The following is a 57,671-nucleotide window of genomic DNA, read 5'->3' on the forward strand; positions in this document are numbered from 1 at the left end:
TGGCTGGCCTGGACAGCCTGGCCAGCGACGTCGCCGACGGCAGCTTCGGCCCCCTGGTCTCCGATGAGGACGTGCATGCCGCGCTGGAACGCGGATTGATCGAGCGGGTCGGCCCCGACCTCGGCGGCCGCCTGCGGGCCGGCCGATCCCGCAACGATCAAGTCGCCACCCTGTTCCGGATGTGGCTGCGCGACGCGGTGCGCCGGGTGGCTACGGGTGTACTCGAGGTGGTGGCGGCGCTCGGCGATCAGGCGGCCGCGCACCCGACGGCCATCATGCCCGGCAAGACGCACCTGCAGTCCGCCCAACCCATCTTGCTGGCGCACCATTTGCTCGCCCACGCCCATCCGCTGCTGCGCGACGTGGAGCGGATCGTGGACTTCGACAAACGAGCGGCGGTTTCCCCATACGGCTCGGGTGCGCTGGCCGGATCCTCGCTGGGCTTGGACCCCGATGCGATCGCGGCGGATCTGGGTTTCACCACCGCCGCCGACAACTCCGTCGATGCGACCGCCTCGCGCGATTTCGCGGCCGAGGCGGCGTTCGTATTCGCCATGATCGCCGTGGACCTGTCCCGGCTGGCCGAGGACATCATCATCTGGAGCTCGACCGAGTTCGGCTATGTGACCCTGCACGACTCGTGGTCCACCGGCAGCTCGATCATGCCGCAGAAGAAAAACCCGGATATCGCGGAGCTGGCCCGCGGCAAGGCCGGGCGGCTGATCGGCAACCTCACCGGGTTGCTGGCGACCCTGAAGGCCCAGCCCCTGGCCTACAACCGCGACCTGCAGGAAGACAAGGAGCCGGTGTTTGACTCGGTGGTTCAGCTCGAGCTGCTGCTGCCGGCGATGGCGGGCCTGGTGGGGAGCCTGACCTTCGATGTCGAGCGGATGGCCGCGCTGGCGCCTGCGGGCTACACGTTGGCCACCGATGTCGCAGAGTGGTTGGTACGACAAGGCGTCCCCTTTAGGTCCGCGCATGAGGCCGCCGGTGCCGCCGTGCGCACCGCCGAGGAACGCAGCGTCGGCCTCGAGGAGTTGACCGACGACGAACTTGCCGCCATCAGCCCGGAGCTGACACCGCAGGTACGCGACGTATTGACGATTGAGGGATCGGTGTCCGCGCGTGATTCCCGCGGAGGCACGGCGCCCAAGCGGGTCGCCGAGCAGCTTCAAATTGTGCGGGAAATCACTGCTCGGCTGGGCGATGAGCTGATGCGCTGAGCGGATTTTGCCGCTGCGGCCCTCGATTGCGAACTAAACTTCGTGTCCTAGGGAATGCATTGAACGTTTCGGCGTTGATGTTCGTGTTGAAGGGGTGGGACCGATGAGCGTCATCGCAGGTGTGTTTGGTGCGTTGCCCCCGCATCGCTACAGTCAGCGCGAACTCACCGAGACGTTCGTCAACATCCCGGACTTTGAGGGCTACGAAGAACTCGTCCGGCAGCTACACGCAAACGCAAAGGTCAACAGCCGCCATTTGGTGCTTCCGCTGGAGACGTACCCCAAGCTGAATGACTTCGGCGAGGCCAATGGGATCTTCATCGAAAAAGCCGTGGACCTCGGCGTCGAAGCCTTGATGGGGGCACTCGACGAGGCCGGCCTGCAGCCCGAAGACCTCGATGTCCTCATCACCACCACGGTCACCGGTCTGGCGGTGCCATCGTTGGATGCCCGCATCGCCGGACGCGTTGGACTGCGACCGGACGTGCGACGGGTACCGCTGTTCGGGCTGGGATGTGTGGCCGGCGCCGCCGGTGTGGCCCGTCTCCACGACTATCTGCGCGGTGCTCCCAACGGCATCGCCGCCTTGATCTCCGTCGAGCTGTGTTCACTGACTTTCCCGGGATACAAGCCTTCGGCGGCCGGTCTGGTCGGCAGCGCACTGTTTGCAGACGGTGCCGCCGCGGTGGTGGCGGTCGGAGACGGACGTGCCGAAGAGGTTGGCGCCAGCGGACCCGACATCCTGGATTCGTGCAGCCACCTGTATCCCGATTCGTTGCGCACCATGGGCTACGACGTGGGCTCCGCCGGGTTCGAGCTGGTGCTGTCCAAGGACATCGCGGATGTGGTCGAGGAATATGTGGCCGAGGACGTCACCACCTTCCTGGCCGGCCACGGCCTCAGCGTCACCGATGTCGGCGCCTGGGTCACCCATCCCGGTGGCCCCAAGATCATCAACGCGATCACCGAGAGCCTCAACCTGCCTCCGGAGGCGCTGGAGCTGACCTGGCGTTCGCTCGGCGAGATCGGCAACCTTTCCTCGGCATCTGTGTTGCATGTGCTGCGGGACACCATTGCCAAACCGCCGCCCAGCGGGAGTCCCGGCCTGATGATGGCGATGGGCCCTGGGTTCTGTTCTGAACTAGTACTGCTGCGTTGGCATTGAACACACGTGAATTTCTGCTCGATCGGGGATCTAGGACGGGGCTACCGGTGCTTGGCCAGGAGCCGGAAAGGAACAACGCCAGCCGCCGCGCGCCCCTCGCGCCGATTCGCTGAGTAGCTGGAAAGGCGCGTTGTATGGACAGCACCCCAGACGAACTCATCACGGCACTGCGCAAGACACTCAAAGAGAACGAGCGGCTCAAGCGGGAAAACCGTGACCACCTTGCCCAAGCCACAGAGCCCGTCGCGGTGGTCGGGATGGGATGTCGTTACCCGGGTGGCATCGAGACTCCCGAGGGCTTGTGGGAGATGGTGGCCGCCGGACGTGACGTGGTGTCGGATTTCCCGACGGATCGCGGCTGGGATGGAGCGAGTCTGTTCGACCCCGATCCGGACGCGGTGGGCAAGTCATACACCCGCAGCGGTGGATTTCTGACCGACGTCGCTGGTTTTGACGCCGAATTCTTCGGGATAGCGCCCAGCGAAGTGATGGCGATGGATCCCCAGCAGCGACTGTTGCTGGAAGTGTCCTGGGAGGCGTTGGAGCGCACCGGAATCGACCCGACCACGTTGCGCGGATCGCCGACCGGTGTGTTCGTCGGGGTCTTCCACGGCTCGTATGGGGGACAGGGCCGGGTGCCCGGCGACCTCGAGAGATATGGGCTGCGCGGGTCGACGTTGAGTGTGGCGTCGGGCCGAGTGGCCTATGTGCTGGGGTTGGAGGGCCCGGCGGTGTCGGTGGATACCGCGTGTTCGTCCTCACTGGTCGCCTTGCACCTGGCGGTGCAGTCACTGCGGTCGCGAGAGTGCGATTTGGCCCTGGTGGGTGGGGTAACCGTGATGGCCACGCCGGCGATGTTCATCGAATTCAGCCGGCAACGGGCGCTATCCGCCGACGGGCGGTGCAAGGCGTACGCGGGTGCCGCCGACGGGACCGCGTTCTCCGAGGGCGCCGGGGCGCTGGTGCTGGAGCGGCTGACCGATGCACAGCGGTTGGGACATCCGGTGTTGGCCGTGGTGCGGGGTTCGGCGGTCAACCAGGATGGTGCCTCCAACGGGCTCGCGACCCCGAATGGGCCCTCACAGCAGCGAGTGATTCGCGCGGCGCTGGCCAGTGCACGGCTGGGCGTGGCCGATGTGGATGTGGTCGAAGGCCACGGCACCGGGACCACCTTGGGCGATCCCATTGAGGCCCAGGCGATTTTGGCCACCTATGGGCAGGACCGTACCGGGCCCGGCAAAGAGCCCCTGTGGCTGGGCTCGATCAAATCGAACATGGGGCATACCTCTGCCGCGGCCGGGGTAGCCGGAGTCATCAAGATGACGCTGGCGATGCAGCATGGGGTGCTGCCCCAGACGCTGCATGTGGATGTGCCGACGCCGCATGTGGACTGGTCAGCGGGGTCGGTGTCGTTGCTGACCGAGGCGCGCCCGTGGCCGGAAACCGGGCGTGCGCGTAGGGCAGGGATATCTTCGTTCGGGATCAGCGGCACCAACGCTCACGTCATTCTCGAGCAGGCGCCGGCAGCAGAAGAGGTTGCCGCACAGCACAGAACCGATGTCACCCCGTGGATACTGGCTGCGCGGTCAGCTCCGGCGCTAGTCAACCAGGCACGGCGCCTGGCGCAGTGGGTGAGTGATCGCCCGGATCTCGATGTAGCCGATGTGGGCTGGTCGCTGGCTACCACCAGGTCGGTGTTCGAACATCGGGCGGTGGTGGTGGGCGCCGACCGGACGCAGCTGATTCAGGGGCTCGCGGGCTTTGTCGACGGTGAGCCAGGCGCCGGTGTTGTCGTGGGTCGTGCCCAGCCAGTAGGCAAGACGGTGTTCGTGTTTCCCGGCCAGGGGTCGCAGTGGGTCGGGATGGGCGTCGATCTGCTGGACACCTCGACGGTGTTCGCCGATCAGATGCATCGGTGCGAGAAGGCTCTTGCCGAGTACGTGTCCTGGTCGCTGCTCGATGTCGTGCGGGCGGTGCCGGGTGCTCCGGGGCTGAATCGGGTGGACGTCGTGCAGCCGGTGTTGTGGGCGATCATGGTGTCGCTCGCCGAATTATGGCGTTCCGCAGGGGTGCTTCCCGACGCGGTGATCGGCCATTCGCAAGGCGAGATTGCGGCCGCCTACGTGGCGGGGGCACTGTCCCTCGAGGATGCGGCGCGGGTGGTCGCGCGGCGCAGCCAGCTGCTGGTGCAGCTCTCCGGTGCCGGCGGGATGGTGTCGCTCGCGTGCGGACTGGAACGCGCCCGGCAGCTAGTGGCTCCTTGGAGCGACCGCTTGAGTATTGCCGCGGTAAACGGCGTTTCAGCGATCGTGGTGTCCGGCGAGGTGGATGCTCTCGATGCCCTGATCGGGCGCTGTGAGGCGGACGACATTCGGGCCCGCAGAATCGACGTCGACTACGCGTCCCATTCCGGTCAGGTGGAGGCGATCCGTGCCGAGTTGACCGAGGCACTGGACGGTATCGCGCCCCAATCGACATCGACGGCCTTCATCTCCACAGTCACCGGCGAATTCACCGATACCGCGGGCCTGGACGCCCACTATTGGTATCGCAGCATCCGCCAGACGGTGCAGTTCGAACGGGCTATCCGTACCGCCTTCAACAGCGGGTGCCAAGTCTTCATCGAGTCCAGCCCGCACCCGGTTTTGATCGCCGGAATCGAAGAAACCCTGGCCGGCCAGCAAGACTCCGGCGAAGCGATCGTCATTCCATCGCTGGGGCGCGACGACGGCGGGCTGCAAAGACTCTGGCTATCGGTCGCTCAAGCCCATGTCGCGGGGGTGCGGGTGGACTGGGCCTCGACCATCGGCGCCGGCCGGCGGGTGGCCCTGCCCACCTACGGGTTCCAGCATCGCCGCTTCTGGCTGGGGCAGCTCGATGCCGGTCGCACCGACGTAGGCGGTCTGGGGCAGGCCGGGGCCGCGCATGGCCTGCTGGGCGCGGTGGTGGAGCGGCCCGATTCGGGTGGGGTGGTCTTGACTGGTCAGCTATCGGTGGCCGCGCAGCCATGGTTGGCGGGTCATGCGGTGGCCGGCACGGTGTTGTTCCCGGGGGCGGGCTTTGTCGAGTTGGCGATCCGCGCCGGCGATGAGGTCGGATGCGCGGCAGTGGAAGAACTGACCCTGTCGGCGCCGTTGGTTCTGCCGACCGTCGGCGGAGTGCGGTTACAGGTGGTGGTGGGCCCCGTCGACCAGTCGGATCGCCGGACAGTCGAAGTGTATTCGCGCGGCGACCAGTCACTTTCGGAATGGTCATTACATGCCGAAGGTGTATTGGCGCCGGCGGCGGTTGCTTCAGTGGGGCAGTTGACGGCATGGCCACCGGAGGGCGCGACGGCGCTGGACCTCGGCGGTGTGTACGACCGGCTGGCAGCCCGGGGCTACGAATACGGTCCGGCGTTTCGCGGTCTGCAGGCCGTGTGGCAGTCGGGGGACGAAATCTTCGCTGAAGTGGCCCTCCCCGAAGACACCGGCGCGCAGATCGGCGGATTCGGCATCCACCCAGCGCTTCTCGATGCGGCACTGCATGCGTTGGTGCTGACCGCGGAGCAGGACCAAACGGTGTTGCCGTTCGCGTGGCAAGGGGTGTCGTTGCACGCCGCCGGAGCCTCGCGCTGTCGAGTCCGGATAGCGCAATCTCGGTCCGGCTCGGTGGCCATGGAACTCGCCGACTCGGCAGGTCTGCCGGTTTTGACGGTGCGGGACCTAGCGTTTCGTCCGGTGTCCGACCAGACGTCATCGGCGGGCACGGCCGGTGGCGGTGGCTTGTTAGAGGTCGTGTGGTCACCGCTGGCCAGGCCCGGCGCCGACACCGCCGATATACCGGTGACGTTGTGGGACTTGGCCTCCCAGGTCGAACTGCCCGCGGGTGCGGTGGAGTCGACATATGTGGCCACTCATGGCGCGCTGGGCGCATTGCAGTCGTGGCTGACCAGCGACCAACCCGGGGTCTTGGCGGTGGTGACGCACGGCGCGGTAGGACTGGCGGACGAAGACGTGACCGATCTGGCGGGTTCGGCGGTGTGGGGGCTGGTGCGTTCGGCGCAGGCCGAGCATCCCGGTCGCGTCGTACTGGTCGATACCGATGGTTCGGTCGAACTGGGCGCGGTGCTGAATTCCGGTGAGCCGCAGCTGGTGGTGCGTGCGGGCGTGGCCTACCAGGCGCGGTTGAAGCCGGCCGAGTCACTGCTGCGGTTGCCGCAACCGGGCGAGACTTGGCGATTGGTCACCGGCGGCGGCGGCACGTTGGATGACGTGAAGGTGGGCGGCTGTGCGCCGTCGGGGCTGATGACCGGACAGCTGCGGGTGGCGGTGGCCGCCGTAGGCGTCAATTTCCGGGATGTGCTGGTGGCGTTGGGCATGTATCCCGGTGGAGGCGAGCTAGGGGTTGAGGGCGCCGGGATTGTCACCGAGGTCGGGCCCGGCGTTTCCGGGGTGGCCGTCGGCGACGCGGTCATGGGGCTGCTCGGCGTGGTGGGGCCCGAGGCGGTGGTGGATCACCGCTTGGTGACCGCAGTTCCGCAGGGCTGGTCGCTGCAGACGGCCGCCAGTGTCCCGGTGGTGTTCTTGACGGCTTTCTACGGCTTGCGTGTCCTGGCCGAGGTGCGGTCCGGGCAGAAGCTGTTGGTGCACGCGGCCACCGGTGGGGTGGGCATGGCCGCGGTGCAGCTGGCTCGGCTTTGGGGTCTGGAAGTGTTCGCAACGGCCAGCCCAGGAAAATGGGATACGTTGCGGGCAATGGGTTTTGATGATGACCACATCGCCAACTCGCGCACTCTGGAGTTCGAAGAGAAGTTCCGTGCCGGCACCGGTGGAGCCGGAGTGGACGCGGTGCTCAACTCGCTGGCCGGCGAATTTGTCGACGCATCGCTTCGGCTGTTGGTCCCCGGCGGTCGCTTCATCGAGATGGGTAAGACTGATCTTCGTGACCCACAGGCGATGGCCGAACAGCATCGCGGCGTTGGGTATCGGGCATTTGATCTCATCGAGGCCGGCCCGGACCTGATCGCGCAGATGCTGGCCGAGCTGAGCCGACTGCTTTGCGCCGAAACCCTGACACCGTTGCCGATCAAGACTTTCGACGTGCGGCTGGCTCGGCAGGCGTATCGCTTTGTCAGCCAGGCTCGTCACATCGGCAAGGTGGTGTTGACACTTCCCGACGAAACCGGTGCGGTACCCGCTGGTGCCCTGGCCGGAGGCACGGTGATCATCACCGGCGGGACGGGCATGGCCGGGACGGCCTTGGCCCGCCATGTGGTGTCCCGTCATCGGGTGGCCAACGTCATCCTGGTCAGTCGGTCCGGCGCGCAGGCCGAAGGGACCAGCGAGCTGCTCGGCCAATTGCAGGATGCCGGAGCAGAGGCGGCGGTGGTGGCTTGCGATGTCTCCGATCGGGACGCGGTCGCGGAGCTACTAGCGCAAGTGCCGGCACGCTATCCGCTGCGGGGCGTGATTCACGCGGCGGGAGTGCTCGACGACGGGTTGATCGCTTCACTGACCCCGCAGCGGGTCGATACGGTGCTGCGGGCCAAGATCGACGGCGCCTGGAATCTGCATGAGCTGACCCGCGGCCTCAACTTGTCGACCTTTGTGTTGTTCTCCTCGATGGCCGGGATCATCGGCACCGCCGGACAAGGCAACTATGCGGCGGCCAACAGCTTCCTGGACGGGCTGGCCGTTCACCGGCGCGCGCTCGGCCTGCCGGGTGTGTCGGTGGCTTGGGGCCTTTGGGAACAAGCCAGCGCGATGACTCGCCATCTTGGTGAGCGCGACAAAGCGCGCATGAGCCGGGTGGGGCTGGCAACGTTGTCAACCGAACATGCCCTCGAGCTATTCGACGCCGCGGTGGTGGCCGACCGCGCCGTTGTGGTGGCCACCCGGCTGGACGCCAACGCGCTCACGTCCAACAGCGCTGCGCTACCGCCGCTGTTGGGCGAGTTGGCCGCTCGCCCCAAGAGACGAGTGATCAGCGACGCCGATGCCGGCGATAACATCGCGGCGGCAACGGGCCTGGTGGCCAGACTGCACGGGCTCAGTGCCGAGCAGCGTCAACGCGAACTCGTCGATGTCGTGTGCAGCAACGCCGCTACCGTGCTGGGGCGCTCCAGCACCGCCGACATCAACGCCCACCGCGCCTTCCAGGAGTTGGGATTTGACTCACTGACGGCCGTCGAGCTGCGCAACCGGCTCAAAGCCGCCACCGGGCTGACTCTTTCGCCCACGCTGATCTTCGACTACCCAAGCCCCGCAGCCCTGGCCGAACATCTCGGCATCCGTTTGGCCACCGCCACGGCGCAACCCGATCTGATGCGCCGATTCGACGACCTCGCCCGCGAACTCGACAAGCTGATCAACCGACCCGACTGGACCCACGAGGACAAGGGCAAGTTGTCCGGCCGCCTACACGACATCCTGGCCGACCTGTCCGCCGATGACGACATCACCACTGCCAGCGAAAGCCAGCTCTTCGCCATTCTCGACGAAGAACTCGGCTCCTGAAGCCTCTACGAGGAGCAATCTTGACGGAAACCACCAAGCATGTTGATTACCTCAAACGCCTGACCGCGGATCTGCGGCGCACCCGCCGGCGGGTCGCGGAGTTGGAAGACAAGCTCTCCGAGCCGGTGGCGCTGGTTGGCATGGGCTGCCGGTATCCCGGGGGAGCGGATTCTCCGGAATCGTTGTGGGAGATGCTGACTCAAGGCCGCGATGCCGTCTCGGAGTTTCCCACCGATCGGGGCTGGGATATCGACGCAATGTTCGATCCGGACCCGGACGCGCGCGGCAAGACCTACACACGGCGGGGCGGATTCCTGGCGGATGCCGGAGACTTCGACGCCGGCTTTTTCGGCGTTGGTCCCAACGAGGCCTTGGCGATGGATCCGCAGCAGCGGCTGATGCTGGAAGTCTCGTGGGAGGCTTTGGAGCGCAGCGGGATTGATCCGACCACGTTGCGCGGCTCCGCGACCGGGGTATTCGTCGGAGTGATTCACGCCGGTTATGGCGGCGAAGTCAAAGGCGAGCTGGAAGGATACGGGCTCACCGGTTCGACATTGAGTGTCGCCTCGGGTCGGGTGGCGTATGTGCTGGGGTTGGAGGGGCCGGCGGTGTCGGTGGATACCGCGTGTTCCTCGTCCTTGGTGGCGCTGCATCTGGCGGCGCAGTCATTGCGTTCGCGAGAGTGCGATCTCGCGCTGGTCGGCGGGGTGACAGTGATGGCGACCCCCGCGGCATTTGTGGAGTTCAGCCGGCAGCGAGCGCTGGCCGCCGACGGGTTGTGTAAGGCGTATGCGGGTGCCGCCGACGGCACCACCTGGTCGGAGGGGGCCGGGGTGCTGGTGGTGGAGCGACTGGCCGACGCACAGCGGTTGGGTCACCCGGTGCTGGCAGTCGTGCGGGGCTCGGCGGTCAATCAGGACGGCGCCTCCAACGGTTTGACAGCACCGAATGGGCCGTCACAGCAACGGGTGATTAGGGCGGCACTGGCCAGCGCTCGGCTGGGGGTGGCCGACGTGGACGTGGTCGAAGGCCACGGCACCGGAACCGTACTGGGGGATCCGATTGAGGCCCAGGCGATTTTGGCCACCTATGGACAGGACCGCACCGAGCCCCTGTGGCTGGGCTCGATCAAATCCAATATCGGACACACCTCCGCGGCGGCGGGCGTGGCCGGGCTGATCAAGATGGTGTTGGCGATGCAGCATGGTGTGCTGCCCCAGACGCTGCACGTGGATGTGCCGACGCCGCACGTGGATTGGTCGGCGGGGGCGGTTTCACTTCTGACCGAGTCACGGCCATGGCCGGATGTGGGGCGCCCCAGGCGCGCGGGGGTTTCCTCCTTCGGGATCAGCGGAACCAATGCGCATGTGATCCTCGAACAAGCCCCCACCGCCGAACACGATCTCGCCGAGCCTGATCGCGGCGCCCCAACCGTGCCGTGGGTGTTGTCGGCGCGTTCAGCACCGGCGTTGGCGAACCAAGCGCAACGGTTGTTGTCCTGGGCCGAAGAGCATCCAGATCTCGACCCGGTGGATGTGGGCTGGTCGCTGGCCGCAACCCGCTCGCTGTTCGAGCATCGGGCGGTGGTGGTGGGCACCGACCGCGTGCAGTTGATGGACGGGCTTGCCGGTGTGGTCGCCGGCGAGCACGGCGCGGGCGTCGTGGTGGGCCGCGCGCGATCGACCGGCAAGACGGTGTTCGTGTTCCCCGGCCAAGGCGCCCAATACCTGGGCATGGGACGCGTTCTGTATGAGCGGTTTTCGGCGTTCAGCACGGCATTCGACGCGGCCGCGGCGGAGTTGGATGCGCACCTGCGGCTACCGCTACGGCAGGTCATGTGGGGCACCGATGAGGGGTTGCTGGAAAGTACAGAGTTCGCGCAGCCTGCGCTGTTCGCGGTGGAGGTCGCGCTCGCTGCCTTGCTGTCACAGCTGGGAGTCGTGCCCGATCTAGTGCTCGGGCATTCGGTTGGCGAGATCTCGGCGGCCCATATTGCGGGTGTCCTGTCCCTACCCGATGCGGCACGGCTGGTGGCGGCCAGGGGCCGGCTGATGGCTGGGCTAGCGGCGGGTGGGGCGATGGTCGCGGTTGCCGCGTCCGAACAGGAGGTGACGCCGCTGCTGGGGTCCGGGGTTGCGGTGGCGGCGGTCAATGGGCCTGACTCGGTGGTGATTTCAGGCCCGGAAGCCGCCGTCGGCGAGGTGGTGGATCGGATTGCGGCACTGGGACGACGGACGCATCGGCTGGCCGTCTCGCACGCGTTTCACTCGGATTTGATGGACCCGATGCTGCTGGACTTCGCCGAGGTGTTGAAGGGTGTCTCGGCGAGCCAGCCGCGGATCAGCCTGGTATCCAACGTTACCGGCCAGCTGGCCGAGGCAGGCTACGGATCGGCAGCGTACTGGGTAGAGCATGTACGCAAGCCGGTGCGCTTCGCAGACAGTGTGGCGTTGGCCGAGTCATTGGGCGCCGCCGCCTTCGTCGAGGTGGGGCCCAGCGGCGGCTTGACGGCGTTGGTCGAGCAGTCGTTGACTCGTGAGACGCCGGCGGTCCCGCTGCTGATCAAGGACCGCCCCGAGAACGACGCGCTGCTCCTCGGGCTAGGTCAATTGTTCGCCGATGGTCGAGCTTTGGACTGGCGTGAGGCGTTTGCGGGCTTGGGCGCACAGCGCACGGACCTACCCACCTATGGCTTTGTGCGGCGTCGCTACTGGCTCAAGGAGCTGGGCGTTGACCAGACCAAGCTCACCGGCGCTGGTCTGACAGGTGTCGGTCACCCGCTACTGGGGGCGGTGGTGGAGCGTCCCGATGTGGGTGGACTGGTGCTGACTGGCGTGTTGTCACCAGAACTGCACCCGTGGCTACGCGATCACACGGTGGACGGGGTGGTGCTGTTTCCGGGCGCCGGATTCGTGGAGCTGGCGCTGCGGGCGGGCGATGAGGTCGGCTGCCCGCTGGTACAGGAGTTGACCTTGCTGGCACCGCTGGCGCTGCCGCAGACCGGCACGGTGCGGATACAGTTGGTCGTCGGCGGCGCCGATGAATCGGGCCGGCGGACCGTGTCGGTGTTTTCGTCGACTGCGGATGGCGATTCGTGGGTGCTGCATGCCGAAGGCGTGCTGCGCGCCAGCGGCGTCGGCCATGGTGCCGACCTGTCGGTGTGGCCGCCGGTGGGCGCATCCGCTGTGGATGTGAGTGACGTCTACGACCGATTCGCCGCCCGTGGTTATGGCTACGGACCGGCATTTCGCGGGTTGCGCTCGGTGTGGCGGCGGGGGCGCGAAATCTATGCGGAAGTGGTCGCTCCCGAGGATGCGACGGTGCAGGGCTTCGGGATCCATCCGGCGGTCCTGGATGCCGCCCTGCATGCCTGGGGGTTCGCCACCGCGACCGATCAATTGATGCTGCCGTTTTCCTGGCAGGGGGTGTCGCTGCATGCGGCGGGGGCGGCGCGGCTGCGGGTACGCATCACCCCGGGGGATGCGGGGTCGGTGTCGGTGGAGCTGGCCGACCCGCGCGGACTGCCGGTGCTATCGGTCAAACAGTTGGTAGTTCGCGCCGTTTCTGGTGAGGCGTTGTCGGCGGCCGTGATTGCGGCCGGAGGCACCATCAGCGGCCGGCTGCTCGAGGTTGCGTGGTCTCCGACATCACCGGAACTCAGCGCGAGCGACTCGGCTCGGGACGTGGTGGTGTGGGAGTCCGGCTCTGCCGACGGTGACGTCGCCGTCGGCCAGCGGGTGAACGAGGCGCTGGCGAAGCTGCAGTCGTGGTTGGCAGGCGATGATCCCGGCGTTCTGGTTGTGCTGACCCGGGGCGCGGTGGGCCTGGCCGGCGAAGGTGTTACCGATTTGGCGGGCGCGGCGGTGTGGGGTCTGACGCGCTCGGCGCAGGCGGAGCATCCGGGGCGCGTCGTACTGGTGGACACCGATGATTCGGTGGACATTGCCGATGCCGTCGCTTGTGGGGAGCCGCAATTGGTGGTGCGCTCCGGTGTCGTACATGGGGCCCGGTTGAGATTCATCGATTCCGGATCAGGGCTGGAACTGCCGGAAGGGCCGTGGCGGTTGGCCGTTGGCGGTGGGGGAACGCTCGAGGATGTGCTGGTGCAGCCGTGTCCTCGAGTGGACCTGGCCGCCGGCCAGGTGCGGGTCGCGGTCGGTGCGGCCGGGGTGAATTTCCGGGACGTGCTGGTGGCGTTGGGGATGTATCCCGGCGGTGGGGCGTTGGGTGCCGAGGGCGCCGGCGTGGTCGTCGAGGTTGGCCCCGGAGTGGAGGGCCTGGCCGTTGGCGATGCGGTGATGGGTTTGGTGGGTGTCGTGGGCTCTGAAGCGGTGGTGGATGAGCGGTTGGTGACGACGGTTCCTGCTGGATGGTCGTTGGCCCAGGCCGCAGGTGTACCGGTGGTGTTCCTCACGGCGTTCTACGGGTTGTCGGTGTTGGCCGGTCTCAAAGCCGGCGAGCGGGTACTGATACACGCAGGCGCCGGCGGAGTCGGTATGGCCGCGGTGGCGCTGGCAAAGTATTGGGGCGCCGAGATTTTCGTGACCGCTAGCCGTGGCAAATGGGATACGTTGCGGGCAATGGGCTTTGATGACGAGCACATTGGTGATTCACGCTCGCTGGAGTTCGAGGAGAAGTTCCGCAAGACCAGCGGCGGCGCCGGGGTGGATGTGGTGCTCAACTCGCTGGCCGGTGAGTTCACCGGCGCGTCACTGCGATTGTTGGTTTCCGGCGGACGATTCATCGAGATGGGCAAGACCGACCTGCGCGACCCACAAGCCGTTGCCGACGAGTACCCGGGGGTGAGCTACCGGGCGTTCGACCTGATGGAGGCGGGCCCGGACGCGATCGCGCGGATGCTTTCCGAGGTCGTCGGACTGCTTCAGGAAGGAATTCTAAAAGCACCGCCGCTCAAGCTGTTTGATGTTCGGTCGGCCCAGCAGGCCTACCGCTACGTCAGTCAGGCCCGCCACATCGGAAAGGTGGTCTTGACCCTGCCGCAGGGACCGGCCGCGCAATCGGTGTTGTCCGGAGGGACCGTGTTGATCACCGGCGGCACCGGGATGGCCGGGGCAGCAGTGGCCCGGCATCTGGTGCAGCGCTATGGCGTGGGCCACGTCGTGCTGGTCAGCCGGGCTGGAACGCAGGCGCCGGGAATCGCGGATCTGGTTGCCGAACTGCAGCAGGGCGGCGCCCAGGTGTCGGTGACCGCCTGCGATGTGGCTGACCGCGATGCGGTCGCGGCGCTGCTGGCGCAGCTGCCGGACCGCTACCCGCTCAAGGGGATATTCCATGCGGCCGGTGTGCTCGACGACGCGGTGCTCGCCTCCTTGACACCGGATCGGGTGGAGCCGGTGCTGCGGGCCAAGGCAGCCGGAGCCTGGAATCTGCATGAACTGACCCACGGCATGGATCTGGCGGCATTTGTCATGTTCTCGTCGCTAGCCGGCATCGCAGGGGCCCCCGGTCAGGGCAACTACGCCGCTGCCAACGCGTTCTTGGACGGTCTCGCCGCCTACCGGCGCGGCCAGGACCTACCCGCTGTCTCGATCGCTTGGGGACTGTGGGAACAACCCAGCACCATGACACAACACCTGGGGGATCGGGACCTGGCCCGGATGAGGCAGGTCGGACTCGATCCGCTTAGCACCGAACATGCCTTGCACCTGCTGGATGCCGCGCTGCTCGGCGAGCGCCCCGGGGTGGTGGCTGCCCAGCTCAATGTCGCTGCGCTGAGCGCCAACCCGGAGGTTCCCCCGATCTGGCGTGACTTGGTCACTCGCTCGGTGCGCCGCGCCGTCGACGCCAACGACAACAGTGCCTCGATGACGGCTCTGATCAGCCGCCTGCACACCCTGAGCCCCGAACAACGTAGCCGCGAACTTGTCGACATGATCTGCACCAACGCCGCCACCGTTCTCGGGAACGCCAGCGTCGATATCGATGCCAACAAGCCGTTCCAGGACCTTGGCTTCGACTCCCTGACTGCCGTGGAGCTACGGAACCGCCTCAAAAGCTCGACCGGACTGACACTTTCGCCCACGTTGATCTTCGACTACCCAACCCCGGCGGCACTGGCCGAACACCTCAGCACCCAACTCAGCTCGCTCTCACCCGCCGCCGCCGATGAACAGCCGAACCGGCTGGCTCGGTTCGATGCGGTGGCCCGCGAACTCGACAGCATGATCAACGAGCCCGACTGGACTGCCGAAGACAGGGAACGGGTGTCGAATCGGCTCCACGGCCTGCTGGCCGACTTGACATCCCCGCAGTCGAGGGGGGAAGACCACAGCCACGATGATGACATCAGCTCCGCCAGCGAAAGCGAACTCTTTGCCATCCTGGACGAGGAACTAGGACCGTAGGCGTGATGTCGCGGGCGACGAGTCTGCGCCGGCAGCATGGCGACGGCGATCAAGAGTTCGCATCGGCTGTGGCGATTATCGGAGTGGCATGCAGGTTTCCCGGTGCGGCCAACCCCGGTGAGTTCTGGGAACTGGTGTCTGAGGGGCACGAAGTCGCCAAACCCATTGACCATGTCGGCGACTTCGATGCCGAATTTTTCAATGTCTCACCGCGCGAGGCGGCGGCGATGGACCCACGGCAGCGACTCGCCCTGGAACTGGCATGGGAACTATTCGAAGACGCCCGCATCGTTGCGGAATCCGTGCGCGGCGAGCCCATCGCCGTCTACCTCGGGGCAATGAACGACGACTATGCGTTGCTGACGCTGGACCAGGCCCCGGACAAGCTCGATCACTACTCGTTCGCCGGGGCCAGTCGGGGGATGATCGCCAACCGGGTTTCCTACGGTTTCGCCCTGCACGGTCCCAGCATGACCGTCGATTGTGGGCAGTCTTCCTCGCTGGTCGCGGTGCACCTGGCCCGCGAATACCTGCGCGGCGCAGGTGGTGCCACGATGGCGATCGCGGGCGGCATTCACCTCAACCTGGCGAGCGAAACCGGCCGGCTGGAAACAGAGTTCGGGGCTGTGTCGGCCTCTGGCCGCACCTACGCATTCGACGCACGAGCCGATGGCTACGTGCGCAGCGAGGGCGGCGGCCTGGTGCTGCTCAAGCCATTGCGCGCCGCGCTCGAGGACGGAAACAGAATCCGCGCAGTAATTCTGGGCGCCGCCGTGGGCAGCGCTGGGCACACGGCGGGTGGACTGGCAGCCCCCTCGGCCGTCGCGGAAGCCGACGTGATGCGGCGGGCGATGGCCAGCGCCGGCGTAGATCCCAACCAGATCGACTACGTCGAGGCACATGGAACCGGCACGCGAATCGGCGACACCACAGAGGCCCGGGCGCTGAGCGAGGTCTTTGCCACACGCGAGACCCCGGTGTGGCTGGGGTCGGTGAAGTCCAATATCGGCCACACCGGCGCCGCTGCCGGAGTCGCGGGCCTGATCAAGACGGTGCTCTCCCTGGAGAATGGCGCAATACCGGCCAGTCTCAACTACGTTGGCGGCAGCGCCGAGACAGACATGGAAAGCCATGGCCTGCGTGTCAGTACCACACTCACACCCTGGCCGCGCGGAGCCGGGCCCCGCCGGGCCGGGGTGTCGTCGTTCGGCATGGGCGGCACCAATGCGCATGTGATCGTGCAACAGGCTCCGATCCCGCAAGAGGCCGTGGCGGACCCCGACGGTACGGAAGCTACCGTGCCGTGGTTGGTTTCGGCGCGTTCTCGGGCGGCGTTGGCGGGGCAGGCGCAGCGGTTGGCTGCGTGGGTGGCCGAGCGGCCCTCGATCGATGTGGCCGATGTCGGCTGGTCGCTGCTGTCGACGCGGTCCGTGTTCGAGCATCGGGCGGTGCTGGTGGGCGGTGATCGCGGCGGGTTCATGGCGGGGTTGGCGGCTTTAGCCTCAGGCGAACCGGGGGTCAACCTGGTCGCCGGACGTGGCGGCTCGGGGGGCAAGACCGTTCTGGTCTTTCCGGGACAGGGGTCGCAGTGGTTGGGCATGGGCCGGGATCTCTATGGCCGGTTCTCCGCGTTCGCCAAGGCTTTTGACGCGGTGGCTGACGCGTTGGACGAACACCTTCGCTTTCCGTTGCGAGAAGTGATCTGGGGTGCGGATGCGTCGCTGCTCGAGGGCACCGAGTTCGCTCAACCCGCGCTATTCGCCCTGGAAGTCGCGTTGGCGGCGTTGTTGCAGGCCTGGGGCGTGGTCGCCGATCTCGTCATGGGCCATTCGGTCGGAGAGATCTCTGCGGCTCACGTGGCCGGGGTGCTATCGCTGACGGACGCGGCGCGACTGGTGTCGGCGCGGGGTCGGTTGATGGCGCAGCTGCCGCCCGGCGGGGTGATGGTGGCGGTAACGGCCAGCGCGGCACAGGTGGCGCCGATGCTGGAGGAAGGCGTCAGTATCGCCGCGGTCAACGGGCCGGATTCGGTGGTGATTTCGGGCCCGGAGGCCGCGACAGCCGTGGTAGCGGATCGGCTGACGGGCCAGGGTTGTCGGGCGCACCGGTTGGCGGTCTCACATGCATTCCATTCGGCGTTGATGGAGCCGATGATGGCGCAGTTCGGCGCCACGATCAGCGGTATCGTCGCCCACGAGCCCCGGATTGCCTTGGTGTCCAACATGACTGGGCAGCTGGCTGCGGCGGGGTACGGAACCGCCAGCTACTGGGTCGAGCATGTGCGCAAACCCGTCCGGTTCGCCGACGGCGTGGCCTTGGCCGAATCATTGGGCGCCGCGACTTTCCTCGAAACCGGGCCGAGCGCAGGCCTGGGTACATCGGTTGCGTTGCTGGCCAAGGGCCGTCCGGAAGTCGAATCCCTACTCACCGCGATGGGCCAGTTGTACGCGGACGGTGCGGACCTGGACTGGCGGGCGGCGTTCTCCGGTCTGCGCGCCCGGACGGTTACTCTGCCCACATATAGCTTCGCGCGGCAGCGGTTTTGGTTGGGTGAAGGCGCTGGCGGGAAGGCCGATAGCAGCGACGAGTCAGGGCTGCGGCCGCGTTTGGACAGCGTGGATTCCAAGGAGCGCTTTCGTCAGCTGGTTGATCTGGTGTGCCTACACGCGGCGATCGTCACCGGCCACTCGAACAGCCACCAGATCGACGCGGAACGTGCCTTCCAAGATCTTGGGTTTGAGTCGATGACCGGGGTGGAACTGCGCAATCGGTTGCGTGCCGCAACCGGCTTAGCGCTGTCTCGAACCATCATTTTTGACTATCCGACGCCAATGGCGCTGGCCCGGCACCTTGATGAACAGCTGTCCGGTGGCAATCACGAAGAATCAGACGACGACAAGATCTGGTCGGTCCTGCGAACCATTCCCGTTCGTGAGCTCAGGCGAAGCGGAATGCTGGACAAGTTATTGCTGTTGGCCGGCCAGGACGAAAGCCCGGCACCCGATGCAGCTGTCAGCGACGATGTCATCGACTCGCTGAGTCCCGAGGCGCTCGTTGCGATGGCGCTCGACTCCGAAGACGACGACCCTGACTGACGAATTTGCACCGCACAGCACAAATTACGCGGCATTGCTGGTCGCATATACGACATGTGTTGAATACGTGCGACTTTGCGAGACCCCGCAGATCCGCCTAAACTTCAGTATCGCTACGGGTGGGCTGGCCGATAAGTAATTGAGGGCAGAGCAATGAGTGTTATCGCAGGTGTGTCTGGTGCGTTACCACCGCATCGTTATAGCCAAAGTGAGATCACCGAGTCGTTTCTCGAGTTCCCCGGCCTGAAGGAACATGAAGAGATTGTTCGGCGCATGCATGCCGCGGCGAAGGTCAACAGCCGCCAATTTGTTTTGCCACTCGAGCAATACCCGGCGCTGACCGACTTCGGCGATGCAAACGAGATCTTCATCGAAAAAGCCGTGGATCTTGGCGTTGAGGCCCTGATGGGCGCGCTTGACGAGGCGGGATTGACGCCTCAGGACATCGACCTGATCATCACCACGACGGTCACCGGAGTCGCGGTCCCGTCGCTGGATGCCCGGATTGCCGGCCGCCTCGGACTGCGCCCCGACGTACGCCGTATGCCGCTTTTCGGCCTGGGGTGCGTGGCGGGTGCGGCCGGGGTGGCGCGCCTGCATGACTACCTGCGGGGTGCGCCCGACGGCGTCGCGGTGCTGATCGCTGTCGAGTTGTGCTCGCTCACTTATCCCGCCGTCACACCCACCGTGTCGGGCATCGTGGGGACCGCGTTGTTTGGCGACGGCGCAGCGGCCGTGGTCGCTGTCGGCGACCGGCGCGCGGAACAGATTCGTGCCGGCGGCCCTGACATCCTCGACTCGCGCAGCCGCCTGTACCCGGAGTCGCTGGACATCATGGGCTGGGATGTTGGGTCTCACGGGCTGCAGCTGAGGCTGGCTCCGGAACTGACGAATCTGATCGAGGAATACCTGCCAGACGACGTTGACGCCTTCTTGGCCATGCACGATCTGACCAAGAACGACATCGGTGCATGGGTGAGTCACCCGGGCGGACCCAAGGTCCTCGACGCGATCACCAACAGCCTCGGGTTGCCCTCGGATGCCCTCGAGCTGACGTGGCGCTCATTGGGCGAAATCGGCAACCTTTCCTCGGCGTCGGTGTTGCACATTCTGCGTGACACCATCGCCAAAGTTCCGCCCAGCGGCAGCCCGGGTCTGATGCTGGCCATGGGTCCCGGATTCTGCGCGGAGCTGGTGTTACTGCGCTGGCACTGAGTCGACGAATTCGACTTTCAACCCCGGTTTGGGGGCCAGTGCCGCAAAATTGGCCGCGCGGATGCGCTGAGCGGGCAACCTAAGCCTGGTGCGCGCGACTAGCCGGGCGAGCAGCACCACCAGCTCGGTGGTGGCCATCGCCGCCCCGATACAGCGGTGCAGTCCGCCGCTGAACGGGATGAACTCATGAGGCGCGGGCTTGCGGTAGTCCGGTGCGGCGGGATCCCAGCGCTGCGGGAGAAACTGTGTGGGATTCGGCCATACTTCGGGGATTCGATGGGTTACGTATGCGCTGAAGATCAGCAGTCGTCCCGAGTTGATCCGGTGCCCGTCGAACCAGAGGTCGCGGATCAGCCGGCGCGCCGAGACCACTCCCGGTGAGTAGAGCCGAAGCGTTTCGTGCACAACGCCATTGAGGTAGGTGAGAGCGCCGAGGGTCTCGGCGCTGGGCGCGGTGCCGCCGAGCACCCGGGCAACCTCGCGGGCCGCCGTCTCCCAGGCGCCGGGCAACGTGAGCAAGGTGTAGGTGGCCCACGCCAGCGCACCGCTGGTGGTCTCGTAGCCGGCCGCGATGAGCGAAACGATGGAGTCGCGAATCTCGTTGTCGCTCAACGCGCAGCCTTCTTCGGAACGGCCGTTGATCAGTGCGGTCAGCATGCGGTCGTCGGGGCTGGGCCCCGCGCGAGCGTTGGCGATTTCAGCATCGATCAGTTCGTCGATGCGGGTGCGCGCGGCCATCGCCCGCCGCCAACCCGGTGAGTTGAGCCGCTGCTGTAGTTGCATCACCTGGGGCAGCCGGTGGGTCAGGTCGATCAGAGGCTGCAGTTGTCGGCCCAGATAGTCCGAATGGGAGGCCAGCCGTAGGCCGAACAGGCTCTCGGTCGTGCTGCGGCGCACCGCGCAACGAAACTCCTGGTAAATGTCCAGTGGTTGCCCTGGCCGCCAGCTGTCGATGACGTTGTCGATGGTGGACACCATGGTGGCGACATAGTCCTGCACGCTTCGGTGTCGCAGTCCGGGCGCCACGATGCTGCGGCGACGGCGGTGATCCTCGCCGTCGCTGACGATCAGTGCGGTCGGTCCATCGACGGGCACCAGGCTCTCGAACGTCTCGCGCCAGCTGAACGCGTCGGCATTGGCGAACACGAACCTGTTCGCCTCGGGGCCCAGCAGATAGACGAAACCGTGGCGCCCGACTCCCGCGTCGATGAATGCACCACGGCGCCGATACAGCGCCAGCAGTGCCTCCCCGGGACGGTAGGGCACCGTCCGGTAGGTGCTCATTCAAGTGTCTCGGAGAGTTTGAGCCAACGCTCCTCGGTCGCGACAACCTCGTCTTCGAGCGCCCGCAGCTGCTGGGTCAGCTCGGTGATCCCGACGTGATCGGACTGGTCGTATTCGGCGAGTTCGGTGTGCTTTGCCGCGATGCGTTCGGCCAGACGGGCGAGTTGGCGGTCGAGTGCGGTCAACTCTTTCTCGGCGGCCCGGCGCTGAGCGCCCGACATCGCCTGTGCTGGCGCGGCCGGTTCTTGGCTGGCCTTGGCCGCCGGACGTGCCGCCATTTGCAGGTATTCGTCGATGCCGCCCGGCAGGTGGCGCAGCTGGCCGTCCAGGATCGCGTACTGCTGATCGGTGACTCGTTCGAGCAGATAGCGGTCGTGCGAGACGACGATCATGGTGCCGGCCCAGGAGTCGAGTAGGTCCTCGGCGGCGGTCAGCATGTCGGTATCGACGTCGTTGGTCGGCTCGTCGAGAAGTAGCACGTTGGGTTCCGACAGCAGGGTGAGCATCAGCTGCAACCGCCGCCGCTGCCCGCCGGAGAGTTCGCTGACTCGCGCGGACAGTTGCCCCTTGGCGAAGCCCAGGCGTTCCAGCAACTGTGTCGGGGTGACTTCGCGCCCGTCGACCTGGTAGTCGGCGCGCAGCCGGCCCAACACATCGGCGATCCGGTCTTCGGCGGCCGAGGCCAGCGCGTCGCCCTGCTGATCAAGCACGGCGATCCGGACGGTCTTGCCGCGCTTGACGCGACCCGAGTCGGGTTGGATGGTCCCGGCGATCAGCCCCAGCAGGGTGGACTTTCCGGCGCCGTTGGCGCCGACGATGCCGGTGCGCTCACCCGGGCCGATCCGCCACTCGACCTCACGCAGCACCGGGCGGTCACCGTAGGACACCGACACGTCGAGTAGATCGATGACGTCCTTGCCCAGCCGGGCGGTGGCGAGCTTGGCCAGTTCGACGGTGTTGCGCAGCGGCGGCACGTCGGCGATCAGTTGATTTGCGGCCTCGATCCGGAACTTCGGTTTAGAGGTTCGCGCTGGCGGGCCGCGCCGCAACCAGGCCAATTCTTTGCGCATCAGGTTCTGCCGCTTGGCTTCGGCCGTGGCCGCCAGCCGGTCGCGTTCCACTCGCTGCAGCACGTAGGCCGCGTAACCGCCTTCAAAGGGCTCCACGATTCCGTCGTGAACTTCCCAGGTGGTGGTGGCGATCTCGTCGAGAAACCAGCGGTCGTGGGTGACCAGCAGCAGTCCGCCGGTGTTGCGCGCCCAGCGTTGTTGGAGGTGGCTGGCCAGCCAGGTGATTCCTTCGATGTCGAGGTGGTTGGTGGGCTCGTCTAGGGCGATCACATCCCAGTCGCCGATCAGGAGGCGGGCCAGCTGCACACGCCGGCGCTGGCCGCCGCTGAGCGTGCCAACCTTGGCGTGCCAGCCAATGTCGGATACCAGGCCGCTGACCACGTCGCGGATGCGCGCGTTGCCGGCCCACTGGTGTTCGGGCTGGTCCCCGACAAGTGTCCAACCGACGGTATGGCTCGGGTCCAGGTTGTCGCTTTGGCTGACCGCGCCGATACGCAAGCCACTGCGTCGGGTCACCCGGCCGGAGTCCGGTTGCAGTCCTCCGGTGAGCAGCCCGAGCAGACTGGACTTGCCGTCCCCATTTCGACCGACGATCCCGATGCGTGCGCCATCGTTGACGCCCAATGTCACCGAGTCGAATATCACCTGAGTCGGATATGCCAGGTGTATGGACTCGGCCCCGAGTAGGTGTGCCACCGGCCCAAAACTACCGGCGAGGATGCCGGCGGCTTGCGTTCGGTCGCCGACCCAACATCGGTCACCCCGCCGACCGGGGGATGTGCTCGCCGAGAAGGTGCCCGTCGGGGATTTGCTGGGTAGGTCTTGCGCGACACGTCGGCCGATGGGTCTGGGTGGGTGAGTGAACGTCGCTTCTTCGCCGAGACGGCGACCTGTTACGTCAGCGTGGTTGGGTGACTAGGTCGAAGGGATCCTCGGCGGTGGCGACGGGGGAGCGGGCACCTTCCCATTATACCCGGTACAGGTATCTGGTATAGCCGAGTTGTGGCGCCGCGCCGTGACGCCTCCGGGTTTCGCTCGAAAGAACCACGTCAACAGCTCGTATTCGGGGCATGCTGCCGCGCTGGTGCGGGCTGGCCGGTTTCGCGCTGGGATATACCCCCTAGGGGTGCTAGTCTGATCGCTGCCATGTGCGTTGAGAGGACTCTCCTGAAACCGTGGCCGCGTTACCTGATCGCCGCGGTCGCTGTCGTTTGGTTGCTCGGGAGCCTCATTGCGTGCCACGGGCGACAGGCCGAGAGTGCCGCTGGTCGGGCACTGTCAAACCTGATCGCCGCGTCCGGTCAAGTGTTTGCTGGATCGCCCGGCGTGCGGGCCGCCCACGATTGCCACTGCGTGCGGCAGACCCAAGCTTGCCCCGACGCGATACAGCACGGCTGGATAACCGGCGCGGTTGGACCGGGCGTCCTGGCGACAGAGGTCGCGCTGGTCGCTTGGCTGGCTGTAACGGTGTTCTCGGCCACCCGAGGGCCGCCGGGATCGCCTGGGCCTATTCGCCTTGTCATGGCCGCTACGGGCCGGAGCATCCTGGCCCGGAACTGCATCTCTCGCCGCTGACCGGTCAGCGTTCGCCGCTGTCCAGGTCCGATGCCGCGTGTTCGCGGCACTTGATGCAGGAAAGAGAATGTCGTGAATCGTGTTGTGGACCGAAGGTGCCACCAGACAAATGCCGGCCCCACTGGGTCGGTGCGTTGCGCCAACGCGGAGCGGGTGCGGTCATGACGCTCGGGGACCGGCCACGGGTCGTGGTCATCGGGGCCGGTGTGAGCGGATGGACCACCGCGATGGTGCTGGCCAAGCGGGGTTGGCAGGTCGTCGTCTCGGCCGACGGGTTCGGCATTGACGCGGTGTCCTCGGCGGCCGGGGCGATGTGGGAGTGGCCGCCGTCGCGGTGCGGCCGCTACCACGACCAGGCTGTATTGGCTCGATACGCGGGTTGGGCGATGCGTTCCTACCTCCGCTTCGCCCAGCTCGCCTCGGATCCGGGTACCGGGGTGGGCCTGAGGCCGGCGGTGTACTACTTCGGTCGCCGCATCGAGGACGACCCGATCGAGTTCGCGAAGATGTCTGAGGTGAAGCGATTTGTGCCGGGGTTCCTCCACGACCCGGCGCTGATCGATAAGCACGGCGTCAACCGGGACTCGGGTGTGATCGACGCCTATTCCTACCTGGCACCCACCATTGATACCGACTGGTATCTGGCCTGGCTTGCTCGCGAGGCCAAGAATGCGGGCGTCTGCGTCGACCGTCGTCGCATCTTCGGCCCGCTCGTCAATCAGGAAAATCGGCTGCTGACCGAATACCGTGCCGAATTGATCATCAACTGCGCGGGACTGGGCGCGCGGGAGCTGGCCGAGGACACGACCGTGGTTCCGCACCGCGGCGCGTTGCTGCGGGTGCTGCAGGAACGTACCGCGACCTCGCGGGTAACCGCAGCTCACGTGGTGGCCAACGATGCCGCTACCGACCAGCAGAACCTGATCTCGATCGTGCCTCGCGGATCGGATCAGCTGGTGCTGGGCGGGCTTGTCGAGCCGGACCGATACGACACCGAATTGAATCTGGCTGACTATCCGCCGTTGCGCATGATGTTCGATCGCTGCGTCGAGTTCTTGCCGGCATTGCGCAGCGCTGCACCGGACGTGATTCATCCGGTACGGGTCGGGTTGCGGCCCTTCCGCCGCGACGGAGTGCGGCTGGAAGCCCAGCCCGGCACTCGGATCGTGCACAACTACGGTCATGGTGGCGCCGGCATCAGCCTCTCCTGGGGATGTGCTCAGGAGGTTGCCGATTTGGCCTACCGAATATTCGCCAGACAGGGTGTTGCCTGAACGTGAATTAGGCAGGAGCGTATCCATACCCGCTCCGTTCGGAGCCCGTACCAAGTCGACTGGCCGTGCCGGTGGCCGCGGACCTGGAGAACGATCGCACGCAGCATCGCGAGAGTAGATCCCTCGACACGCCGTCGCGCACGTCATCGGTGGCGCCGGTGTTGTCATGTCTGGACCAGACACCACGACCACCCCGACGCCGTCAGCGATGTTACTGGCGACTGAATCTTGACCCATTGTCGCCGAAGCTTCGCCAAGCAGCATCCGAGCGCGTAGACTGCGTTGTAGTCATACGTTGTAGATGGGCCATCTAGCAAGCGTTTTGACCAAAAGTCCGGCTCCGACGGCAACTGATGGCAAGTGCTCAGGCAGGTTTGCTGTCATTGTCGATGTTTTGCGTCAGTCCCGTAAAACGGGTGCGGTCATTCCACGAAGCCGACTCATCGCGACAATTCCGAACTGTGTGGCCGCGCCTTGCAGCCAACGCAGAACCACCACGAGAGACAAGAACAACCGCGCCCGGGTGCCTATCCGGCGCGATCAACGCCACGGCAATGTCGCCGCCTATGCGGCCATCGGCGACCGGAACGCCCGAAATGAGGCCACAATGAGCAATTCTGAGCACGAGCGAGGGCATGACGGGGGATATGTGCTTCGTTTGGGTGCGGGTTTCAAAGAGAAGGAGCGCCGCCACGTGGTGGAGGAACTGGCGACGCTCTGGCCCCACCTGGGAAGGTGGGATTCCCATCAGGTTGTCGTGGATGTCTCCTTGCAGGACCGCGGCGGCAAGGAGCAGCGCGTCACATTGCGCGCGAGTCTGCCCGGCTTTCCGCCTCTGGTGGCGGTTGCTGATAGCCCGGACATAACCCACGCCCTTGGCGAAGCAAAGCACGAGCTGATTCGGCAGATTGAACACCAGAAGGCGGGGCGAGAGCCGATGAACAATCGCCGGCTGAGGAAGACGACGGTGCGGCATCCGCATAGCACCACGCCATAAGAGATCGCCCCATCCGGATTCCCTCGGGCCCAAACGACAGCTCGCACCCGCGGCCAGACGGAGCAGGATGACGCACATCACCGAATCGCGAGCTATCACCAACCATGCCGCTATGGGGCGGCCCACCTCAGCGGGTACCGATAGGACGTACCCAACCGCCAGGGAAGTGCTCGGCGCGGGCATTGATCGCGCCGACGGGCACAAAGAGTTGGCGGAGGCGAAGTCGACCTGGGATTCCGAAGGTGGTGCGGCCGATCCGCGAACGACCCAAGTAGGGGCCAGCAATGGTCCTCTGATGCCGCGGGCGCACTAGAAGCACTGGGCGCCTCACCGGGGGGGGGGGGCAGGACCCGGTCGGTGGACGAGGATTCAAATTCCAAGGCGTTCAACGCTTTCAGCGCCGGCTTGGCATTTCGACCCGGAGCACCTTGCCGTCAGGTGACTGACCAACCAAACGATTCGGGCGGTTCCTCATGCCACATGCTTGCGGTTTGGCAGATGCGTTCGGCTACCGCATCAATGGACGTTGGGGCGCTGTCGTCGGCACCACCGTCTCCTTGTGGAATCGGGAAGATGAATCTGCCGGCCTTTCCCCATTGCCAGATCGCAGAGAAATCCTCGCGGTTCAGCGGCCGAAAGATAACTTCGGTTCGTGCACCGTGAAGCGCGACTTCGAGCCAGGTCGTGTACTCGACCCGTTCACCAGACATCAGGCGCGGCTCATTGCGGACGTGGACTTCCCCCACATCACCAAGCTGAGCGCGCAGGGCCTCTGCGAGCGGCTGCAGCAATTCCTGCTCGATTTGTTCTGCCCGGTCCCTTTTCATCGCCGCTCCTTCGCTAGCCGATGTCCATCATTTAGATGGTGCCATGTCCAACCCGGTCCTTCTGTAATGCGAGCCGGTTGCCGGCCGCGTACAACGCGCCCCTGCCGGCCACCGCCGGCCCGTCCGCGTGGCACCGGAGGCGCTCCTGGATGCAGCACGCAGCTGTGGCACAGGCTTGGTTATGGGTGACCGACGCCCTGCGCACGAGCGCACCGATACTGGGAAGCATGGGAGCATAAGCGAAGACCGGCTGAGACCCACTGGCTGCACTCAACCGGGTGCTATGTGCAAGTTGGTATGGCGTTAGTGTTCCCGCTCTCTGGTGGTGTCGACGGATGTTGCGCCGGCACGGGCAGTCCTCATGCCGTCGACGGCTTGGGCGCTTGAACCGGACCAGCGGGTACCTCATCGGTCCATACCCTGAAGCTTGTCAATGTGTTGGGGCCGAACGTGTTGTTGAGTGCGACGTCAGCCGCGTCGCGGCCACGTGCGATCAACACTCTGCCGATGCGCGGGGTGTTGTGGCGCGCGTCGAAGGTATGCCAATGCCCGCCGAGGAAGACCTCGAACCAGGCGGAGAAGTCCATCGGATCGTCGACTGGGGGTACGCCGATGTCGCCGAGGTAGCCGGTGCAGTAGCGCGCGGGGATGTTCATGCAGCGGCAAAACGCAACGGCGAGATGTGTGAAATCGCGGCAGACGCCGGTCCGGTCGTAATACGTTTCCAGCGCCGTCCGTGTCATGCGGGCGTGTTCGTAGCCGAAAGTGACATGCTGCTGAACGTAGTCGCAGATGGCCTGAACGCGGCCCCATCCCGGTGGCGTCTTCCCGAAGAGCTTCCATGCAGTCTCCGAAAGCCGATCGGTTTCGCAGTACCGGCTCCCGAGCAGAAAGACAAGGGTCTCCTCTGGTAGGTCCTGAACGGGAATCTGTTGTACCTGAGGAACAATGGGGTCGGGGAGTCCGGTGTCGTTGACGAGCGCGTCGGCCGAGACCCGGGTGCGCCCCTTGGGCGCAACGATGCGGGTGCACCAGTTGCCGAAGCTGTCACGATAGGCTGCCATCGGGACGGGCGGGCCGATGGTCAGGTCGTCGCGGCCGACGAGATCGGACACGCGGGTGAAGTGAACGTTGAGGTTCAAGATCATCGGTGTGGGCTGCGGGCATTCGTAGATCATTTCGAAGCCGACGTGAATCTGCATTATTTTTCTCCGGTATCCAGCAGGTGAAGGCGTTTATGGCTTACCGCGTGGGTAGCGCGATAGGCACTTTCTCGAGCCACTTGGCCCAGGGCGTGAATCATGGCGCGGTCAGGCCGTACATGTCGTGCGTAGCGAATCGATCAGCTTGCGCCGCAACGCTGCCCAGCGTCGGCCTCCGGTCAAAGTGATGCCATGATTGACCTCGAGTTCGATACCGACGTAGTCGCTCGGAGCGAATCGCACACGCAAGTGCGAGGTCAACCCTTCGCCTTTTCCGGCATAGGGGTAATTGCGCCGTACGCGAAGATCGGGAGCGGATTCCGCGAGCGACTCTTTCCAGTGGGCACACAGATCCGCCTCCCCTTGCCGGCTGGGGTGGTGGAGCAAGCCCACATCGGTGCGGCGCACTTTGCCATCTAGCTCCGCGACAAAGCTGTGCGACGAGATGTGGATCACGTGATGGCCGCGCGCCACCGCCTGAGTGACGAGACGCTCGACCTGGATGCGGTAGGACCGGTACTGCTGTTCGATGATCTGCGCCCGGATCTGGGCTGATAGGACGCGGGTTACCGCCGAAAAGAGTTGTGGATGGCCGATCGAGCGATTGAGATCGATGAGCAGACGGCTGACAGTTGACGCCACCGGTGGCGCTGCAAACTCGCCGGCGAGTGCATCCACCATGATCAGCGACCCGGGATCGTAGCCACGGTGGGAATCCAGTAGTGGCCGTTTTCCCCGAAACAGCAGCCGGTAGGGCGGGGGTATCCGATCGCCGCCGTGTTCGCAGGTGATGATGAAGGTATCCACCGTGACGACCGCCTCACCAGTGCAACTCGGGCAAATGGCGAAACGCTTGCCGCACACCTTCGCCCCAGGCGTGGCCGAGCGCGGTGAAATATGCGTCGCCCTCGTCGAATCTCCGCCGCCCCTGTACTTCTAGGCTGTCCCGTTCATAGCAAATCAAGTCGATCGGCATGCCAACCGACAAATTGCTGCGCATGGTCGAATCGAAAGACACGAGTACACACTTCGCAGCATCTGCGATTGTCGTTTGTCGTGTAAGCACGCGGTCGAGGATCGGCTTGCCGTACTTGGTTTCACCGGTCTGCAGGAAGGGTGTCTCGGCTCCTGCTTCGATGAAATTGCCCTCGGCATAGGTCCGGAACAGCCGCATCGGCTCTCCTCTGATCTGCCCGCCGACGATGAACGAAGCATTGAAACGAATGCTGTTCTCTTCCAGGTACTTACCGTCTCGCTTTTCGATATCGCGCGTTGCATCCGAGACCAGCCTCACGACGTCGAACATAGTTCGAGCGTCCAGGATATTGGCAGCCCCGCCACTGTCTGCGCAGCGCTGTGTCAGTACGCTGATGACGGCCTGCGTTCCGGCTAGGTTTCCTGAACTCAGCAGAACTATAACGCGGTTGCCGCGACGCTCAAATACCGTCATCTTGCAGAACTTGGAGAAGTTGTCCACGCCGGCATTCGTACGGGAGTCCGAGGCGAAAATCATTCCCCTGTCGAGCATTACACCAATACAGTACGTCACGCGAGGCACCTTCTGGGCAATCGAACCCGCCGTTCATGTTTGCCGCGTGCTGTAGGCTGCTGGCAGAAAACGCAGGTAAGAACGACTACCGATCCCTGTTCGATCCTGCCCCGATGTTATCGAGAGTACACGGCGCCGGCGTACGCATCCAGGCACGTGCGGGTCGCATTCGGCTAAATGTGCGATTTCACCGCGCGCTGAGCCGCGGGCAAAGGCCAGCAAATCCGGTACCGACGACTGGCGTTCGTCTCGCAAGAGGACAAGAAGAACCGTCTCTGGCTAACTCGGCACACGCGGAGACGTTCCACGGCTGGCAGGACCACCCGCTGTGCGACGAATCATTGGAGGGCTGCCACCGGGTGGGGCAACCATGTGTCACCGTGCCGCCATGCCATGGTCAAGGGTCCAGAAAACCCACACGGATGCCGCCGGCTGCCAATTGGCCGACCGAGCGGCCGACGCGGCACCTCCTCTTGTCGACCGCGACGAATCGTCGCCCTGCTCGGATCAGGGTCTTTCGCACCCGCAAACAGCGTGACTGGAACCGCTCTGCTTGTACATGTGCCATGATGTCCACGCTGTCAAGGCACAATCAGGGAGCAGTGGTGGATCTCAATTTGTCGATGGTCACACGCCCGGTCGAGCGTCTGGTGGCCACCGCCCAGAATGGTTTGGAAGTGCTACGGCTGGGAGGCCTGGAAACGGGCAGCGTCCCATCGCCTTCGCAGATCGTCGAGAGCGTACCCATGTACAAGCTGCGACGATACTTTCCGCCGGACAACCGGCCGGGTCAGCCGCCGGTCGGACCACCGGTGTTGATGGTGCACCCGATGATGATGTCGGCCGACATGTGGGACGTCACCCGAGAAGAAGGCGCCGTCGGAATCCTGCATGCCCGGGGACTGGACCCCTGGGTCATCGACTTCGGCTCACCCGACAAAGTCGAGGGCGGCATGCGCCGCAACCTCGCCGACCACATCGTGGCGCTCAGTGAAGTCATCGACACGGTCAAGGACACCACCGGCAGCGACGTGCACATCGTCGGGTATTCGCAAGGGGGCATGTTCTGCTATCAGGCCGCCGCGTATCGGCGTTCCAAGAACATCGCCAGCATCGTGGCGTTCGGCTCCCCGGTGGACACCTTGGCGGCTCTGCCGATGGGCATTCCGGCCAACTATGGGGCCGCCATCGCAGACTTCATGGCCGATCATGTCTTCAACCGGCTGGATATCCCAAGTTGGATGGCGCGCGCCGGCTTTCAGATGATGGACCCGCTCAAGACCGCCAAGGCCCGGGTGGATTTCGTGCGTCAGCTGCACGACCGTGAAGCGTTGCTGCCGCGCGAGCAGCAGCGCAGATTCCTTGAGCGCGAAGGGTGGATCGCCTGGTCGGGTCCGGCGATCTCGGAGCTGCTCAAGCAGTTCATTGCGCACAACCGAATGATGACCGGTGGTTTCGCCATCAACGGGCAGATGGTGACACTCACCGATATCACCTGCCCTGTACTGGCGTTCGTCGGCGAAGTCGACGACATCGGGCAGCCGGCGTCGGTGCGCGGTATCCGGCGCGCGGCACCCAACACCGATGTCTACGAATGCCTGATCCGGACCGGTCATTTCGGCCTCGTCGTGGGATCCAGGGCTGCCCAGCAGAGCTGGCCGACCGTCGCGGACTGGGTGAATTGGCTGTCTCGCGACGCAGACAAGCCGGCCAACATCGGCCTGATGGTCGAGCAGCCGGCCGAACACACCGACAGCGGTGTCGCGTTCAGCTCCCGTGTCGCGCACGGCCTCGGGGAGGTCTCGGAGGCGGCGCTGGCCGTGGCTCGCGGTGCGGCTGAGGCGGTCTTTGCGGCCAATAGATCGGTGCGCACCCTGGCCGTTGAAACGGTCCGCACGCTGCCGCGCCTGGCTCGACTGGGCCAGCTCAATGACCATACCCGAATTTCGCTGGGCCGCATCATCGACGAGCAAGCACGTGACGCGCCGCAGGGCGAATTCCTGTTGTTCGACGATCGCGTGCACACCTACGAGGCCGTCAACCGGCGCATCAACAACGTCGTTCGGGGTCTGATCGAAGTCGGTGTGCGACAAGGTGACCGGGTGGGCGTGCTGATGGAGACACGGCCCAGCGCCCTGGTCGCGATCGCGGCGCTGTCCCGGTTGGGGGCGGTGGCGGTGCTGATGCGCCAGGACGTCGACCTTGCTGCCCAGGTTCGGCTTGGGGGAGCGACCGAGATCTTGGCTGACCCAACCAATCTCGGTGCTGCACGGCAACTCCCGGGGCAGATATTGGTGCTGGGCGGTGGCGAGGCGCGCGATCTGGACCTGCCCGAGGACGCCGACGTCATCGACATGGAACAGATCGACCCGGACGCCGTCGAACTGCCCGCCTGGTATCGGCAGAACCCCGGTCTAGCAAGGGATCTGGCCTTCATCGCGTTCAGCGGAATCGGCGGTGAACTGGTGGCGAAACAGATCACCAACTATCGCTGGGCGGTGTCGGCTTTTGGAACCGCCTCAACGGCCTCCCTGGACCGCAAGGACACGGTCTACGCCTTGACTCCGCTGCACCACGAGTCCGCGCTGCTGGTCAGCTTGGGCGGTGCGGTTGTTGGAGGCGCCCGCATTGCGCTGTCCCGCGGATTGCGGCCAGACCGGTTCCTCAACGAAGTGCGGCGATACGGCGTGACGGTGGTTTCCTACACCTGGGCGATGCTGCGTGACGTGGTCGACAATCCCGAGTTTGCGTTGCACGGTAACCACCCGGTGCGGCTGTTCATCGGCTCTGGGATGCCGACCGGACTCTGGGAGCGCGTCGTTGAGACGTTCGCACCCGCTCACGTCGTCGAGTTCTTCGCTACCACCGACGGACAGGCGGTGCTGGCCAATGTGTCTGGCGCCAAGATCGGCAGCAAAGGTCGGCCGTTGCCCGGGGCTGGACGTGTTGAGCTCGGTGCCTACGATGCCGAACACGACCTGATTCTGGAGAACGAGCGTGGCTTCGTGCAGATCGCCGAGGCAAACCAGGTCGGGGTGCTGCTGGCCCAATCCAGAGGCCCCATCGATCCGACGGCCTCGGTCAAACGCGGGGTTTTTGCCCCCGCGGACACCTGGATATCCACCGAATACCTGTTCCGCCGCGACGAGGACGGAGACTTCTGGCTGGTGGGCCGGCGCGGCTCGGTGGCGCGCACCGCGCGCGGGATGATCTATGTCGAACCCGTCACCGACGCGCTCGGCATCATCGACGCCGTTGACCTTGCGGTCACCTACGAAGTCTCGGTCGGCGAGCATCAGCTCGCGGTATCGGCAGTGACACTGCGCCCGGGCGCGACCATCACGGGGGCCGACCTGACCGATGCCGTGGCCGGCATGCCGATCGGCCTGGGCCCCGACCTCGTGCACGTGGTGCCGACGCTCTCGCTCAGCGCGACCTACCGTCCGACGGTCAGCGCCCTGCGGGCGGCCGGGCTTCCCAAGCCAGGACGCCAGGCATGGTATTTCGATGCCGACACCAGCGAGTTCCGACGGTTGACGCCAGCGGTACGTGCCGAACTCAGCGGCGAGGCGCCCGCCGATGCTTGACGGAAAGCTGCTCAAGATCCTGGTGTGCCCGGCCGACCGGGGTCCGCTGCTGCTCGTCGAGGACGGCGAACGGGGCCGGCTGCTCTACAACCCGCGGCTACGGCGCGCATATCGGATCGACGACGACATTCCGGTCTTGCTGATCGATCAGGCCCGCGACGTCACCGACGATGAGCACGCTCGCTTCACGGCACCTGGCTTACCGACGGATTCGCCCGCGGGCTGACGGCGCAACCCGACAATGCGGCGGGGCGTGACTACCGGAGGACGTCCCTACGGCCACAACGAACGCGACGAGGATTCGTGCCTGGGTCCGGTTCGGTAGCGTGCCACGCATGGCCACTAAACTCGAGAATGTCGGCATCGCCGTTCGCGACCTCGAAGCAACGATCTCCTTTCTCACCGACCTCGGTCTCACGTCTCACCGACCTCGGTCTCACGGTCGTCGGGCGTGACACGGTCAGTGGTGAATGGACCGACACTGCCGTCGGCCTTGATGGCAATCACGCCAACGTTGCGATGCTCCGGACGCCAGACGGGCACGGTCGTCTCGAGCTCTTCGAGTACATCCACCCAACGGCGATGGAGTCGAAGCCCACGGTGCCCAACGAGATTGGAATGCATCGGGTTGCCTTCTCGGTCGACGGCATCGAGCAGGCTCTCGAGTCCAGCCTCGGCCCGGCACACCGAACGCTCAGAGAGTGCTGAGAGTCTTGGTGTGCCGGGCTGGCCGGCGTCGGCTGTCATATCTGGGTGGCGGTAGGTTTGCCTGGCCCCCCATGGCTGAGCCGTGTCTACCGCAGCGCGGGCGAGGGCCTGGTGTTGTTGGTCGATCGGCCCCACCGCCTCATCGACGTCATCGCTGACGAGCGCGCTCGTTTCATGATGCAATCTCCTCTGGCAGTTCACCGGTGAGGTAGCGCTGCAGGGTGGGAGCGATGGCCTGTGCGACCTGGTCGGCCGGCAGTGAGGCGAAGGGCTCGATCTTGACGATGTGGCGAGCCATCACCACTCCCAGCAGTTGGGAGGTCACGAACTGGGCCCGGATCCTGCCGGTTCCCGTGGGGGAGTCGACTCGCGAACCTACTTCGCTCGTCACCACCTCCTGCAGGAAAGAGCGTGCCAGATTCGATTCGGTGCCTGCCATCAACGCCCGCAGGGTCGCGATGAGCCCGGTGCCCAGCTCGGAATCCCACAGTGGCAGCAACACGGACGGCAGCTTGAGCCCGAGTTCGTCAACCGGGGTTTCGACAATCTGCTCGAGCACCACGGTCGGATCGATGGGGATTTGGATTGCGGCAGCGAACAGCTGTTGTTTGGTGCCGTAGTAGTGATGCACAAGAGCGGCATCCACGCCGGCGGCCGCAGCCACCGACCGGACCGAGGTTCGGTCAAGACCATTGCGCGCAAAGAGTTCTCGCGCACAGCTCAGGATGTGTTCCCTGGTGTTTGAGGTGCCGGTGGGGCGTCCAGGTCGCCGGCGTCCGGTGTTTGTCGTTTCCACGCTAGGACGTCCGTCGGCGTAGGGTTGCGGCGGCCAGGCAAAGGGATGCGACCGCGAAAACCACCACGACGACGATGTCGCGAAGAGCGATGTAGGTGAGCTCGGGATGAGCTCCCACTTGCTGCAAGGCTTCCAGAGCGTAGCTTGCGGGCATGGCGTTGCTGACCCACTCGAGCCAGGTGGGCATGACCGCACGAGGGACGATGATGCCGGCCAGCAGCAACTGCGGCACCATCACCAAGGGGATGAACTGCACGGCCTGAAACTCCGTGCGGGCGAAGGCGCTGAACAACAATCCCAAACCCACTCCCAGAATGGCGTTGACGACAGCGATTACGAAGACCCACACGGGACTGCCCGCGGTGTCGAATCCCAGAAGCCAAAACGACACGATGCAAGCCACCGTGGCTTGTGCGGCCGCCGCGAGCGAAAATGCTGTGCCGTAACCGGCCAGCATGTCCAGCCGCCGCAGCGGCGTGGTCAGTACGCGCTCCAACGTCCCAGATGCCCGCTCTCGCTGCATCGTGATCGAGGTGATGATGAACATCACGAAAAGCGGGAACAGACCCAGCAGGATCAAACATGCGTTGTTGAACGGCGTTTGCGTGCCGGGGCGGTGGGGGGCATTTTCGAACATGAAATACATCAGCGTGATCACCAGCACCGGCACCAGCAGGATCATCGCAACGCTGCGGTGATCGGCGGCGAGCTGACGCAGGATTCGCGTCGTGGTAGCGGTGTACGCGCGCGGGCCTATTCGGCCTGGTGCGTGGTGGTGTGGCGGCGGATCATGGAGAGAAACGCCTCCTCCAGCGACATGCATCCGGTGTCCTTCCGTAGTTGGGACGGGGTGGTGTGCGCCACTAGGCGGCCAGCACGCATCAGCAGCAGATCGCCGCAGTGCTCGGCTTCATCCATGACGTGGCTGGAAATCAGCAATGTCGTTCGGGCGCGGGCTAGCTCGGTGAACTGCTGCCAAAGATCCACGCGCAAAACGGGATCCAGGCCCACCGTAGGTTCGTCGAGGACAAGCAACGTGGGGTGACACACCAGCGCGCACGCCAGCGACACCCGGGTTCGCTGTCCGCCGGACAAGTTGGCGCAGTAGTCGGTGCGGTGATCGGTCAGGCCCACTCGCGCGATCGCATCATCGGCGGCTTGCCTGTTGTAGCCGTAGAGGGCGGCGAAGTAACGGACGTTGTCGATGATTCGCAGGTCGTGGTAGATCGCTGGATCTTGTGGCAGATATCCGACCTGGCGGCGCAGCACGGCAGAACCGGCCGGATGACCCAGCACGGTGACGGTTCCCGACGTCACGATCTGGGTGCCGACGATGCTGCGCATCAGGGTGGTCTTGCCGCACCCGGATGGCCCGAGCAGCCCGGTGATGGTGCCGCGCGCAATGTCGACCGAGAGGTCGTGCAGCGCGGAGTGTTTGCCGCGGATTACTCGTAGGTGCTTGATGCTGACAGCCGGCTGTGACCCACCTGTTAGCGATTCAACGCTTGTTGAAGTCACCATGCGATGAATAGTCAACCTAGAAGTGGGGTTTGTCAAGAGGAAGGGCACAATCGCTGCGATGAGCGCTGAGCAACTGCTGGTCGACCCGGTATCTGCCGCACATCGACTGCTCGGGGCGACCATCGCCGCGCGGGGGGTGTGCGGCGTCATCGTCGAGGTCGAGGCCTACGGCGGGGTTCCCGACGGCCCGTGGCCCGACGCGGCGGCCCATTCCTATCGCGGACCCAGTGCGCGCAACTGCGTCATGTTCGGTCCACCCGGTCGGCTCTACACCTACCGCAGCCACGGAATCCACGTATGCGCCAACGTCGCGTGTGGTCCCGACGGTACGGCCGCGGCGGTGCTGCTCAGGGCGTGCGCCATTGGCTGCGGTACCGATGTCGCCCGGTCCCGCCGGGGTGAGCTGGTTGCCACCGCCGCGCTCGGGCGTGGTCCGGGAAACCTGTGTTCGGCGCTAGGGATCACCATGGATGACAACGGGATTGATTTATTTGACCCGGCCAGTCCGGTCACGCTGCAGCTGCACGAACCGGTTGCGGCGGCCTCAGGGCCGCGGGTGGGGATCAGCCGCGCCGCCGACCGGCACTGGCGGTTGTGGTTGGCCGACCGTCCGGAGGTGTCGGCGTATCGACGAAGTCCACGAGCACCCGCTCTCGGGGCCAGCGACTAGAGTCTTGCGCGATGTCTTCAAACTCTTCTGGGTCAGCTGGGATCCTCGACGAGCTGGGCTGGCGCGGCTTGATCGCCCAGTCCACCGACCTTGACGCGCTGGCCGCCGACGCACAGCGCCCGCCGCTGACGGTTTATGCCGGTTTCGACCCCACCGCGGCAAGCCTTCATGCCGGACACCTGGTGCCGCTATTGGCGTTGCGGCGATTTCAGCGAGCGGGCCATCGTCCCATCGTGTTGGCTGGTGGGGCCACCGGGATGATTGGCGACCCTCGCGACATCGGTGAGCGCAGTCTCAACGACGCCGATACCGTGGCCAACTGGACCGAGCGGATCCGCGGCCAGCTGGAACGCTTCGTCGACTTCGACGGATCTCCCACCGGCGCGATCGTCGAGAACAACCTCGAATGGACCGCCGCCATGTCGACCGTCGAGTTTCTGCGTGACGTCGGCAAACACTTCTCGGTGAACGTGATGCTGGATCGGGACACCATCCGGCGGCGGCTGGAGGGGGAGGGGATCTCCTACACCGAGTTCAGCTACATGCTGCTGCAGGCCAACGACTACGTCGAACTGCACCGGCGCCACGGCTGCACGCTGCAGATCGGCGGATCGGATCAGTGGGGCAACATCATCGCTGGCGTCCGCCTGGTGCGCCAGAAGTCGGGTGCGGCGGTGCACGCCCTCACGGTCCCGCTGGTGACCGCCGCCGATGGCACCAAGTTCGGCAAGTCGACCGGCGGCGGCAGCCTTTGGCTGGACCCCGAGATGACCAGCCCGTACGCCTGGTATCAGTACTTCGTCAACACCGCCGACGCGGATGTGATCCGCTACCTGCGGTGGTTCACCTTCCTGGCTGCCGAGGAACTGGCCGAGCTGGAGCAGGCCACCGCCGAGCGGCCCCACCAGCGCGCCGCCCAACGCCGGCTGGCGGCCGAACTCACCACCCTGGTGCATGGGGAGGCGGCTACCGAGGCCGTCGAGCACGCCAGCCGAGCGCTTTTCGGCCATGGCGAGTTGAGCCGGCTCGACGAGGCGACTCTGGGTGCGGCACTGCGCGAGACGAGCATCGCCGAACTCGCGCCGGACACTCCGGACGGCATCGTGGATCTGCTGGTGGCCACCGGGCTTTCGGCCAGCAAGGGCGCGGCGCGGCGCACCATCGGCGAAGGAGGGGTGTCGGTCAACAACATTCGGGTCGAGACCGATGAGTGGGTACCGCAGACTTCGGACTTCCTGCACGGGCGCTGGCTGGTGCTGCGCCGTGGCAAGCGGAACATCGCCGGAGTGGAACGCGTCGGCTGAGCGGCTCTTTCCCGGTGAGCGAAATGCATAGTCGAGCATTTTCAAAGCACTGGGCGCTGCCGGGCGGCTATTCGCGGCTTACCGCGAATGAAAACTGGAATTGATTGGAGAACGGCTTGGTGGGGGCCAAGCCGGGGGTCGCCAAGCGCGGTGGACACCCGATAATTGACTGATAGCCGTGCAGCTCGCCTCATGGTAATTCGAAGCCCGGCTGTCGCGTCGGCGCCGCGCAACGGCGCCGGTGTGTCCAGCGGATAGAACTTCGTTGCCGCCCGCCCGGGTCCGTACCCCATGGCGCGCGGCAATAGTGTTGGCTGGCAGCCATTTCCGAGGGGCGGTGGGCCGTGCCTTGGTGGGGATCAATACCCCTCGATCAACCGATCCCCACCGTGACAGTGCGTCTCGAGCGATCAGCTCACTCAACGACCTCGTCGGCGCTCAGGCCGGCATAGAAGGCCGAGTAGGTGGTTTCGGTCTCGCGGAAAAGCAGTTCAATGGCCACGTCAAAGTTCCCAATCTTCGGTGTGAATTTCCTAAAACAGAATGGTATTTTAGTATTCTGTTCCAGATATCTTTATGGACGCGGATAGTTTAAAACAATATTTGTGATATATGAAATTAATCCGCCGGTTGTGGGAAGTCGTTGTCCCCCGATTGTGGGACGTGATTCGGTGGCCCTATCAATGTAATTCCATTGACTTTGCATAGCCATCCACGCCTCGGCCGTCGCGGCCGTCTACCCTGAAGGCGCAGGGGCCCAATGCATTTGGCCGTCAAGGAAGTGTCCGATGAGTGGCCGGTAACAGTGCAATAGTCTTCGGGGCCCGGAAAGCCGCACGAGGCCGGGCCGGACGGGGGAGCGGGGCGGGCCGGAATCAGCCCGGCTGGCCCGGCGCCCCATCGAGTCCGGTGTGTCCGTTTGCGCCCGCACCCCCGCTGGCCCCGGATCCCTGGGCGGTACCTCCGGCACCTCCGGCGCCGCCCGCGCCGCCGGCGCCTCCCGCCCCGGCTGCGCCGCCGGCCCCGATCGAGCCGGTCCCGCCGGCCGCACCGATCAAGCCACCGCGACCGCCCGCACCGGCAACCGCGCCGGCCGCGCCGCCATTACCGCCGTCGCCGCCGTCGCCGCCGTCGCCGCCGTGACCGCCCTCGCCGGCAACGGATGCCGTCGAGGACGATGAGGTGTTGCCGCCAATCCCGCCAATCCCGCCGGCGCCGCCGGCGCCGCCGGTGCCGCCGACCCCGCCGGTGCCCGAGACTCCACCCGCGCCACCGGAACCGATCAACCACCCGCCGTTTCCGCCGTTACCGCCAGTGCCGCCGGCCCCGCCCGTTCCGCCGATCGCGGTCGAGTCTGCCCCATAGCCGCCATCGCCGCCTTGTTGTCCGGTGGCGGTGCCATCGCTACCGCCGATGGCGAATCCGGCGTTACCTCCATCGCCTCCGGTTCCGCCGGCGGCGCCGGCGCCACCCATGCCTCCGGTGCCCCCGACGCCTCCGGTACCACCGTTGCCGAACAGTAGGCCGGCATTGCCGCCCTGGCCGCCGGTCCCTCCCGTGCCGCCGTCGCCGCCGGCCACGCTGCTGGCGAAGCCGGCGCCGCCGCGCCCGCCGACCCCGCCGACGGCGTCACCCTGGTTGGCATGTCCGTCGCCACCCCAGCCGCCCGCGCCGCCGGCACCACCGGCAACCTGGGCATCGCCCCCGTTGCCACCATTTCCGCCGGTGGCCGACGGCTGCGGTGCATCGGTCTGACCGGAGGTGTCTCCGCTGCCGCCGTTGCCGCCCATGCCGCCATTGGCGCCGTCGCCGCCCTTGCCGCCATCGCCGCCCAGGGCGCTGTTCTGGTTGGATGAGGTTGCGCTGCCGCCCTGCCCGCCAACGCCGCCGTTTTGGATGGTGCTGCCCGCGGCGCCTTCCGACCCGTTGCCGCCGGTGAGGGGGTTGGCGGCGGGATCGTCGGTGGTGGTCACATCTTGGCCGGCTGTGCCCGGGTTTGCGGTGTCGAAGACCAGGGGGTTGGAGCCGTTCGTTCCGGCCACGCCGGTGCCGCCTTGTCCGCCGGCGCCGCCGCTGCCGAACAGCAAGGCGCTACCTCCGTTGCCTCCAGCTCCGGCCATGCCGCCGTTGAAGCCGAGTGTGGCGGTGCCGCCCATTCCGCCGGTGCCGCCGTTGCCGAACAACAGCCCACCGGTGCCGCCATTGCCCCCAGCCGAACCGGCGCCGCCGGTTCCGCCATTACCGCCATCGCCGAATAGCCCCGCGGATCCACCGCCGCCGCCGGCTTGGCCGAAATCGCCGGCCGCGCCGTTGCCGCCGTTGCCGATCAAGAGTCCGCCGTCCCTTCCGTCTTGTCCGGGGTAGGTGCCGTTGGAGCCGTTGCCGATCAGCGGACGCCCAAGGATGGCCTGGGTGGGCGCATTGATGAGGTCGAGCAGTGGTTGCAGTGGTGAGGCGTTGGTGGCTTCGGCCGTCGCGTACAGGTTTGAGCCGTTGGCCAGAATCCGCACGAAGTCGTCGTGAAATGCGGCCATCTGGGAACCCAGCGATTGGTATTGCTGGGCGTGTGTCCCGAACAACGTGGCCACGGCGGTCGACACTTCATCGGCGGCCGCGGCGGCGATCGCGGTGGTCGACGCCGACGCCGCCGCATTGGCGGCGCTGATCGTCGAACCGATCCCGGCCAGATCGGTCGCTGCCGCCGAAATCAGCTCCGGCGCTGTGATGACAAACGACACAGTGCGCTCCCATCGGTTCATGACGCCCCAGGAAAAAAATTGCTGACGGCGCCTTCGAGAATGGCCACGACAGCCGACTGCAACAGGATATAAAGATTCGCGCACTATTGCTGCGATTTCAGCGCAATGGTCAATTTAGACGAACCGGGCGGGTCTCTCGAATTCACCCTTTGATGAATTACTCACGGCCTTTTCTTGTGTTCATGCGCACGCATTTTCTAAATCCGCCATCGGATGAATTTGCTTTTTTGGTTATCGCGCGCACATCGCGGCGTGTCTCCGGGCATGGCCGGTTATTGGCACTGCGTCGCACTTCGACAGGCTGGGTTGCCTTCGCGCGTCCTCAGAGCATGGAATCAATCATCATCTGGGCCGCACCCACATAGCCGGCGCTCACGTCGCTGGTCTCCCGGTAGTCGATGAACGCCGACTGATGGTTCGATGTGTTCAACAACTCCATGAACACTCCGATGAGGTGGGTAATGCCCAGCTGTGCGGAGAAATCCGCGGTGTAGTTCATCGACGCTGCCTGTTGGAATTTCTCACTCTGCAGGGTCTTCGTTGTGGGTGCCCCCATCACGTTGACGTTGGTCAAACCGGTCGACTGCGCGCTGATCAACTGATTGACATCGCCCTGCAATACCGCGGCGACATCGGTGCCCTCGGCTGGTTTGACCGTAACGTGTATCGCCGCCGTGTTGTTGGGGTCGAACAGTGTCACCCAGTTCGGACCCCGGTCGGTCAGCGTCCAGCCCGGCGCGGGTGTGATGGAGATACCGTCCGCGATGGTGATCGCATTCGCCGCGGTCAGCCTGAGTCGTGCACCCCGCACCGCAGGCGGGAGAGCCGTTGGCGGGTTGACGGGTTGGGAGACGCCGGCCCCCGCCGGCGCTGTCGCCCCAGCATGGCCACCGGGCAGTATCGGCGGCAGTTTGGTCCGGCCGGTGGTGCCGCTCGAGACGATCAACGCGGTCACCGCCGCGGCGACCAGGACGATCACCACGATGACGGCTGCGACCGTGACCGGTCGCAGCCGGTGCCCCACCTGCACTCCGTTGCCGGGGAACCGCAGCGGCGGGGGAGTGCGCGGCGGGGTCGCGGGCATCACGGCTCCTGGTTCGGCAGCGGTTGTTGCCCCCACATCGACAGTGGTGTTGCCACCGTTGGGGGCGGGGTGGCGGGCCAGCGCGGCCGTGGCTGTCCCGCAGACCTGGCAGAAGGCGGCCTCGGCCTCGATCATTGCGCCGCAGTGGGCACAGACCTGGTGGGTGCCAGGGGCACGCGCCAACGTGGCGGCCCCAGTGAGGGCCGCTTGGGCTTCGGCCAACAGCGAGACATGCAGCGCGAAACGCACGCCGAGCAGTCCGGCCGCGCCCAGCACCAGCGCTGCCAAGGTGGTCAGCACGATGCCACGGGTGCCGTAGGGGGCTAGCAGGACGGTGGCCAAGCCGTAAAGCACCAGCAGCGCCAAACCGTTGGCCAGTCCCGAGACGGTATTGACGCCGACCCCGCGCAGCGGCGCCAGCGCCATCGCGGCGGCGGTAGCGAAGATGATCGGCTGCAAAAAGCCGAGTGTCAGGGCGATGAACGCGACGTGAGCTGGATCCCCGGCGGTAGCCCCGAGGTGGGTGAAGGCGCCGCGTTGTATGACCACGCTCAGGCCTAAAGAGAACGCGGCCCCGCTTAGCGAGCAGATGACTACGGCATCGACCGAGTGCCGGAAGGCGCTGCGGGCGGTCACCAGCACAGGCGGAATCAGCACCGCGACAAAGGTCACCGCCGGGACGAGGATGCCCAATTCCAGGATCTGGGCCATGGTCGGCATCCGATGTCGCGGCGCGGCCAGCAGCACCGGCTTGGTGAGGTGGTGTTCGAGCATCCCGACCCCGACACCGAGTGCCAGAGACGCCAGCAGGGCCAAGCCGAGAACGCTGATCGGCTCGCCACGCCACACGTCGTGGTCGTGCATATAGGTCAGTACCACCGCGGGCAGCGCAATCGCGGCCAGGATCAGCGCGACTGAGAGCATTCCGAATGCGGCGGCGATCAACGCCGTCACCAGCGCCAGCCCGATAGCACCCCGGTAGATGTGGTGGCGTCCCCCGGCCAGGTGCGGCATCAGGGTGCTCACCACCGCCAGTGAACGCACCGGTTCTTCGGGGTGGGCAGCGAAGTGCCGGGATCTCTGAATGGCGGGATGCAAAGGGGTGCCACAACGAGAGCAGAAGCGTGCCGCCTCAGGGTGTGGTGTCGAGCAATTCGGGCAGTCCATGTCTCTCCTCCCGGCCATCCAGCGACTAGTTGGGTCGAGGCGGCGCTGGCGTCAGCTGACCCGGTCCCCGCAGCGCTGAGAGCAGCGAAGGTGCGCAGGGGGGCTCAATGTTTTGCGGCGACTCGAGAAAATCCGTTGCGTCAACTTTGACCGCCGAGTTGGGCGGCCACCGCGGCCTACCGGGGGCCGCGGCATCCGTCCTTATGCCGTGATCAAGCCCGATTGCTGGACCCACCTCAACCATCGAACCAGTTAGCCGAGGTAACGGATAGGGGCGGAAGCCCCTAGCGGCGGGCGGCCGCGTTACCCGCCGGTTCTCGGCGATCTTGGTCGCGCCGGGCGCGGTGTCGTGCAGTGACGCGTCGATCCGGTTCTAGCTGCGATCCCGCACGTCCGAGATGGCGGCCCTCGGTGGTGGTCGCGGGTGCGCCGTTGGGTCTAGCCGTGTTGGCCGGCGTTGCCGGCGGTGCCTGCCACACCGTTGAGCCCAGCGTCACCGTCGAAGTGGATCAGGCCCTCGGCGATGCCACCGGCGCCGCCGGCCCCGAGGGCGCCACCGGCCCCACCGGCACCGCCTCTGCCACCGATTCCGGCCGCGCCGTCCACTCCCGAAACCCCGATCAACCCGCCCTGGCCGCCATTTCCGCCGCTGAGCCCGGCAGCGCCGCCATCGCCGCCGTCCGCGCCGTTGCCGCCGCCGCCGCCGTTGCCGCCGTTGCCGCCCTGGCTCAGCTGACCGCTGGTCGCGTTGCCGCCATGGCCACCGGCGCCCCCGGCGCCACCGGCGCCGCCGGTACCCCCGACACCGCCATTGCCGGCGTCGCCGCCGGCACCGCCCAGGCCGAGTAGCCGCCCGCCGTTGCCGCCGTTACCGCCCACGCCGCCGTTGCCGCCGTTGCCGCCGATTCCCGTCGAGTCGGCGCCGGAGCCGCCGTCCCCACCTTCTTGTCCCTGGGCGGCGGTACCGGTGGGGTCGAAGTTTCCAGTCGCGGTGCCGCCGTCTCCGCCAGCGCCTCCGGCGCCGCCCGCGGCACCCGTGCCACCGGAGCCGCCAACACCCCCGGTTCCCCCTGCGCCGCCGTTGCCGACGAGCAGCCCGGCGTTCCCGCCGTTGCCACCGGCGCCGGCCGCGCCGCCATTCCCGCCGGATAGGTCGCTGGCGGCGCCGTTGCCGCCATGGCCGCCCTTGCCGCCGGTGGCCGCTCCGCCCGCGGTCGAGGCGCCTCCGTCCCCGCCAGCGCCACCCGCGCCGCCGGGGCCACTGCCGTTGGCTCCGTTGCCGCCGTTGCCGCCTTGGTTGTTGTCGAAGCCAAATGTGTCCGTCGCCGCTCCGCCGACCCCACCATCGCCGCCGTTGGCACCTCCGGAGCCGGCGGCACCGCCGTTACCCCCGGTGCCGCCGATTCCCCCGGCGCCGGTCGCTTCGCCGCCGGTTCCTCCGGTGCCGCCGTTCTCGCCTGGTGCGCCGCTATCGCCCGTGTGGCCGGAACCGGCGTGACCGTCTCCGGAGAAAGGACTACCCGAGGCCCCGGTTCCCGCGGTCCCGGTCGGGGTGGGGTTGGTCCCGTCGGTTCCGGCCATGCCGGTGCCGCCCTGCCCGCCGGCGCCGCCATTGCCCAACAGCACCGCGTGGCCGCCGCTGCCGCCCTGCCCCGCGACACCGCCGTTGACGCCAGCCATTCCCACGCCGCCCATCCCGCCGGCACCACCATCGCCCAATAGCAGGCCGCCGGTGCCGCCGCTGCCTCCGGCGGCGCCCGCTCCGCCCACGCCTCCCACGCCACCGCCGCCGAACAGCCCGGCGGCGCCTCCCATGCCACCCGCCGCGCCGATGCCGCCGGCGCCACCGTTGCCGCCGGTGCCGATGAGACCGGCGACACCACCGTCGCCGCCGGTTTGGCCGGCGGCTCCCGAGCCGCCGTTGCCGCCGTTGCCCCACAGCAATCCGCCGGCCCCGCCGTCGGCGCCGGTTCCGGGAGCACCATCGGTGCCGTTGCCGATCAATGGGCGGCCCAGGAGTGCCTGGGTGGGGGCGTTGACCGCGTTGAGTAGTTCCTGCAGCGGTGATGCGTTCGCGGCCTCGGCGCCGGTATACGCGAGTGCGCCGGTGTTGAGGGTCTGGACGAACTGGTCGTGAAATGCCGCCATGTGGGCACCGAAGGTTTGGTATTCCTGCGCGTAGGTGTCAAATACGTGTGCGACGGCGGTGGATACTTCGTCTGCGGCCGCCGCCGCCACCGAGGTAGTCAGGGCGGACGCGGCGGCATTGGCGGTATTGATAGTCGAGCCGATGCTGGCAAGATCCGTTGCCGCCGCTGCCACCATGTCCGGGGCCGCGATCAAAAATGACACGCTTTACTCCCATCAATTCACTACTCGGTGAATATTTCGCGCCGATTTTCACGCAATCCGAATTATCGGAAGTGAATGATTGTATAGCGAGACTTCGTGGGATATCTGGATTTTTCGAATACGGATCGGCGTCCCGCTGGACGCCAATTCGGTAGCAGATTCCGCCCGAGAGTCGCTAGTGGGCCGGAGGCGACTGGCGTGACTGAACGGGCCCCAGACTGCCGACCTCGATGGCTGGCAACTGGCCGTCGGCAGCGGCTACCGCGTAGACAGTGGCGGCGGTGTAGAAGGCGTCCTCGGTCATCAAGCCACGTTGGGCCAACTCGACCCGATCCACCGGGGTGCCCCACATCGTGCCGAACAGCTGCTTGAGCAGTGCGGGATCCGGGCGACGCAGGTTCAAATGTGGTTTTTGACGAGCCAGCTCATCGCGGCGGGCCACCGCGCGTGCGGCCATGAGGCGCCATTCCGGCAGCCGGGGGTCGCCGCGCAGCAGGTCCAGGAAATGCGCGACGGCAGGCAGGGATCGGGCGAAAAACAAGGTGCGGGTAGTCAGCCGCGCGGACACCGCAACCGCGTCGTCGCCAAGGGCGGAATTTTCTTCGGCGGTCAGCCACTGCGCCCTGACGTCCTCGGGAAAACCTGCGTCGTCGATGATGCCGGTTGCCAATGCGTAGTGGTGGGCGACCGTCTCCAGCGAGAGTTGGTAACTGTCGCAGGGGACTTCGGCGGCAGCTAGCGCGGCCCGGTCACCGACGTTGCCGCTGGCGTCGGGGTGGTTCAAACTCCAGTGCCAGGCGGCCACCTGCTCCAATGCGGGCAGGTAGGCCCACCGATCGCTGGCGCACAAGCTCAGCAGCGAAAGTACGTCGATATCGGCAACGTCAATGGCGTCGATGGCGTCGATGGCGTCGATCGCGGGCTCGGCGCTCTCCGCGGTGTCCAAAGCCACCGGCGTCGGCGGTGACCAGCGTTGCCGCCAGCGCTCCGACCACACGGTCGGGGGTGGGCCGGGCCGCACGGCGGTACTGGCTTGACCGCGGAGCACTTCTTGAAGCGCGAGCACCGCATCGGCGTGTTTGATGTCCACTCGCAAAGACCTCAACTGCTTTGCCAGATTCTGGCTCTCGCCGGCGCCAACGGTGTCCAGCAGGCGATTCCAGGTCCGCTGGGTAAACGGTGTACTGCGGGCCGTGTCGATCAGCTGATCCGCTAAAGCTGCTGGTAGCAAACCGGATTCGACGGCGTGCGCCAAGGTTTGCCGAATGTTGACCAGCGCATCGACGAAGACGGGGTAACCGTCTTGGGGATCGCCGTGCACCATCCCCACCTCGTCGTCTGCTTCCAGCAGCCCGTCCCGATAGCCTTCGAAAACCCAGCCGTAACCCTCCATGCCGAACGGGTGCAGCTCGGCGGCTCGCAATGCTCCCATGCTGGACGAACCGACGACCCGAATGCCGTCGGAGATCAGGGTCAGCAGTTCCTTGTGACGCACCGATGCCTGCTGGAAGAACAAGCCGTCGACAATGAGCAGCGCATCGCCGGGCCGCAGCCCGTAGCCAAGAGCGTGGCCGAACGCGATCGGCGGCACCACCTCAGCGTGGGGCACCACGGCGTGCACGTCGTCGGCGCCGATCGTGGGCCCGGCCGTGACGACGATCCGTCCGCCGGTTGTCGTGAATGTCACTGGTGCTCCTGCAGCGGGGTTCGCATCGGCGAGGCTATCGAAGCGGACAAACCGGGGGCTATCACCTTCACCACCGGAACGCAGGCGTCGGCGAATTCGCAGACGACCGCGAGCGGCTCGGTGCCAGAACGTTTGGTCACCGCGGTCGCTGCGGTGGCCAGCAGCTCGCCCAGCGAGTTGGTGTAGTCGATGTGCCACGCGGTGGGTTCGGCGTCGGGCATCGATTGCATGGATCGGTGCACCGCCGCATAACTGTGAACCCGGGCGAACCGGTGGTAGATCGCTGAGGGCAGGTCCTCGCGGGCTCCGCTGATGGCGGTCAAGCGCGATTGTGCGGCTTCGGTGATCGCCCTGGACAGGGCGACATTGGGGTCATGGTGAAGTCCGCTGCCGCTGAACGGAACTTCCAACATCGGCGACGTCAGCTCGGCGGCGAAGCAATAGAACCCGTCCCACGTGTCGATGCGAGCGACCTGCACTTCGCTTCCAGCTTGGTGGATCATTTGGACCAATTCGGCGCAGTCGGAGCGGGCGACGTCCTCGAGGGGGACATGGAAAAGGGTCGATCCGGGCTCGGCGGTGGCCATGCCGTGGCGCTCCATGATCTCGTAGAGCGCGTGCACTGTCGCTTCGTGGTAGCTGTTGCCCGAAGCCAATCCGGTGGTGTCCATGCCGAACATCGGAGGTCCCCAGGAATCGTTGACAGCGACATTCACCACGGTGGACAGCCACGGCACGAAGGTCCGTCGGCCGCTCAACAAAGTTGTCGCGACCATCCAGTCGAGCTTGGCCGAAGGGTGATACAGACTGCCAGCCGGCCGGTTGAGGTCGGCTGGGTCGTAGGTCAGCTCCGCCGTGAGATCCCTTGCCGGCGTTGCCAACATGGTGGGCGTGACGTTTTCAGCGTGCCAGTTTTCCAGGGACTCCATCACGGCCGACACCTGAGCGGCCCGGTAAGTGGTGGCTTTTCCCTGGCTCACCGACAAGGTCAGGGAGGCGGGGCGCACCGCCTGCACGGTGGGAATCCCGAGATCGTCGAGCCAGGTCAGGTCGGCGACGCGGGTGATTCCGGCTTGCGCCAGCAGCGGTTGGACCGCCTGCCAGGTTTGATCGGGAGAAATGGTCCGGTGAGTACCGGCTCGGTGCCCGATCGTGGTGGGGTCGGCGTGCCCGAGGACTCGAACCGGCCAGTGCGACCAATCCGGACCGTTCGGCTTTTGGGGCAACTGCCGCGTACCAAGCCGTGGAGGTTTGGACATTACTTCACGCTACTCAGTTCGAGCCGGCACAGGGGCCATGAAAAGTCGCTGAAAAAGATCCAGCGGGATCTCATCGCGGGGGGGGAGGGGGGCGGCGATGAGACCCCGCTGGCAGTCGGGGATCAGATGAGCGCTGAGCTCTCTCTGTCTGCTGTGCGAAGTGGTGTTCGGCGGGGATCTCAGTACTTGGGGGGGATGGGGGCGAATGAGATCCCCGCCGATGGTCTATTCAGTTACTCGGTGTCGCGGAGCGACACGGTTTTCCCTGTCCAGGGAAGGTTCGGCGGGGATCTCAGAACTTGGGGGGGATGGGGGCGTATGAGATCCCCGCCGATGGTCTATTTAGTTGCTGCCCTTCGGGTGAAGGGGGGGTCGGCGGGGGCCTCAATACTTGGGGGGGGATGGGGGCGAAAGAGGCCCCCGCCGATTGGTCTATTTAGTTGCGGTGCTGGTAGCGGGTTCGTTTTCTTGTTTCGTTCCCGCGCTGAAAACCATTCTGCGGGGGGCGCGACCCCGCCGCTATCCCACAACCAGCTGATTGGAAGGGGAAATTCAGATCCCCCAACCGCCCGATACTTCTTGTCCCCCGATTGGGGGACAAGAAGCGGCTGTCCTAGCGCCTGGCCCCCTCACCACCTGCGGCAAAACGCGTTAGTGTGCAAACCTTTACCCCACCGAGGCGTGAATGTGACTGTCGTTGAGCACTGTTGTCACACGGTGATTTGTGCGTCCGGAGCTCCACGACTGACAGGTGAAAACGGGTGATGACACAGCAGTCAGACGGTGCACCACGGACTTGCCGCGCGGGCGGACCGGCGCTGGCCCTTCGATTCCTGGCGTTGACCGCCGGGGTGTTCGGGGTGTCGGCGGCCGTGGCGGCTCCGATACACGCGGACATGATGGGCAATGCCTTCCTGACGGCCTTGAACAACGCCGGCATCTCCTACAGTCAGCCCGCCGCAGCCATGGCAATGGGCAGGTCGGTGTGCCCGATGGCGGTGGAGCCGAACGGCACGTTCGAGTCCGTGGTGGCCAGGATGGTCGACAAGAACGGGATGCCCCGCGAGACCGCGGCCGCGTTCACCGTGGTCGCGATAGCGACCTATTGCCCGGCGGTGATCTACCCCCTGCTGCCCAACCGGCTGCAGGCCTGACCCACTGGGCCCATCCGGGCTGATTGTGAGCCTGCCCGGCGTGCCCGTAACCTCTAGCGAGTGGTCGACGACAGGCACGGTCGCGGTGGGCAGCGACGACTGCGATCGGCGTCGGGCGACGCAGCACGGCGCGGTCCACGGCGGGATCGTGACGGTTCGTGGTCGGGCCCGGGCCGAGCGCGTCCGGCTCAGCCGCAAAACGCGTCCGGTGACGGGACCCGCGCGCGGCCGGAAGGTCCGGCGGTGCCGCCCGGCGTGGACGCCAAGCAACTGGCACCCGAGATCCGGCGTGAATTGAGCACCCTGGACCGGGCGACCGCCGACGCCGTCGCCCGCCACCTGGTGGCAGCCGGTGAGCTGCTCGATGAGGACCCGCAGGCCGCGTTGGCGCACGCGCGCGCGGCTCGGGCGCGCTCCAGCAGGATCGCCGTGGTTCGTGAAGCCGTTGGCATCGCGGCCTATCACTGCGGTGATTGGGGTCAGGCCCTGGCCGAGTTGCGAGCGGCGCGCAGGATGGGCAGCAAGTCCGCGTTGCTAGCGCTGATGGCTGACTGTGAGCGTGGCCTCGGGCGCCCGCAGCGGGCCATCGACCTGGCCCGCGGTCCCGAAGCGACGCAGCTCAGCGGTGACGACGCCGACGAGTTGCGGATTGTCGCCGCGGGGGCCCGGGCAGATCTGGGACAGCTGGAGCAGGCGCTGACCCTGTTGTCCACACCGCAGCTGGATCCGGACCGGACCGGCTCGACCGCGGCTCGGCTTTTCTACGCCTACGCCGACACGTTGCTGGCGCTCGGCCGTCGCGACGAGGCGCTGCATTGGTTTCTGCGTTCGGCGGCCGCCGATAGCGAAGGCGTCACCGACGCCGAGGACCGAGTCGACGAACTGGCCGAGTAGCGGTGAAAAACATTGCGCAGGAATATGACTGCCTGCTGATCGACCTGGACGGGACGGTGTTCCGCGGCAGCCAGCCCACCGAAGGCGCGGTCGAGTCGCTGGATGAGGTCACGGCGCGCAAGCTGTTTGTCACCAACAATGCGTCGCGCAGCGCCGGCGAGGTCGCGGTGCACTTGCGCGAGCTCGGCTTCACGGCCACCAGCGAAGACGTTGTCACCAGCGCTCAGAGTGCCGCTCATCTGCTGGCCGCCGCCCTGCCGCCGGGTTCGAAGGTACTGATCGTGGGCACCGACGCGCTGGCCGACGAAATCAGCGCGGCCGGTCTGCGTCCGGTGCGCCGTTTCGAGGACCAACCCGATGCCGTCGTCCAGGGGCTTTCCCTGACCATCGGGTGGCCCGAGCTTGCCGAGGCGGCGCTGGCCATCCGGGCCGGCGCGTTGTGGGTGGCCGCCAATGTCGACAAAACGCTGCCCACCGAGCGCGGTCTGCTGCCGGGCAACGGATCGTTGGTGGCCGCGCTGCGAACCGCCACCGGCGCGCAGCCCCAGGTGGCGGGCAAGCCCGGGCCACAACTGATGAAAGACGCCGTGGGGCGTGGCGACTTCCGTGCCCCGCTGGTGATCGGCGACCGGCTGGACACCGATATCGAGGGGGCCAACGCCGCCGGGTTGCCCAGTCTCATGGTTCTCACCGGGGTCAGCAGCGCACGGGATGCGGTGCATGCCGATCCCGTTTGCCGGCCCACATATATCGGCCATGACCTGCGCTCGCTGCGCCAGGACTGCGCCGCGTTGGTGGTAGCACCGCAGGCCGGCTGGCGAGTGCAGATCGACGGCGCGGCGGTGACGGTCTGTGCCAACGGCGAGCAGGCGGGCGACGATCTGTCGATCGTGCGTGCCGTCGCGTGCGCGGTGTGGGATGCCCAGTTCGACGGCCGGCCGTTCACCGTGAACGGCGGTGACGACCACGCGTGGGAGGCCCTGCACCGCTGGTCCCTGGTGCACAGCGAGTAGCGGCCAACTAGCGTAGGGAGTCCGATGACTATTGATCCTGACCAAATTCGCACAGAAATCGAATCGCTACTCGCTCAATTGCCCGAGGTCGCGGATGGTGCAAACGGGCCGTCTCTGGCTGAGCTGGAAGACATTGCCCGTCGCCTTTCGGAGGCACACGACGTGTTGTTGCAGGCCTTGGAGTCGGCGGAGAAAGGTTGAGTGCGGCGTGGCACGGCGTACCCGCGTTGACGCCGAGCTGGTGCGCAGGGGACTCGCACGTTCCCGCCAGCAGGCCGCGGAATTGATCAGCGCCGGCAAAGTGCGCATCGATGGCCTGCCGGCGGTGAAGCCGGCCACCGCGGTGGCGGCTACGGCCGCGCTGACGGTCGCTGCCGACAGCGAACGCGGCTGGGTATCACGCGGAGCCCACAAGCTGATCGGTGCCTTGGACGTTTTCGGCATTGATGTGCACGGCCGTCGCTGTCTTGATGCGGGCGCGTCGACCGGGGGGTTCACCGAGGTGCTGTTGGACCGCGGCGCGGCCGAGGTGGTCGCCGCCGACGTCGGGTACGGCCAGCTTGCGTGGTCGCTGCGCAGTGATCCGCGGGTGATTGTCATCGAGCGGACCAACGTTCGCGACCTCTCCCCGGCGGCCATAGGCGGGCAGGTCGACCTGGTGGTGGCCGATTTGTCGTTCATCTCGCTGACCACGGTGTTGCCCGCGCTGGCTGCGTGTGCTTTGCCGCACGCCGATATCGTTCCGATGGTGAAGCCACAGTTTGAGGTCGGCAAGGGCCAGGTCGGTGCTGGCGGAGTGGTGCAAGATCCCGGCCTGCGCGCCGGGTCGGTGCTGTCGGTCGCGCGGCGCGCCGGGGAGCTAGGCTGGCACACCGTCGGTGTCACGGCAAGCCCCCTGCCCGGTCCATCGGGAAACGTCGAATACTTCCTGTGGCTGCGCGCCCAGACCGATCGGCCGTTGTCCGATGACGCGCTTTCGGATGCGATCCAAACTGCCGTGGCCGAAGGTCCGGGCCGACAACCGGCCGGGCACGCGGAACGAGGCCCGCAGTGACCGCCACCCGTACCGTCCTGCTGGTGGTCCACACCGGGCGCGACGAAGCCACTGAAACCGCACGACGGGTTGAGAAGGTCCTGGGTGACAACGGTATTGCCCTTCGGGTGCTCTCGGCGGAGGCGGTAGACCGGGGGTCGCTGCATCTGGCGCCCGACGACATGCGGGCCTTGGGCGTCGATATCGAAGTGGTTGACGCGGATCCGCGCGCCGCCGACGGCTGCGAGTTGGTCTTGGTGCTCGGCGGCGATGGCACCTTCCTGCGGGCCGCTGAGCTGGCCCGCAACGCGCAGATTCCGGTGCTCGGCGTCAACCTGGGGCGGATCGGCTTCCTGGCCGAAGCCGAGGCTGAGGCCATCGACCGGGTGCTCGACCACGTGGTGGCGCGCGACTACCGGGTAGAGGAACGCCTGACGCTGGACGTCGTCGTGCGCAAGGCCGGCTGCGACCTCGAAAAGGGATGGGCGCTCAACGAGGTCAGCCTGGAAAAGGGACCCCGGCTGGGGGTGCTGGGGGTGGTCGTCGAAATAGACGGGCGACCCGTGTCGGCGTTCGGATGTGACGGGGTGTTGGTGTCGACTCCTACCGGATCCACCGCCTATGCCTTCTCGGCGGGTGGTCCGGTGCTCTGGCCGGATCTGGAAGCGATTCTGGTGGTGCCCAACAATGCCCACGCCCTGTTCGGGAGGCCGATGGTGACCAGCCCCGAGGCCACGATCGCCGTCGAGATCGAGCCGGACGGGCACGATGCCATGGTGTTCTGCGACGGTCGCCGCGAGATGTTGATGCCGGCCGGCAGCCGGCTGGAGGTGACCCGTTGTGACACCCCGGTGAAGTGGGCCCGCCTGGACAGCGCGCCGTTCACCGATCGCCTGGTCCACAAGTTCCGCCTGCCGGTGACCGGCTGGCGCGGGAAGTAGCGGCTCGCACCTGTGCTGACCGAGATACGAATTGAATCGCTTGGCGCCATCAGCGCCGCGACCGCGGAGTTCGATCGTGGCCTGACCGTGCTGACCGGCGAGACGGGCACCGGCAAGACGATGGTGGTCACCGGACTGCACCTGCTCGGTGGTGCCCGCGCCGACGCCAACCGGGTTCGTTCGGGTGCTGACCGCGCGATCGTCGAGGGCCGTTTCACCACCGTCGATCTCGACCAGAGCGCGACCGCACACCTGGATCACATGCTCGACGCGTCGGGGGCAGATCGTGACGAGGACGGCAGTGTGATCGCGCTGCGGTCGGTCAGCAGCTCCGGTCCGTCGCGGGCGTATCTGGGCGGGCGCAGTGTGCCGGCCAAGTCGTTGAGCAATTTCACCAACGAACTCCTCGCCCTGCATGGGCAGAACGACCAGCTGCGGCTGATGAGGCCCGAGGAACAGCGCGGGGCGTTGGACCGCTTTGCGACCAGCGCCAGCGCACTACAGCGCTACCGCAAGCTGCGTGACACCTGGCTGTCGGCACGACGTGATCTGCTGGACCGCCGCAACCGGGCTCGAGAGCTGGCCCAGGAGGCGGATCGGCTGCAGTTTGCGCTCAACGAGATCGACGCCGTCGACCCGCAGCCCGGGGAGGACGACGCGTTGGTGGCCGACATCGCGCGGCTCTCCGAGCTGGACACGCTGCGCGAGGCCGCGTCGGCGGCGCGCGCCGCGTTGTCGGGCGCATCGGAAGAAGCATTCGGGACCGGTGCCGCCGAGTGTCTGGGCCGGGCCCGAGCGGCCCTGGAATCCAGCGACGACGCCACCCTGCAGGCCCTGGCCAAGCAGGTCAGCGACGCGCTGGCGGTGGTCTCCGATGCGGCCGGGGAACTCGGCTCCTATGTGGATGCCCTGCCGGCCGACGCCAGCGCTTTGGACACCAAGCTGGCTCGCCAAGCGCAATTGCGCACGCTGACCCGCAAGTATGCCGCCGACATCGACGGGGTCTTGGCGTGGGCCCAGGACTCACGTGCCCGGCTGGCCGCACTCGACGTGTCCGAGGAAGGTCTGGCAGCGCTGCAACGCCGTGCCGGCGAGCTGGAGCATGAAGTCGCGCAGGCGGCGGCCGAGCTCAGCAGGACGCGGGCCAAGGCGGCCAAGCGGCTGGCCAAGGAGGTCACCGCCGAGTTGTCCGCTTTGGCGATGGCCGATGCCGAATTCACCATCGCCGTCGGCGTCGAGGTGGCTGACGAGGACGATGCCGCCGCGTTGACCTTGCCGACCGGCGAGCGGGTCCGCGCCGGTGGTGACGGTGTCGACCTGGTTGAATTCGGCTTCGCGGCGCACCGTGGAATGACGGTGCTGCCGCTGGCCAAGAGCGCGTCCGGCGGCGAGCTGTCCCGGGTGATGCTGGCGCTCGAGGTCGTGCTGGCGGCATCGGCGGCCGGCACCACGATGGTTTTCGACGAGGTCGACGCCGGCGTGGGAGGCTGGGCGGCAGTCCAGATCGGGCGCCGCCTGGCGCGGCTGGCGCGCACTCATCAGGTCATCGTCGTCACGCACCTGCCGCAGGTCGCCGCGTACGCCGACGTGCATCTGATGGTGCACAGCACCAAGGGCGGTGCCAGCGAGGTGCGGCGGCTCTCCGACGATGAGCGCGTCGGCGAGCTGGCCCGGATGCTGGCCGGGCTCGGGGAGTCCGACAGCGGTCGTGCGCATGCCCGTGAGCTGCTCGATACCGCGCGGAACGACAAGGATTAGCCAGCGATTAGTCAGCGCGCGTCGCTGTCTTGTTGAAGTACGGCAACAAATCGGCGAACAACCCCGCAATGGGGTTGTGACAGGTGTGACGACATATAACTTATGGGGCTGATGTTACGGCGCGCCTCCCCGCCTAGGCCGCGCTTCACCGACAGAATCCCCCCCATGAAGATGTCTGCGCTTCTGTCCCGTAACACCGCTCGGCCCGGCTTGATCGGCACCGCCCGGGTTGATCGGAATATCGACCGACTGCTGCGCAGGGTGTGTCCCGGCGACATCGCGGTCCTCGATGTGCTGGACCTGGACCGCATTACCGCAGACGCGCTGGTGGAATCCGGTGTCGCCGCCGTCGTCAACGCTTCGTCGTCGGTCTCGGGTCGCTATCCCAACCTGGGCCCCGAGGTGTTGGTCAACAACGGCGTCACCCTCATCGACGAGACCGGGCTGGAGATCTTCAAGAAGGTCAAGGACGGGTCCAAGGTGCGCCTCTACGAGGGCGGGGTGTACTCGGGTGACCGGCGGCTGATCCGCGGCACCGAGCGCACCGATCATGACATCGCCGATCTGATGCGGGAGGCCAAGAGCGGACTGGCTGCCCACCTGGAGGCGTTCGCCGGCAACACAATTGAGTTCATCCGCAGCGAAAGCCCTTTGTTGATCGACGGAATCGGCATTCCCGATATCGACGTCGACATGCGCCGCCGGCACGTGGTGATCGTCGCCGAAGAGCCGAGCGCCGCCGATGATCTGAAGTCTTTGAAGCCGTTCATCAAGGAGTACCAGCCTGTTCTGGTCGGTGTCGGCACCGGCGCTGACGTGTTGCGCAAGGCGGGCTACCGGCCGCAGCTCATCGTCGGCGACCCCGACCAGATCAGCACCGAGGTGCTCAAGTGCGGTGCCCAGGTGGTGTTGCCCGCCGATGCGGACGGCCACGCCCCGGGGCTCGAGCGGATCCAGGATCTCGGGGTCGGTGCGATGACATTTCCCGCCGCCGGCTCGGCCACCGATCTGGCGCTGCTGCTAGCCGATCACCACGGCGCGGCGCTGCTGGTCACCGCCGGTCACAACGCCAACATCGAGACGTTCTTCGACCGCACCCGGGTGCAGAGCAACCCGTCGACCTTCCTGACCCGGCTGCGGGTGGGGGAGAAGCTGGTTGACGCCAAAGCCGTCGCAACGCTGTACCGCAACCACATTTCGGCCGGGGCGATTGCGTTGTTGGCCCTGACGATGCTGATCGCCATCATCGTTGTCTTGTGGGTGTCACGCACCGATGGGGTGGTGGTGCACTGGATCGTCGACTACTGGAACCGCTTCTCCCTTTGGGTGCAGCACCTGGTCACCTAACTTTTCGAGGACGGTGCTTCTATGATCTCGTTACGCCAACACGCGATCTCGCTGGCGGCTGTCTTTCTGGCACTGGCGATCGGCGTGGTGCTGGGTTCGGGCTTCTTCTCGGACACCTTGCTGTCGAGTCTGCGTAACGAGAAGCGCGATCTCTATACGCAGATCGGCACTCTCAATGATCAGCGCAACGCTCTCAACGAGAAACTTAGCGCAGCAAACGATTTCGATAATCAGATGCTGGGCCGCATCGTCCATGACGCTCTCGCCGGGAAATCGGTGATCATCTTCCGGACTCCGGATGCCAGTGACGACGACGTCGCCGCGGTGACAAAGATCGTCGCGCAGGCCGGGGGCTCGGTGCCCGGAACCGTGTCGCTGACCCAGGAGTTCGTGGAAGCCAACTCCGCGGAGAAGCTGCGTTCGGTGGTGGACTCGACCGTCCTGCCGCCCGGCGCGCAACTGAGCACCAAGCTCGTCGACCAGGGATCGCAGGCCGGGGACTTGCTCGGGATCGCCCTGCTGACCAGTGCCAAACCGGACCCGGCGGCGGGCCCGGGCGTGGATGACGCACAGCGCGACACCGTGCTGGGTGCCCTGCGGGAAACCGGGTTCATCACCTATCAGCCCAGCGATCACATCGGCGCAGCAAACGCCGCCATCGTCATCACCGGCGGCGCGCTGCCCGCCGATGCCGGCAACCAGGGTGCCAGCGTGGCGCGATTCGCCGCGGCGCTGGCGCCGCACGGGTCCGGCACCGTGCTGGCCGGTCGGGACGGTTCCTCGACCGGCGCCGCGGCCGTCGCGGTGGCCCGGGCCGATGCCGGGATGGCGGCCACCATCAGCACGGTCGACGATGTTGACGTTGCCCCCGGGCGGATCACCACGATCCTTGCCCTGCACGATCTCATCAACGGCGGTCATCCGGGGCAGTACGGCACCGGCCACGGTGCGACGTCGGTCACGGTCGCTCAGTAACTCCACTCGGGCGTGTTATCCGCGGGCTAGCGCTGCGGATGTTAGGGTGGGTTTCCGTGGGTCGGCAGGCCTAGCTGGTTGCGGCTAGGAATGTCCGAAGAATTCAAACCCTGCCCGTCTTCACGGAGGTCGCTCACTTGCGTAGGCATCCGCAAACCGCTACTAAGCACCTCTTCGTCAGCGGTGGTGTCGCTTCTTCACTCGGCAAAGGACTGACGGCAAGCAGCCTCGGTCAATTGTTGACCGCCCGCGGTCTGCGGGTGACCATGCAGAAGCTCGACCCGTATCTCAATGTCGATCCGGGCACCATGAATCCGTTCCAGC

Annotated in this window: 37 protein-coding genes and 1 pseudogene (2 of these 38 cut by a window edge); 24 read left to right on the forward strand and 14 right to left on the reverse strand. The window is 66.2% G+C overall.

The window, feature by feature from the left end; translation table 11 throughout:
- The 6 genes from argH to CCUG20998_RS11930 all read left to right on the forward strand — a co-directional run.
- Positions 1 to 1,223, forward strand: the 3' portion of a protein-coding gene (argH, locus tag CCUG20998_RS11905) for an argininosuccinate lyase (RefSeq protein WP_020728750.1). 190 nt of this gene lie to the left of the window's left edge; only the last 1,223 of its 1,413 coding nucleotides appear in the window; its start codon lies off the left edge, out of view; the stop codon is at positions 1,221 to 1,223.
- 103 nt (positions 1,224 to 1,326) lie between these two features.
- A complete protein-coding gene (locus CCUG20998_RS11910) occupies positions 1,327 to 2,388 on the forward strand; it encodes a type III polyketide synthase (RefSeq protein ID WP_020728751.1) in 1,062 nt (353 codons plus the stop codon).
- Between the two features lie 134 nt (positions 2,389 to 2,522).
- Positions 2,523 to 8,885 (forward strand): type I polyketide synthase, encoded by a 6,363-nt coding sequence (locus CCUG20998_RS11915; protein ID WP_020728752.1) that lies wholly within the window; start codon positions 2,523 to 2,525, stop codon positions 8,883 to 8,885.
- 20 nt (positions 8,886 to 8,905) lie between these two features.
- Positions 8,906 to 15,250 (forward strand): type I polyketide synthase, encoded by a 6,345-nt coding sequence (locus CCUG20998_RS11920; RefSeq protein ID WP_020728753.1) that lies wholly within the window; start codon positions 8,906 to 8,908, stop codon positions 15,248 to 15,250.
- A 5-nt stretch (positions 15,251 to 15,255) separates the two neighbouring features.
- Positions 15,256 to 18,345: a type I polyketide synthase gene (locus tag CCUG20998_RS11925; RefSeq protein ID WP_036455880.1), complete on the forward strand. Its 3,090-nt coding sequence runs from the start codon at positions 15,256 to 15,258 to the stop codon at positions 18,343 to 18,345.
- A gap of 153 nt (positions 18,346 to 18,498) precedes the next feature.
- Complete coding sequence (locus CCUG20998_RS11930; protein ID WP_020728755.1) at positions 18,499 to 19,560, forward strand: type III polyketide synthase; 1,062 nt, start codon at positions 18,499 to 18,501, stop codon at positions 19,558 to 19,560.
- Here the strand turns inward: CCUG20998_RS11930 and CCUG20998_RS11935 are convergent.
- Positions 19,543 to 20,826, reverse strand: a complete 1,284-nt coding sequence (locus CCUG20998_RS11935) for a cytochrome P450 (RefSeq protein ID WP_099052711.1) — start codon at positions 20,824 to 20,826, stop codon at positions 19,543 to 19,545. The genes CCUG20998_RS11930 and CCUG20998_RS11935 overlap by 18 nt on opposite strands.
- Before the next feature lie 14 nt (positions 20,827 to 20,840).
- Positions 20,841 to 22,610, reverse strand: coding sequence for an ABC-F family ATP-binding cassette domain-containing protein (locus CCUG20998_RS11940; protein WP_020728757.1), 1,770 nt, complete (start codon positions 22,608 to 22,610; stop codon positions 20,841 to 20,843).
- A 450-nt stretch (positions 22,611 to 23,060) separates the two neighbouring features.
- Here CCUG20998_RS11940 and lpqS point away from each other — a divergent pair, with 450 nt between their 5' ends.
- From lpqS to CCUG20998_RS28400, 3 genes are all read left to right on the forward strand, one after another.
- On the forward strand, positions 23,061 to 23,489 hold the full coding sequence (gene lpqS / locus CCUG20998_RS29440) for a putative copper homeostasis (lipo)protein LpqS (protein WP_036455627.1): 429 nt from the start codon (positions 23,061 to 23,063) through the stop codon (positions 23,487 to 23,489).
- 161 nt (positions 23,490 to 23,650) lie between these two features.
- Positions 23,651 to 24,763 carry an FAD-dependent oxidoreductase gene (locus CCUG20998_RS11950; RefSeq protein WP_020728759.1) on the forward strand — a complete coding sequence of 371 codons (1,113 nt, stop codon included), beginning with the start codon at positions 23,651 to 23,653 and terminating at the stop codon, positions 24,761 to 24,763.
- A gap of 301 nt (positions 24,764 to 25,064) precedes the next feature.
- Complete coding sequence (locus CCUG20998_RS28400; RefSeq protein ID WP_231389661.1) at positions 25,065 to 25,760, forward strand: hypothetical protein; 696 nt, start codon at positions 25,065 to 25,067, stop codon at positions 25,758 to 25,760.
- Positions 25,761 to 26,194: 434 nt separating this feature from the next.
- Here CCUG20998_RS28400 and CCUG20998_RS11960 read toward each other — a convergent pair whose 3' ends face one another.
- The 4 genes from CCUG20998_RS11960 to CCUG20998_RS11980 all read right to left on the reverse strand — a co-directional run bounded on the left by CCUG20998_RS11960 (position 26,195) and on the right by CCUG20998_RS11980 (position 29,338).
- Complete coding sequence (locus CCUG20998_RS11960) at positions 26,195 to 26,587, reverse strand: hypothetical protein (protein WP_020728762.1); 393 nt, start codon at positions 26,585 to 26,587, stop codon at positions 26,195 to 26,197.
- A 359-nt stretch (positions 26,588 to 26,946) separates the two neighbouring features.
- Positions 26,947 to 27,735, reverse strand: coding sequence for a transglutaminase-like domain-containing protein (locus tag CCUG20998_RS11970; RefSeq protein WP_240642845.1), 789 nt, complete (start codon positions 27,733 to 27,735; stop codon positions 26,947 to 26,949).
- A gap of 162 nt (positions 27,736 to 27,897) precedes the next feature.
- Complete coding sequence (locus CCUG20998_RS11975) at positions 27,898 to 28,596, reverse strand: N-formylglutamate amidohydrolase (protein WP_020728764.1); 699 nt, start codon at positions 28,594 to 28,596, stop codon at positions 27,898 to 27,900.
- Positions 28,597 to 28,609: 13 nt separating this feature from the next.
- On the reverse strand, positions 28,610 to 29,338 hold the full coding sequence (locus tag CCUG20998_RS11980) for a proteasome-type protease (RefSeq protein ID WP_036455631.1): 729 nt from the start codon (positions 29,336 to 29,338) through the stop codon (positions 28,610 to 28,612).
- A gap of 602 nt (positions 29,339 to 29,940) precedes the next feature.
- Between CCUG20998_RS11980 and CCUG20998_RS11985 the strand changes: the two genes are divergently transcribed.
- From CCUG20998_RS11985 to CCUG20998_RS28405, 3 genes and pseudogenes are all read left to right on the forward strand, one after another.
- Positions 29,941 to 32,925 carry an acyl-CoA synthetase gene (locus CCUG20998_RS11985; RefSeq protein WP_099052712.1) on the forward strand — a complete coding sequence of 995 codons (2,985 nt, stop codon included), beginning with the start codon at positions 29,941 to 29,943 and terminating at the stop codon, positions 32,923 to 32,925.
- Complete coding sequence (locus CCUG20998_RS11990; protein WP_020728767.1) at positions 32,918 to 33,151, forward strand: Trm112 family protein; 234 nt, start codon at positions 32,918 to 32,920, stop codon at positions 33,149 to 33,151. Before CCUG20998_RS11985 ends, CCUG20998_RS11990 begins: the two co-directional genes overlap by 8 nt.
- Positions 33,152 to 33,260: 109 nt before the next feature.
- Positions 33,261 to 33,591: pseudogene (locus tag CCUG20998_RS28405) on the forward strand (VOC family protein); the annotation flags it as partial.
- Positions 33,592 to 33,805: 214 nt separating this feature from the next.
- On the opposite strand, the gene CCUG20998_RS12000 reads toward CCUG20998_RS28405, so the two are convergent.
- From CCUG20998_RS12000 to CCUG20998_RS12010, 3 genes are read right to left on the reverse strand one after another with little or no spacing between them, the layout of a single operon-like run.
- Positions 33,806 to 34,429, reverse strand: coding sequence for a TetR/AcrR family transcriptional regulator (locus CCUG20998_RS12000; protein ID WP_103671037.1), 624 nt, complete (start codon positions 34,427 to 34,429; stop codon positions 33,806 to 33,808).
- 1 nt (position 34,430) lies between these two features.
- The gene (locus CCUG20998_RS12005) at positions 34,431 to 35,252 is read right to left on the reverse strand and encodes an ABC transporter permease (RefSeq protein WP_181005868.1); all 822 of its coding nucleotides are present in this window, start codon (positions 35,250 to 35,252) and stop codon (positions 34,431 to 34,433) included.
- The gene (locus CCUG20998_RS12010) at positions 35,183 to 35,950 is read right to left on the reverse strand and encodes an ABC transporter ATP-binding protein (RefSeq protein ID WP_020728775.1); all 768 of its coding nucleotides are present in this window, start codon (positions 35,948 to 35,950) and stop codon (positions 35,183 to 35,185) included. The genes CCUG20998_RS12005 and CCUG20998_RS12010 overlap by 70 nt, the downstream gene beginning before the upstream one ends.
- A 58-nt stretch (positions 35,951 to 36,008) precedes the next feature.
- Between CCUG20998_RS12010 and CCUG20998_RS12015 the strand changes: the two genes are divergently transcribed.
- Both CCUG20998_RS12015 and tyrS read left to right on the forward strand, forming a co-directional pair.
- Positions 36,009 to 36,620 carry a DNA-3-methyladenine glycosylase gene (locus tag CCUG20998_RS12015; protein WP_020728776.1) on the forward strand — a complete coding sequence of 204 codons (612 nt, stop codon included), beginning with the start codon at positions 36,009 to 36,011 and terminating at the stop codon, positions 36,618 to 36,620.
- A gap of 11 nt (positions 36,621 to 36,631) precedes the next feature.
- Positions 36,632 to 37,924: a tyrosine--tRNA ligase gene (gene tyrS / locus CCUG20998_RS12020; RefSeq protein WP_020728777.1), complete on the forward strand. Its 1,293-nt coding sequence runs from the start codon at positions 36,632 to 36,634 to the stop codon at positions 37,922 to 37,924.
- Positions 37,925 to 38,799: 875 nt separating this feature from the next.
- On the opposite strand, the gene CCUG20998_RS12030 is transcribed toward tyrS, so the two are convergent.
- The 5 genes from CCUG20998_RS12030 to CCUG20998_RS12050 form a co-directional block, all read right to left on the reverse strand.
- Entirely contained in the window at positions 38,800 to 40,662 is a 1,863-nt protein-coding gene (locus CCUG20998_RS12030; RefSeq protein ID WP_038579557.1) for a PE family protein, read from the reverse strand.
- Between the two features lie 343 nt (positions 40,663 to 41,005).
- A complete protein-coding gene (locus tag CCUG20998_RS12035; RefSeq protein ID WP_231389663.1) occupies positions 41,006 to 42,952 on the reverse strand; it encodes a zinc ribbon domain-containing protein in 1,947 nt (648 codons plus the stop codon).
- A 420-nt stretch (positions 42,953 to 43,372) separates the two neighbouring features.
- On the reverse strand, positions 43,373 to 45,286 hold the full coding sequence (locus CCUG20998_RS12040) for a PE family protein (RefSeq protein WP_103653989.1): 1,914 nt from the start codon (positions 45,284 to 45,286) through the stop codon (positions 43,373 to 43,375).
- 175 nt (positions 45,287 to 45,461) lie between these two features.
- A complete protein-coding gene (locus CCUG20998_RS12045; protein WP_020728780.1) occupies positions 45,462 to 46,973 on the reverse strand; it encodes a TfuA-like protein in 1,512 nt (503 codons plus the stop codon).
- A complete protein-coding gene (locus tag CCUG20998_RS12050) occupies positions 46,970 to 48,232 on the reverse strand; it encodes a YcaO-like family protein (protein ID WP_036455634.1) in 1,263 nt (420 codons plus the stop codon). The genes CCUG20998_RS12045 and CCUG20998_RS12050 overlap by 4 nt, the downstream gene beginning before the upstream one ends.
- 764 nt (positions 48,233 to 48,996) lie before the next feature.
- Here CCUG20998_RS12050 and CCUG20998_RS12055 point away from each other — a divergent pair.
- The 10 genes from CCUG20998_RS12055 to CCUG20998_RS12100 all read left to right on the forward strand — a co-directional run.
- Positions 48,997 to 49,386, forward strand: a complete 390-nt coding sequence (locus tag CCUG20998_RS12055; RefSeq protein WP_012394235.1) for a DUF732 domain-containing protein — start codon at positions 48,997 to 48,999, stop codon at positions 49,384 to 49,386.
- A 60-nt stretch (positions 49,387 to 49,446) separates the two neighbouring features.
- On the forward strand, positions 49,447 to 50,280 hold the full coding sequence (locus CCUG20998_RS12060) for a tetratricopeptide repeat protein (RefSeq protein ID WP_172607130.1): 834 nt from the start codon (positions 49,447 to 49,449) through the stop codon (positions 50,278 to 50,280).
- 2 nt (positions 50,281 to 50,282) lie between these two features.
- On the forward strand, positions 50,283 to 51,293 hold the full coding sequence (locus CCUG20998_RS12065; protein WP_020728783.1) for an HAD-IIA family hydrolase: 1,011 nt from the start codon (positions 50,283 to 50,285) through the stop codon (positions 51,291 to 51,293).
- 24 nt (positions 51,294 to 51,317) lie between these two features.
- Positions 51,318 to 51,494 carry a hypothetical protein gene (locus CCUG20998_RS12070; protein ID WP_012394238.1) on the forward strand — a complete coding sequence of 59 codons (177 nt, stop codon included), beginning with the start codon at positions 51,318 to 51,320 and terminating at the stop codon, positions 51,492 to 51,494.
- Positions 51,495 to 51,501: 7 nt separating this feature from the next.
- A complete protein-coding gene (locus CCUG20998_RS12075; RefSeq protein WP_020728784.1) occupies positions 51,502 to 52,347 on the forward strand; it encodes a TlyA family RNA methyltransferase in 846 nt (281 codons plus the stop codon).
- Positions 52,344 to 53,267 carry an NAD kinase gene (locus CCUG20998_RS12080; RefSeq protein WP_012394240.1) on the forward strand — a complete coding sequence of 308 codons (924 nt, stop codon included), beginning with the start codon at positions 52,344 to 52,346 and terminating at the stop codon, positions 53,265 to 53,267. The genes CCUG20998_RS12075 and CCUG20998_RS12080 overlap by 4 nt, the downstream gene beginning before the upstream one ends.
- A gap of 12 nt (positions 53,268 to 53,279) precedes the next feature.
- Positions 53,280 to 55,025 carry a DNA repair protein RecN gene (recN, locus tag CCUG20998_RS12085; protein WP_020728785.1) on the forward strand — a complete coding sequence of 582 codons (1,746 nt, stop codon included), beginning with the start codon at positions 53,280 to 53,282 and terminating at the stop codon, positions 55,023 to 55,025.
- A 165-nt stretch (positions 55,026 to 55,190) separates the two neighbouring features.
- Positions 55,191 to 56,372, forward strand: a complete 1,182-nt coding sequence (steA, locus tag CCUG20998_RS12090; protein WP_020728786.1) for a putative cytokinetic ring protein SteA — start codon at positions 55,191 to 55,193, stop codon at positions 56,370 to 56,372.
- A 21-nt stretch (positions 56,373 to 56,393) separates the two neighbouring features.
- Positions 56,394 to 57,347 (forward strand): copper transporter, encoded by a 954-nt coding sequence (locus CCUG20998_RS12095; protein ID WP_020728787.1) that lies wholly within the window; start codon positions 56,394 to 56,396, stop codon positions 57,345 to 57,347.
- Between the two features lie 137 nt (positions 57,348 to 57,484).
- Positions 57,485 to 57,671 carry the 5' end (the start) of a CTP synthase gene (locus CCUG20998_RS12100; protein ID WP_020728788.1) on the forward strand. The gene runs 1,565 nt beyond the window's last position, so 187 of the gene's 1,752 nt are visible here — the first part of the coding sequence; it begins with the start codon at positions 57,485 to 57,487; its stop codon lies beyond the right edge, outside the window.

Origin of the sequence: Mycobacterium marinum, from assembly GCF_003391395.1 — a bacterium.
Lineage (GTDB): Bacteria > Actinomycetota > Actinomycetes > Mycobacteriales > Mycobacteriaceae > Mycobacterium > Mycobacterium marinum.

Coding starts and splice junctions, on each gene's coding strand:
- CCUG20998_RS11910 (WP_020728751.1), top strand. CDS start 1,327: ATGAGCGTCATCGCAGGTGTGTTTGGTGCGTTGCCCCCGCATCGCTAC.
- CCUG20998_RS11915 (WP_020728752.1), top strand. CDS start 2,523: ATGGACAGCACCCCAGACGAACTCATCACGGCACTGCGCAAGACACTC.
- CCUG20998_RS11925 (WP_036455880.1), top strand. CDS start 15,256: ATGTCGCGGGCGACGAGTCTGCGCCGGCAGCATGGCGACGGCGATCAA.
- CCUG20998_RS11930 (WP_020728755.1), top strand. CDS start 18,499: ATGAGTGTTATCGCAGGTGTGTCTGGTGCGTTACCACCGCATCGTTAT.
- lpqS (WP_036455627.1), top strand. CDS start 23,061: ATGTGCGTTGAGAGGACTCTCCTGAAACCGTGGCCGCGTTACCTGATC.
- CCUG20998_RS11950 (WP_020728759.1), top strand. CDS start 23,651: ATGACGCTCGGGGACCGGCCACGGGTCGTGGTCATCGGGGCCGGTGTG.
- CCUG20998_RS28400 (WP_231389661.1), top strand. CDS start 25,065: ATGGGCCATCTAGCAAGCGTTTTGACCAAAAGTCCGGCTCCGACGGCA.
- CCUG20998_RS11960 (WP_020728762.1), bottom strand. CDS start 26,587: ATGAAAAGGGACCGGGCAGAACAAATCGAGCAGGAATTGCTGCAGCCG.
- CCUG20998_RS11970 (WP_240642845.1), bottom strand. CDS start 27,735: ATGATCTTGAACCTCAACGTTCACTTCACCCGCGTGTCCGATCTCGTC.
- CCUG20998_RS11990 (WP_020728767.1), top strand. CDS start 32,918: ATGCTTGACGGAAAGCTGCTCAAGATCCTGGTGTGCCCGGCCGACCGG.
- CCUG20998_RS12005 (WP_181005868.1), bottom strand. CDS start 35,252: ATGCATGTCGCTGGAGGAGGCGTTTCTCTCCATGATCCGCCGCCACAC.
- CCUG20998_RS12010 (WP_020728775.1), bottom strand. CDS start 35,950: ATGGTGACTTCAACAAGCGTTGAATCGCTAACAGGTGGGTCACAGCCG.
- CCUG20998_RS12015 (WP_020728776.1), top strand. CDS start 36,009: ATGAGCGCTGAGCAACTGCTGGTCGACCCGGTATCTGCCGCACATCGA.
- tyrS (WP_020728777.1), top strand. CDS start 36,632: ATGTCTTCAAACTCTTCTGGGTCAGCTGGGATCCTCGACGAGCTGGGC.
- CCUG20998_RS12035 (WP_231389663.1), bottom strand. CDS start 42,952: ATGGCCGGGAGGAGAGACATGGACTGCCCGAATTGCTCGACACCACAC.
- CCUG20998_RS12050 (WP_036455634.1), bottom strand. CDS start 48,232: ATGTCCAAACCTCCACGGCTTGGTACGCGGCAGTTGCCCCAAAAGCCG.
- CCUG20998_RS12055 (WP_012394235.1), top strand. CDS start 48,997: ATGACACAGCAGTCAGACGGTGCACCACGGACTTGCCGCGCGGGCGGA.
- CCUG20998_RS12070 (WP_012394238.1), top strand. CDS start 51,318: ATGACTATTGATCCTGACCAAATTCGCACAGAAATCGAATCGCTACTC.
- steA (WP_020728786.1), top strand. CDS start 55,191: ATGAAGATGTCTGCGCTTCTGTCCCGTAACACCGCTCGGCCCGGCTTG.
- CCUG20998_RS12095 (WP_020728787.1), top strand. CDS start 56,394: ATGATCTCGTTACGCCAACACGCGATCTCGCTGGCGGCTGTCTTTCTG.